At 52.8% G+C, this 57,671-nt stretch carries 54 protein-coding genes, 3 tRNA genes and 1 other RNA gene (1 of these 58 running past the window's edge); 32 read left to right on the top strand and 26 right to left on the bottom strand.

Features of this window, described 5'->3' with window-relative positions; all coding sequences use genetic code 11:
- Positions 1 to 228 precede the first annotated feature (228 nt).
- Together LG198_RS14025 and infA are read left to right on the top strand one after the other, a co-directional pair.
- Entirely contained in the window at positions 229 to 465 is a 237-nt protein-coding gene (locus LG198_RS14025; RefSeq protein ID WP_230343795.1) for a hypothetical protein, read from the top strand.
- A 39-nt stretch (positions 466 to 504) separates the two neighbouring features.
- Positions 505 to 771: a translation initiation factor IF-1 gene (gene infA / locus LG198_RS14020; RefSeq protein ID WP_230343794.1), complete on the top strand. Its 267-nt coding sequence runs from the start codon at positions 505 to 507 to the stop codon at positions 769 to 771.
- A gap of 121 nt (positions 772 to 892) precedes the next feature.
- On the opposite strand, the gene LG198_RS14015 is transcribed toward infA, so the two are convergent.
- From LG198_RS14015 to LG198_RS14005, 3 genes are all read right to left on the bottom strand, one after another.
- Positions 893 to 1,279, bottom strand: coding sequence for a surface-adhesin E family protein (locus tag LG198_RS14015; RefSeq protein ID WP_230343793.1), 387 nt, complete (start codon positions 1,277 to 1,279; stop codon positions 893 to 895).
- Positions 1,280 to 1,393: 114 nt separating this feature from the next.
- Positions 1,394 to 1,470 (bottom strand) — tRNA-Asp (locus LG198_RS14010).
- 50 nt (positions 1,471 to 1,520) lie between these two features.
- A tRNA-Val gene (locus LG198_RS14005) sits at positions 1,521 to 1,596 on the bottom strand.
- Positions 1,597 to 1,791: 195 nt separating this feature from the next.
- Between LG198_RS14005 and LG198_RS14000 the strand changes: the two genes are divergently transcribed.
- The gene (locus LG198_RS14000; protein ID WP_230343792.1) at positions 1,792 to 2,334 is read left to right on the top strand and encodes a peroxiredoxin; all 543 of its coding nucleotides are present in this window, start codon (positions 1,792 to 1,794) and stop codon (positions 2,332 to 2,334) included.
- Positions 2,335 to 2,492: 158 nt separating this feature from the next.
- On the opposite strand, the gene LG198_RS13995 is transcribed toward LG198_RS14000, so the two are convergent.
- The gene (locus LG198_RS13995; protein WP_230343791.1) at positions 2,493 to 2,858 is read right to left on the bottom strand and encodes a thioredoxin family protein; all 366 of its coding nucleotides are present in this window, start codon (positions 2,856 to 2,858) and stop codon (positions 2,493 to 2,495) included.
- A gap of 478 nt (positions 2,859 to 3,336) precedes the next feature.
- Between LG198_RS13995 and LG198_RS13990 the strand changes: the two genes are divergently transcribed.
- The 3 genes from LG198_RS13990 (at position 3,337) to ssrA (ending at position 8,291) form a co-directional block, all read left to right on the top strand.
- The gene (locus LG198_RS13990) at positions 3,337 to 5,526 is read left to right on the top strand and encodes an HDOD domain-containing protein (RefSeq protein ID WP_230343790.1); all 2,190 of its coding nucleotides are present in this window, start codon (positions 3,337 to 3,339) and stop codon (positions 5,524 to 5,526) included.
- Between the two features lie 13 nt (positions 5,527 to 5,539).
- Entirely contained in the window at positions 5,540 to 7,750 is a 2,211-nt protein-coding gene (locus LG198_RS13985) for an EAL domain-containing protein (RefSeq protein WP_230343789.1), read from the top strand.
- Between the two features lie 180 nt (positions 7,751 to 7,930).
- Positions 7,931 to 8,291: a transfer-messenger RNA gene (ssrA, locus tag LG198_RS13980) on the top strand.
- A 280-nt stretch (positions 8,292 to 8,571) separates the two neighbouring features.
- On the opposite strand, the gene LG198_RS13975 is transcribed toward ssrA, so the two are convergent.
- Positions 8,572 to 9,078 (bottom strand): FxDxF family PEP-CTERM protein, encoded by a 507-nt coding sequence (locus LG198_RS13975; RefSeq protein ID WP_230343788.1) that lies wholly within the window; start codon positions 9,076 to 9,078, stop codon positions 8,572 to 8,574.
- Between the two features lie 677 nt (positions 9,079 to 9,755).
- The gene (locus LG198_RS13970; protein ID WP_230343787.1) at positions 9,756 to 9,962 is read right to left on the bottom strand and encodes a cold-shock protein; all 207 of its coding nucleotides are present in this window, start codon (positions 9,960 to 9,962) and stop codon (positions 9,756 to 9,758) included.
- 311 nt (positions 9,963 to 10,273) lie between these two features.
- On the opposite strand from LG198_RS13970, the gene LG198_RS13965 reads away from it, so the two are divergent.
- A complete protein-coding gene (locus LG198_RS13965) occupies positions 10,274 to 10,795 on the top strand; it encodes a thermonuclease family protein (RefSeq protein ID WP_230343786.1) in 522 nt (173 codons plus the stop codon).
- 8 nt (positions 10,796 to 10,803) lie between these two features.
- Here LG198_RS13965 and LG198_RS13960 read toward each other — a convergent pair whose 3' ends face one another.
- Both LG198_RS13960 and smpB read right to left on the bottom strand, forming a co-directional pair.
- Positions 10,804 to 11,244, bottom strand: coding sequence for a hemerythrin domain-containing protein (locus LG198_RS13960; RefSeq protein WP_230343785.1), 441 nt, complete (start codon positions 11,242 to 11,244; stop codon positions 10,804 to 10,806).
- A 121-nt stretch (positions 11,245 to 11,365) separates the two neighbouring features.
- Complete coding sequence (smpB, locus tag LG198_RS13955) at positions 11,366 to 11,830, bottom strand: SsrA-binding protein SmpB (RefSeq protein WP_230343829.1); 465 nt, start codon at positions 11,828 to 11,830, stop codon at positions 11,366 to 11,368.
- A gap of 145 nt (positions 11,831 to 11,975) precedes the next feature.
- Between smpB and LG198_RS13950 the strand changes: the two genes are divergently transcribed.
- Positions 11,976 to 12,413: a type II toxin-antitoxin system RatA family toxin gene (locus LG198_RS13950; protein ID WP_230343784.1), complete on the top strand. Its 438-nt coding sequence runs from the start codon at positions 11,976 to 11,978 to the stop codon at positions 12,411 to 12,413.
- A complete protein-coding gene (locus LG198_RS13945; protein WP_230343783.1) occupies positions 12,410 to 12,748 on the top strand; it encodes an RnfH family protein in 339 nt (112 codons plus the stop codon). Before LG198_RS13950 ends, LG198_RS13945 begins: the two co-directional genes overlap by 4 nt.
- Here the strand turns inward: LG198_RS13945 and LG198_RS13940 are convergent.
- Positions 12,745 to 13,215, bottom strand: a complete 471-nt coding sequence (locus LG198_RS13940; protein ID WP_230343782.1) for a DUF4124 domain-containing protein — start codon at positions 13,213 to 13,215, stop codon at positions 12,745 to 12,747. The two genes, LG198_RS13945 and LG198_RS13940, sit on opposite strands and share 4 nt — an antisense overlap.
- Positions 13,216 to 13,374: 159 nt before the next feature.
- Between LG198_RS13940 and guaB the strand changes: the two genes are divergently transcribed.
- The 12 genes from guaB (at position 13,375) to LG198_RS13880 (ending at position 26,057) form a co-directional block, all read left to right on the top strand.
- Positions 13,375 to 14,835, top strand: a complete 1,461-nt coding sequence (gene guaB / locus LG198_RS13935; RefSeq protein ID WP_230343781.1) for an IMP dehydrogenase — start codon at positions 13,375 to 13,377, stop codon at positions 14,833 to 14,835.
- Between the two features lie 10 nt (positions 14,836 to 14,845).
- Positions 14,846 to 15,571 carry an SIMPL domain-containing protein gene (locus LG198_RS13930; RefSeq protein ID WP_230343780.1) on the top strand — a complete coding sequence of 242 codons (726 nt, stop codon included), beginning with the start codon at positions 14,846 to 14,848 and terminating at the stop codon, positions 15,569 to 15,571.
- A gap of 54 nt (positions 15,572 to 15,625) precedes the next feature.
- On the top strand, positions 15,626 to 17,206 hold the full coding sequence (guaA, locus tag LG198_RS13925; protein ID WP_230343779.1) for a glutamine-hydrolyzing GMP synthase: 1,581 nt from the start codon (positions 15,626 to 15,628) through the stop codon (positions 17,204 to 17,206).
- A 43-nt stretch (positions 17,207 to 17,249) separates the two neighbouring features.
- Positions 17,250 to 18,269: a tryptophan--tRNA ligase gene (gene trpS, locus LG198_RS13920; protein ID WP_230343778.1), complete on the top strand. Its 1,020-nt coding sequence runs from the start codon at positions 17,250 to 17,252 to the stop codon at positions 18,267 to 18,269.
- A 268-nt stretch (positions 18,270 to 18,537) separates the two neighbouring features.
- Positions 18,538 to 19,053: a hypothetical protein gene (locus LG198_RS13915; RefSeq protein WP_230343777.1), complete on the top strand. Its 516-nt coding sequence runs from the start codon at positions 18,538 to 18,540 to the stop codon at positions 19,051 to 19,053.
- An 840-nt stretch (positions 19,054 to 19,893) separates the two neighbouring features.
- Positions 19,894 to 20,982: an acyl-CoA dehydrogenase family protein gene (locus LG198_RS13910; protein ID WP_230343776.1), complete on the top strand. Its 1,089-nt coding sequence runs from the start codon at positions 19,894 to 19,896 to the stop codon at positions 20,980 to 20,982.
- A gap of 8 nt (positions 20,983 to 20,990) precedes the next feature.
- Entirely contained in the window at positions 20,991 to 21,743 is a 753-nt protein-coding gene (locus LG198_RS13905; protein WP_230343775.1) for a PIG-L deacetylase family protein, read from the top strand.
- 38 nt (positions 21,744 to 21,781) lie between these two features.
- Positions 21,782 to 22,360: an SAM-dependent methyltransferase gene (locus LG198_RS13900; RefSeq protein ID WP_230343774.1), complete on the top strand. Its 579-nt coding sequence runs from the start codon at positions 21,782 to 21,784 to the stop codon at positions 22,358 to 22,360.
- On the top strand, positions 22,357 to 23,073 hold the full coding sequence (locus tag LG198_RS13895) for a glycosyltransferase (protein WP_230343773.1): 717 nt from the start codon (positions 22,357 to 22,359) through the stop codon (positions 23,071 to 23,073). Before LG198_RS13900 ends, LG198_RS13895 begins: the two co-directional genes overlap by 4 nt.
- Positions 23,074 to 23,296: 223 nt before the next feature.
- Entirely contained in the window at positions 23,297 to 23,794 is a 498-nt protein-coding gene (locus LG198_RS13890) for a GreA/GreB family elongation factor (protein WP_230343772.1), read from the top strand.
- Between the two features lie 13 nt (positions 23,795 to 23,807).
- On the top strand, positions 23,808 to 24,413 hold the full coding sequence (locus LG198_RS13885; protein ID WP_230343771.1) for a nitroreductase family protein: 606 nt from the start codon (positions 23,808 to 23,810) through the stop codon (positions 24,411 to 24,413).
- A 48-nt stretch (positions 24,414 to 24,461) separates the two neighbouring features.
- The gene (locus LG198_RS13880) at positions 24,462 to 26,057 is read left to right on the top strand and encodes an ABC-F family ATPase (protein ID WP_230343770.1); all 1,596 of its coding nucleotides are present in this window, start codon (positions 24,462 to 24,464) and stop codon (positions 26,055 to 26,057) included.
- Between the two features lie 68 nt (positions 26,058 to 26,125).
- Here the strand turns inward: LG198_RS13880 and LG198_RS14450 are convergent, their stop codons facing one another.
- Entirely contained in the window at positions 26,126 to 26,320 is a 195-nt protein-coding gene (locus LG198_RS14450) for a hypothetical protein (RefSeq protein WP_456085635.1), read from the bottom strand.
- On the opposite strand from LG198_RS14450, the gene LG198_RS13870 reads away from it, so the two are divergent.
- The 3 genes from LG198_RS13870 (at position 26,227) to LG198_RS13860 (ending at position 28,009) form a co-directional block, all read left to right on the top strand.
- Entirely contained in the window at positions 26,227 to 26,550 is a 324-nt protein-coding gene (locus LG198_RS13870; RefSeq protein WP_456085634.1) for a DUF3363 domain-containing protein, read from the top strand. The two genes, LG198_RS14450 and LG198_RS13870, sit on opposite strands and share 94 nt — an antisense overlap.
- 106 nt (positions 26,551 to 26,656) lie before the next feature.
- The gene (locus tag LG198_RS13865) at positions 26,657 to 26,959 is read left to right on the top strand and encodes an ArsR/SmtB family transcription factor (RefSeq protein ID WP_230343769.1); all 303 of its coding nucleotides are present in this window, start codon (positions 26,657 to 26,659) and stop codon (positions 26,957 to 26,959) included.
- A gap of 60 nt (positions 26,960 to 27,019) precedes the next feature.
- On the top strand, positions 27,020 to 28,009 hold the full coding sequence (locus LG198_RS13860; RefSeq protein WP_230343768.1) for a zinc-dependent alcohol dehydrogenase family protein: 990 nt from the start codon (positions 27,020 to 27,022) through the stop codon (positions 28,007 to 28,009).
- A gap of 39 nt (positions 28,010 to 28,048) precedes the next feature.
- Here LG198_RS13860 and LG198_RS13855 read toward each other — a convergent pair whose 3' ends face one another.
- From LG198_RS13855 to yegD, 3 genes are all read right to left on the bottom strand, one after another.
- Positions 28,049 to 29,155 (bottom strand): response regulator, encoded by a 1,107-nt coding sequence (locus LG198_RS13855; RefSeq protein WP_230343767.1) that lies wholly within the window; start codon positions 29,153 to 29,155, stop codon positions 28,049 to 28,051.
- 28 nt (positions 29,156 to 29,183) lie between these two features.
- Positions 29,184 to 33,545, bottom strand: coding sequence for a response regulator (locus LG198_RS13850; protein WP_230343766.1), 4,362 nt, complete (start codon positions 33,543 to 33,545; stop codon positions 29,184 to 29,186).
- 210 nt (positions 33,546 to 33,755) lie between these two features.
- Positions 33,756 to 35,051 (bottom strand): molecular chaperone, encoded by a 1,296-nt coding sequence (gene yegD / locus LG198_RS13845; protein WP_230343765.1) that lies wholly within the window; start codon positions 35,049 to 35,051, stop codon positions 33,756 to 33,758.
- A 529-nt stretch (positions 35,052 to 35,580) separates the two neighbouring features.
- On the opposite strand from yegD, the gene LG198_RS13840 reads away from it, so the two are divergent.
- Positions 35,581 to 36,456, top strand: a complete 876-nt coding sequence (locus LG198_RS13840; RefSeq protein WP_268866874.1) for a DMT family transporter — start codon at positions 35,581 to 35,583, stop codon at positions 36,454 to 36,456.
- A gap of 57 nt (positions 36,457 to 36,513) precedes the next feature.
- Here LG198_RS13840 and LG198_RS13835 read toward each other — a convergent pair whose 3' ends face one another.
- Both LG198_RS13835 and LG198_RS13830 read right to left on the bottom strand, forming a co-directional pair.
- A complete protein-coding gene (locus tag LG198_RS13835) occupies positions 36,514 to 38,040 on the bottom strand; it encodes a hybrid sensor histidine kinase/response regulator (RefSeq protein ID WP_230343763.1) in 1,527 nt (508 codons plus the stop codon).
- Between the two features lie 318 nt (positions 38,041 to 38,358).
- Positions 38,359 to 38,449, bottom strand: a tRNA-Ser gene (locus tag LG198_RS13830).
- A 214-nt stretch (positions 38,450 to 38,663) separates the two neighbouring features.
- On the opposite strand from LG198_RS13830, the gene LG198_RS13825 reads away from it, so the two are divergent.
- The 3 genes from LG198_RS13825 (at position 38,664) to LG198_RS13815 (ending at position 42,714) form a co-directional block, all read left to right on the top strand.
- Positions 38,664 to 39,230: an FxDxF family PEP-CTERM protein gene (locus LG198_RS13825; protein WP_230343762.1), complete on the top strand. Its 567-nt coding sequence runs from the start codon at positions 38,664 to 38,666 to the stop codon at positions 39,228 to 39,230.
- Between the two features lie 202 nt (positions 39,231 to 39,432).
- Positions 39,433 to 40,851 (top strand): membrane-bound lytic murein transglycosylase MltF, encoded by a 1,419-nt coding sequence (gene mltF / locus LG198_RS13820; RefSeq protein WP_230343761.1) that lies wholly within the window; start codon positions 39,433 to 39,435, stop codon positions 40,849 to 40,851.
- 102 nt (positions 40,852 to 40,953) lie between these two features.
- Positions 40,954 to 42,714, top strand: coding sequence for a cation:proton antiporter (locus tag LG198_RS13815; RefSeq protein WP_230343760.1), 1,761 nt, complete (start codon positions 40,954 to 40,956; stop codon positions 42,712 to 42,714).
- Between the two features lie 40 nt (positions 42,715 to 42,754).
- Here the strand turns inward: LG198_RS13815 and serS are convergent, their stop codons facing one another.
- The 8 genes from serS to LG198_RS13775 all read right to left on the bottom strand — a co-directional run bounded on the left by serS (position 42,755) and on the right by LG198_RS13775 (position 52,364).
- Positions 42,755 to 44,050, bottom strand: coding sequence for a serine--tRNA ligase (serS, locus tag LG198_RS13810; protein WP_230343759.1), 1,296 nt, complete (start codon positions 44,048 to 44,050; stop codon positions 42,755 to 42,757).
- Between the two features lie 57 nt (positions 44,051 to 44,107).
- The gene (locus tag LG198_RS13805; RefSeq protein WP_230343758.1) at positions 44,108 to 45,430 is read right to left on the bottom strand and encodes a replication-associated recombination protein A; all 1,323 of its coding nucleotides are present in this window, start codon (positions 45,428 to 45,430) and stop codon (positions 44,108 to 44,110) included.
- A 101-nt stretch (positions 45,431 to 45,531) separates the two neighbouring features.
- Complete coding sequence (locus LG198_RS13800; protein WP_230343757.1) at positions 45,532 to 46,770, bottom strand: FecR family protein; 1,239 nt, start codon at positions 46,768 to 46,770, stop codon at positions 45,532 to 45,534.
- 12 nt (positions 46,771 to 46,782) lie between these two features.
- Positions 46,783 to 48,120, bottom strand: coding sequence for a surface lipoprotein assembly modifier (locus LG198_RS13795; protein WP_230343756.1), 1,338 nt, complete (start codon positions 48,118 to 48,120; stop codon positions 46,783 to 46,785).
- Between the two features lie 73 nt (positions 48,121 to 48,193).
- Entirely contained in the window at positions 48,194 to 48,802 is a 609-nt protein-coding gene (gene lolA, locus LG198_RS13790) for an outer membrane lipoprotein chaperone LolA (protein ID WP_230343755.1), read from the bottom strand.
- Positions 48,803 to 48,820: 18 nt separating this feature from the next.
- A complete protein-coding gene (locus LG198_RS13785; RefSeq protein ID WP_230343754.1) occupies positions 48,821 to 51,118 on the bottom strand; it encodes a DNA translocase FtsK in 2,298 nt (765 codons plus the stop codon).
- A 239-nt stretch (positions 51,119 to 51,357) separates the two neighbouring features.
- Positions 51,358 to 52,083, bottom strand: coding sequence for a YCF48-related protein (locus tag LG198_RS13780; protein ID WP_230343753.1), 726 nt, complete (start codon positions 52,081 to 52,083; stop codon positions 51,358 to 51,360).
- Between the two features lie 38 nt (positions 52,084 to 52,121).
- Positions 52,122 to 52,364, bottom strand: a complete 243-nt coding sequence (locus LG198_RS13775; protein ID WP_230343752.1) for a hypothetical protein — start codon at positions 52,362 to 52,364, stop codon at positions 52,122 to 52,124.
- A 300-nt stretch (positions 52,365 to 52,664) separates the two neighbouring features.
- Between LG198_RS13775 and LG198_RS13770 the strand changes: the two genes are divergently transcribed.
- Genes LG198_RS13770 through LG198_RS13760 form a run of 3 tightly spaced genes read left to right on the top strand, consistent with a single transcriptional unit; the run spans position 52,665 to position 54,723 of the window.
- On the top strand, positions 52,665 to 53,135 hold the full coding sequence (locus tag LG198_RS13770) for a Dps family protein (RefSeq protein ID WP_230343751.1): 471 nt from the start codon (positions 52,665 to 52,667) through the stop codon (positions 53,133 to 53,135).
- A gap of 43 nt (positions 53,136 to 53,178) precedes the next feature.
- Positions 53,179 to 54,129 (top strand): thioredoxin-disulfide reductase, encoded by a 951-nt coding sequence (gene trxB / locus LG198_RS13765; RefSeq protein ID WP_230343750.1) that lies wholly within the window; start codon positions 53,179 to 53,181, stop codon positions 54,127 to 54,129.
- Between the two features lie 54 nt (positions 54,130 to 54,183).
- Positions 54,184 to 54,723: a Smr/MutS family protein gene (locus tag LG198_RS13760; RefSeq protein WP_230343749.1), complete on the top strand. Its 540-nt coding sequence runs from the start codon at positions 54,184 to 54,186 to the stop codon at positions 54,721 to 54,723.
- 69 nt (positions 54,724 to 54,792) lie between these two features.
- Here LG198_RS13760 and ispF read toward each other — a convergent pair whose 3' ends face one another.
- The 3 genes from ispF to LG198_RS13745 are packed head-to-tail and all read right to left on the bottom strand — an operon-like array spanning position 54,793 to position 56,399.
- The gene (gene ispF / locus LG198_RS13755) at positions 54,793 to 55,275 is read right to left on the bottom strand and encodes a 2-C-methyl-D-erythritol 2,4-cyclodiphosphate synthase (RefSeq protein ID WP_230343748.1); all 483 of its coding nucleotides are present in this window, start codon (positions 55,273 to 55,275) and stop codon (positions 54,793 to 54,795) included.
- On the bottom strand, positions 55,272 to 55,976 hold the full coding sequence (gene ispD / locus LG198_RS13750; protein ID WP_230343747.1) for a 2-C-methyl-D-erythritol 4-phosphate cytidylyltransferase: 705 nt from the start codon (positions 55,974 to 55,976) through the stop codon (positions 55,272 to 55,274). Before ispD ends, ispF begins: the two co-directional genes overlap by 4 nt.
- Before the next feature lie 42 nt (positions 55,977 to 56,018).
- Entirely contained in the window at positions 56,019 to 56,399 is a 381-nt protein-coding gene (locus LG198_RS13745) for a YbaN family protein (protein WP_230343746.1), read from the bottom strand.
- 197 nt (positions 56,400 to 56,596) lie between these two features.
- On the opposite strand from LG198_RS13745, the gene LG198_RS13740 reads away from it, so the two are divergent.
- Positions 56,597 to 57,671, top strand: partial view of a type I restriction-modification system subunit M gene (locus LG198_RS13740; protein ID WP_230343745.1) — the 5' portion only. Its footprint extends 461 nt past the window's final position; the window shows 1,075 of its 1,536 coding nt (coding positions 1–1,075); the start codon lies at positions 56,597 to 56,599; the stop codon falls past the right edge of the window.

Genomic DNA, 57,671 nt, shown 5'->3' with positions numbered 1-57,671 from the left:
TCTACAGCAAGTCTGAACAGGCTGCGGTTCCCCCAATATCACCGCCACCTAAACCCACCAGTCGCCTCATGAAGGCCATATCGGTGGTCAAACTTCCCCCAACGGCAAGCCTCTCCGGACGGATTTTTACCGTACCGTGATCATCGACGCTGCGCTTTTATCTGAAACTAGCAGCATAGCCTATTACTTTTAAGGTTGTAGCCTAAGGCTACATAAGCATTGATATCTATGAAATTACCTACTACCAAACCTTTTATGGTTGGACGATACCTGATCACCCCCATCTTCCGCATTAACGAGAATGGGCGCTTTACCGCGTCAGTATCAATTCGCAGCGGCCAGGGCAGCAGCACTCACTGCCGCATCTACAGCTTCGAGCCAGAATTCGTGAGCAGTGAAAAAGCGCTCAACCATGCCGCCAGTCAAGGCCATGTCTGGCTAAGCAATCCCCAGGCGTTTGCCTGATCCAATTTATCTATCCAATAAAATCTATAAGGAGTCTACATGGCTAAAGAAGAACTGATCGAGATGCAAGGTAAAGTGGATGAGATACTGCCGGACTCACGCTTTCGCGTGACCCTGGATAATGGACATGCCCTGGTTGCCTATACTGGCGGAAAGATGCGCAAGCACCATATCCGTATATTGGCGGGTGACCGAGTCACTGTAGAACTGTCGCCCTACGACCTGGCCAAAGGCAGAGTAATCTTCAGGCATATTGAGGCAGGGGCACCCCGCACACAAAGGCCTGGCAGACGTTTTACGCGATAACCTTGGCCGGATATACCTTCATTTCCCAGCTTGCCTGATGAGCTGGTTGAATACCCTCCAGTAATATCGCCGGGTTAAAACATGCTGCTGGATTTGGTGAACAGGCTCTTAGAATCCAAACTCAAGACGATGGGTTGACCATGCGCCGAACCTGGCAGACCAGACCAGCAATGGTCTGGGCATTTTCATCCTGGTGCAAGGGCTGAAATTCGCGTGAACCAGGCGTCTGGTTCAACAACTTGCCTTTTGCATCGAATGATGCGGTTGCCAGTGTGCGATAGGTTTGCTTGTCACAATCAAACTCCAGCTTCATTTGCTTGGCAACGTGCTGCTTTGAACGCGTTTCCAGCTTGGCGAGTATGGAAGAATAAGCCCCGCTCTCATCATAAGAATCCAGATCCACCAAAAGCTCGGCTCCTGGCTTCTTGACCAGCGATTCCCACTCTGTGGCCGATATGGCAGCAGGAAACAAAAACAGCGACACGGACAAAACAATGGATGGATGCATGTAAGCGTACTCCTGATTCTGTTTGCATTATCTTGCCGCAAGATGTTCAAGCGCGCATATCAGTCAAATGACGCATATGAAAATAAAAAAGCGAACCCGAAGGTTCGCTTTTTCTGGCGGAGCGGACGGGGCTCGAACCCGCGACCCCCGGCGTGACAGGCCGGTATTCTAACCAACTGAACTACCGCTCCTTGACTCTGCATCAGGTGGTCAACCCGATGGCTTTTCTCACTCAGGCGGATGGTGGGTGCTGACGGGGTCGAACCGCCGACATTCGCCTTGTAAGGGCGACGCTCTACCAACTGAGCTAAGCACCCTGCCTGACTGAGGAGCGGGATTCTACAGGATTTTTTTGATTTGGGAAGAGGCTCCCAGGGATTTTTTGCATAAACTTTGAACCCCAGCAAAAGCGGCTCAACCATTTCGCTCTGGCAAGCTATACTGATGTCATTCAATTTCAATTACTTGCCTTGATAAGCAGCGCATCTGCCTGCATACCTCCTGGAGGAAACATGCTGAAAATTTTTTCTATCGTTATTGCGCTGGGCCTGGTAGCGCTGATGGTATTCCGTTCCGTACATGCCGCCCCTGTGCCCAAACCAGGATCGCTAGCGCCCAACTTCACCTTGCCCGACGCCAAGAAAGAACAACACCGCCTTACGGATTATGCCGGTCAATGGCTGGTACTGTACTTCTACCCCAAGGACGACACGCCTGGCTGCACCAAAGAGGCCTGCAGCTTCCGTGATGATATGTTTCAACTGGAAAAACTCGGTGCGAAGGTTGTCGGCATCAGCGTGGATGACTCCGACTCGCATGCCAAATTTGCCGAGAAATATAGCCTGCCCTTCCCTTTGCTGTCTGATATCGATGGCAAGGTGGCAGACAGCTATGGCGCCTTGACCAACCTGGGCATCATCAAGATCGCCAAACGCTATACCTTCTTGATCGACCCCAAAGGCAATATCGCCAAGACCTACCTGAGCGTTGACACTTCTCAGCACTCACAAGAAATTATTGATGACCTAAAACAACTCAAGGCACAACAGCAGTGATCACAAAAAACGCCGGGGACTCTGCCCGGCGTTTTTAGAGCGGCTAATAAAACTCAGCGAAGCGTTCCTGGCTAGGCGCTCTGCCATAGACAGTACAAGTAGTACGGCAAGGCAACAACGCTTGGAGAGTATTGTTAGCCGCTCTTGTAGGTTAATTGCTAAATCGCCGCCTTTTCATTGAAGTGGCGATTGACCTCCGTCACATCAAACTCGCCCCACGCCTTGATCGCCTTTTCCAGTTCGCTGGTGCTCATCTCCCCCACTTGCGCGTCGACCACGATCTGGTCGCGGATCGGCATGACGGCAGGAATCTGCTTTACATTGAAATAATTGCTTATTTCAGGGTCCTCATCAATATTGACCATGGCAAACACAATATCAGCATGGGCTTGGGATGCTGCCTCAAAGGTCGGGGTGAACGAGACACAAGGCTCACACCAGGGTGCCCAGAAATCCACAATCACAAACGCATTATTTTCTATCGTTTGCTTGAAGTTACTTTTGTTCAAGTACTGCACAGTCATGATCACTCCTCGGTTTTAATCTCATCATTATCAAGTTCTTGCATCTGCAATGCCCTGCCAGTCTAGAGACAGGCAATGATGCAGGCAAGGTCAAAACTTCCTGTTATTGCCAGAGCGTTTCTACCAACCAGCAGACTTGGTCCTGCGTCATGCTCGTGCCACAAAAGACCGTACAATACAAAAAATCATTTAGCATCCTAAATAAATTTCGAAAAAAGCCGTTATAAACTTACTGATAGCAATACAGGTGCAAAAAAGTATTAACTATCTTGCAGCTCAATGCTAAAGTAGTTTATTAAGAGTGCATTAGCACAAGTCTTATTCAATTAATTTTATGGTGTTCAGGTCTATACACAGGCAAATAAAAAAGCGAGGCACGCTCCTCGGACAAGTTCGGCATAAGCATAAAAACCACAATTCAAGCCGACAATGCAACTAATTGATTTACCATGAAAATCCTTATGGGGAATGTTAGATAATGTGCAGTGCAGCTGGTGCTCAAATTGTTCTGAATAATGCCACAATCAGTGCATTGCCTTCCGTTCCACAAATCCTTACCAGGCTACTGGAGACATTGCAGGACGAGAATTCCGGCCTGGAACAATTGGCCAACCTGATTGAGATGGATGTGGTCATCAGTGCTCGCGTACTTGAAGTCGCCAACTCCGCGGCTTATCGTCGCGATCGCCAGCCTGTTCTCTCTATTCGGACCGGCATCATCATCCTTGGCTGGGACATGGTAAAAATGCTGACGCTCAGCATCATCTGTCAGCGGATGTTCAATGATTACTACGAGCAGAGCAATCAAAACATTGAGCACTACTGGTACCACTCCTTACGCTGTGCGGTCATTGCCAAGTCCATTGCAGCACGTACGATGTCGGCCTCCCCCGATGAGGCTTATGTCGCCGGCCTATTGCATAACATTGGCAGGTTGGGCCTGCTGAGCGGATTCAAGAGCAAATATCCGGCATTTTTCGCGATTGATGACTCGCTACCCGGCTACATGGAAAGTGAAGTCGCCCATTTTGGCATTGATCATTGCGAGCTCGGCGCCTGGATCATCCGCAACTGGAACATCAAGTCCTTCCTTGAAGATGCCGTGGCATACCACCACCTGCCTGCAGCACAGGTAGAACACACACCAGCCCTAGTCAAAATCGTCTACCTGGCAAACCTGCTGCTGACTGAGCGCAGAACCGAGCACCATTCCGCCCTGATCCTGGCAAAAAAATGGTTTGCCCTGGATACGACAAGCATTAATGAAATCATGAGCCTAGCAATCTCCCAGGTACATATCCTGTCCGACTCGCTCGGTATCAATGTCGGCACTGCCCACACCAGCAAACATGACTGGGATGCCCAAGACCCTGATATCGAAGCGCTGGTGCAAGCCTTGAGCGCAAATTTCAGGCCAGCACAAACGCTCGCACCTTCCAGCAAAAACCTGCTGGTCCAGGGAGTCATGAACACCGCCTTGATCAACCATCTGGAATCCACTTGCGGTCAGGCAAGCCAGCAGGATGGCTTTTTTGAATTGCTGCCCAAGATTTCCAGGTTGCTATGCAACGCGCGACAGGTATTGCTATTTGTGCCTGACGAGGGCAAAAAAACCCTCTCCGGCATGCCGATTTCCGAGGATCAGGAATGGGTCAAAAGCTTCAGCCTGCCTATAAAGCCTGCCACCAGCATCATCACAGCAGCATGGATCAAGAAGGCGCCGTGCCATAGCTTCCAGGCATTTGAAGGCTTCAAACCCTCATTGCCAGACCAACAGATCATGCGCATATGTGAGACGGATGGCATATTGTGCGTCCCCATGCTGGCGCAAAGCGCCTTGGTCGGCATCATGGTTTTTGCCTTGAACCAATCAGAATTCCTGATTGCAAAACAGCAGATTAACGTACAGTCTGCCCTTGCAAGAATTGTTGCCGCACGCGTTGTGTCAAGCAACGAGCCAAGTGAATCAGAGCTTGAAGCCGTGATACATCAGGAACGCCTCAAACGCTTTGTGCATGAAACAAGCACGCCTTTATCCACGATCAAAAATTACCTGGCCATTCTGGAACAAAAGATGCTGCTTAATGGCATGCCCAACCGTGACATCACGATTGTCAATGAAGAAATCGACCGTGTCGGCTCCCTGATTGGCAACCTGTATTCCAATGAGCAAGATCACATTGCCTCCAGCACCGACATCAACCTGCTGATCAACGACCTCGTTACCCTGCACCAGCAAACCTACCTGCAACCTGCTGGCGTAGAGGTCGTGCTCAGCCTCTACCCTCAATTGCCCAAGATCACAACCATCCCGTACCAGGTACGGCAAGCGCTCGTCAATCTGATACGCAATGCAGCCGAGGCAATGAGCGATGGCGGCACACTCACCATCTCCACCTTTATCGAGAATCAGGCTGGAGGACCGCCCGCCATATTGATTCAGGTAAGCGACACCGGCCCGGGCATCCCGGAAAAGATTCTCAGCAACCTGTTCAGCCCTGTCGCCACAACAAAAGATGGCAAGCACAGTGGTATCGGACTGGCAATCAGTCATGACCTGATCAAAGGCCTGTGCGGCAGCATTGCCTGCCGCACTTCCAGCACAGGCACAAGCTTCGATATCCGCCTGCCAACACAAGCCAGCCAGCATCCCGTGCTCAACAATTAAGGCAACCCTCTCAATGTCTCAACATACCACCTCACTTAGCATTGTGGACAAACTGATGTCCAGGCCCAATGTGTTGATTGTTGATGACAACGAGCGCCTGGCCCAGAGCCTGCAGCAACTGCTGCAAATGCATGGTTACAACGCTGAAGTCTGTTCCTCGGGCAAGGATGCCCTGCAACTCGTCGCTGATATCAAATTTGACCTGATGTTGCTCGACCTCTCCATGCCCGATATGAACGGCTTTGATGTTCTCACAGAGCTTGCAACGCATCCCGCCCATCTCCCTGTCATCGTGATCAGTGGCACAAAAACGCTGAATGCCGCGATTGAAGCCATGCGCCTTGGCGCTTACGACTTCATACGCAAACCTTACCAGCCGGAAGAATTGCTGCACACCATTGAAAACGCGATTGAAAAATCACGGCTGGAATCGCAGAACCGCAACATCCACGCCAGGCTTGAAGAGTCTGAAAATCTTTATCGATACCTGGTGAACAGCTCTCCGGATATCATTTACACCCTGGATGACAACGGTTGCTTCACCTTCATCAACCACCGGGTAGAAACACTGCTGGGCTACAGGCGGGAATCCCTGATTGGCAAACACTATACGGAAATTATCTACAGCGATGACTTTGACCGCGCGTCCTATGCATTCAACGAACGCCGCACTGGCAACCGGGCCACACGCAATATTGAGCTGCGCCTCAAATGCAAGGACAAAGACAGTGAATTGCGCCACTTTGAAATCAACTTCATCACTGTCGTCCTCAACGCAACCGGCACTTATGACAACGCCCTCGAACTTGGCACCCCATTCAGCGGCACCTATGGTGTGGCACGCGACATCAGCGACCGCAAGAAAGTGGAAGAAGTCATCACGCGCCAGGCTTACCATGACACTCTGACCGGCCTGCCCAACCGCGCCTTGTTCAAGGACAGGCTCAATGTGGCACTCAATCACGCCAAACGTAATAAACAGCAGTTGGCTATCATGTTCCTGGACCTGGACCGCTTCAAATGGGTCAACGATACCCTAGGCCACTTTTATGGAGATGAACTACTAAAGCACGTCGCCCAGCGCCTTTCAGGCTGCCTGCGCGCGCAAGATACACTGGCCCGGATGGGAGGTGATGAATTCACCCTGCTCCTCCATGACTTGCAAAATTCTGATGATGCAAGCCACGTGGCAGCCAAAATCGTGGACGAGCTCAAACGCCCCTTCTTGCTGGATGAGCGTGAAATCTTCATCTCATCCAGTATCGGCATCGCGCTCTACCCGGACCATGGCGACTCGATTGAAACCCTGGTCAAGAGCGCGGATATTGCCATGTACCATGTCAAATGGCGCGGCAAAAACGGCTATCAATACTATGAAGCCAGCATGAACGCCATGTTCCACAAAAAGCTCTCCATGGAAAACGAGCTCAGACGCGCGATTGAGAAGAAACAAATCATCCTGCACTACCAACCCCAGGTTGACGTGGAAACCCGGCAAATCATCGGCCTTGAAGCACTGGCGCGCTGGCACCATCCCGAACTTGGCACCATATCGCCGACAGAATTCATCCCGCTTGCAGAAGAAACCGGACTCATCTTCCCTCTCAGCGACATGCTGTTGGGAGAAGCCTGTCAGCAGATGCAGAGCTGGGATCAAGAAGGCTTGCTAAGCTTCAGGCTTGCCATCAATATCTCACCGCAACTGGTGGAAGAAGAAAATTTTGTCACCAAAACGCTCAGTCACATTGAAGGACTGCACCTCAAACCGGAATTCTTTGAAATCGAAATTACTGAAAACCTGCTGGTAAGAGACCTCGAGAACACCATCGCAAAACTCAAGGCCTTGGGCAAACACGGCATTAAAATTGCGCTGGATGACTTTGGTACCTGCTACTCATCACTTTCCTATCTCAGGCAATTCCCCATCCACAACATCAAGATCGATAAATCCTTCGTCGGGGACATCAATACCCACAATGAAAGCGTCCCCATCATCACCGCCATCTCAGGCATTGCAAAAGGCTTCAAACTGGACCTGATTGCAGAAGGTGTAGAAACCCTCCAGCAAATGAAAACACTGCACAGAATGGGCTGCAACAAAATGCAAGGCTACCTCTTCAGCAAACCACTACCTGCCCAGAGCATCACTAAGCTCCTCAAACACCAGACCCACCTATTCCAAAAAAATGGCGAGCCAAGCAGTACATTGCTAACCCAGCATTGATAGCCTAAAACATGGCATCAAACTCCCCCCTCTTGATAATTTTAAACCACACGCCATCTAATAAACGTCGCAGTACGACAAACTCAGGCGGAAAATCTGCAGAAAGGTTATAATCCGCCTCCCGACTGTCTTGAGAACTTTCATTACAAAGGGTAGTCATACAACAGCTTCAAACCATCAGGGGCCGACCCGGTTTCGACGTGGGTTACAAAGCAGCGCAGGGCATACCGAGGCCTAGTCACCTCGTAAATAAACTAGAACAAGTATAGTCGCAAACGACGAAACTTACGCTCTAGCCGCTTAATCCCGGCTGGACGCTGCACCGGAGGGCCTCTCGGCCGGGCGGGTAACCGCAGCAGCGTCATTTAGAGAGGATCGTGCAATATTGGGTTACTTAATATTGTATTAAATCCAAGGTAACTCGCCTGCTGTTTGCTTGCTCGTTGGTGGGCATCAGGTTAAATCAAACAACACAGCTAAGTATGTAGAACTGTCTGTGGAGGGCTTGCGGACGGGGGTTCGATTCCCCCCGGCTCCACCAAATGCCTGTTCAACGCAATTCAGAGCAGTACACTAAACCCCGGTAAATCCTAGTGATTCCGGGGTTTTTTATTCAATATCGTCCACACTTGTCTATTGTCATCCAGTATTTATCAAGGGCGATAATCTGCCTTTCGAAATTGCAGGTAAGCTTTACTATTTACTCGCTCATTAATTCGGATTGAATGTCTAACCACTCATGTGCTCCCACTTCGAACCTATCATCAAAAAGCAGAATTTAAAAAAGCCACCCGAAGGTGGCTTTTATCCTATTTAAAGGGCTAGCTCAGGTTTTTTCTCCTGCGCATGGCAACTGCGCCCACAAGCGCTAAACCGACACCAAGAAGCGCGTATGAGCTCGGCTCAGGCACGGCTTGGATACTGACTGCACCGCTATAAACCCCACCGGCTACCCCATTGGTGGTGCCCTCTACATTGATGTAATAGCTTCCGGCATCCAGATTAGCAAAAGTGAATTCGCCACCTGCCACAGAACCAGCAAGCCATGTATCAGAGCTGTTATAGAGGTTGAAACTGAGATCACTAAAACCTAGAACATTCACTCCGCCATTGGTGAGCGGTAAATCACTGAGTGAGAAAGTACCTGTCGAAATATCAGCCAAGCTGAAGTTGAAGGTATTGGTGAATGTACTATCAGCAGCTACAGTGTTGGTATAAGTATTGATACCAGCATGCAACTCGCCAAGGTCCACCACGTCGGCGGCATACGCACCAGAGGAAGCAACTATTAGCGTTGCAGAACCAAGCGCTGTTTTGAGAATATTCATACGGACTCCTTAAAAGTTGTTGTCGATGAAATTCCCCCCAGAGAAATTATAAACAGACTTGCCCCATTACAAAGAACTTATAGTTATTCTCATATAACTCTCAAATAACCTCATCCTTAAAAAGTCATATAATTAATAATATGAAACCCCTTGCTATCATTGGGCTCACGGCTGTTTACCGCAGAGCCATACTTGCCAAGTGCTATCTGCTGTGTATCAGGTCCTAACGGACTAAGCCTTCATGCACTCAGCAGGTTTTATTGCCGTTTTGGGGGATCAAATACCGATTCAATCGCTAAAGAGAAGCAGCTTGCATCCGATATTTACCCTGCTATGTCCCTTTCCCTGGCAAGTGAAGGGTAGCCTGCCATATGGCCGATAATCCAGAAGCTACCAGCAAAGATCTCTGTCAGAAGAGGCATGCTGCTAAATACTGCTATTGAAGAAAACTTACAAGGCTGATAATTATTCGAGGTCAGCTTTCATAATCCCCTTCTTCTCACTACTCGGATAAATGAGCTCAGCACTAGGGATTAGCTCTTAATGTTACAAGCACTACAAAATTTTAGAATGTTGAGCTATTCTTGCCCATAAAAAAGCCCGGGCATGCCGGGCTTCTCATGAACATCATGTGAAATGCACATGCATTTCAATGGTTCATTGCATTACATCAAAACTTACTCAGGCTTGATGTTGCTAGCTTGTTTGCCTTTAGGACCATCAGTCACATCAAAGCTAACACGTTGGTTTTCAGTCAAACTCTTGTAGCCACCCTCGCTCACAATAGCCGAGAAATGAGCAAAAAGATCACTACCACCTGCATCTGGAGTAATGAAACCAAAACCCTTGCTGTCGTTAAACCACTTTACTATACCTGTTGCCATAACTATTCCATTCATTCATTTGTGGGAAGGCGCCCCAAAAGTTTGTATTCAAATTCTGTAAAAAATAAAGTTCAAACACCTTAATTAGGTTTTACGTTCTTATTCTATGAATGTCAATGAATAATTGATTATTGGCTGTAATTTTCTGCTTTTACAAAAAACCTGTCTGAAACTCGGGACTTAAACAGCACCTGCCCACAGTACCATACAGGCAGACTGGATATGGCTCTCACTATCAATTTCCAAGTGAGGGATGGAGCAGGCATAATCTTGGAAATCAAAATTTTGCTAGCCTGGAACATACAATCACGATGACGACATCCACCTCATACTTCCGATATCCTTCGTTCTATTGCCTGTTGGCCATTGCATTACTCAATCTCGGCTTAACGCTCAATGCCAACGCAGACACGATCACCGGCAAGGTCATCCATATTGCCGATGGTGACTCGCTGACCATCATGGCAAACAATACCCAGCACAAGGTCAGGCTACTGGGTATTGATGCGCCGGAAAGAAACCAGGCTTATGGCAAGCAGGCTCGCGTGGCACTCAACCGGGCGATCAATGGCAAGAATGTGACGGTAGACTGGAACAAGCGTGATGATTACGGGCGGATTGTGGGCAAGGTGGTCTACAACGGCCAGGATATCAACCTGCAGCAGATCCAGAAAGGCATGGCCTGGCACTATAAATATTATGAGCGAGAGCAGGAGCCTGAAGACCGCTCACGCTACGCCCAGGCGGAATATCAGGCCAAGCGCGACAAGCAGGGATTATGGCAGGATGCAAGCCCTGTCCCGCCCTGGCAATATCGCCGTACCAAGCGCTAACGTGAGGATTATTGCGCAAGCGCCTCTTCGTAATCTTTCAGATATTGCTTTGAAAGACGCTGCTTTTCCCGCTGGTTGAGTATTTTCCCTGCCATCTGGAAGAATTTATGTTCTTCTTCTTCCAAGTGGTGCAGTACCTTTTGCTGCAATTCTTTAGCATGAACCAGCCATGCAGGTGAAGACAATTCAGTCTCCTTGAGCTTTTCAAGGATTTCGTCAATCTCGTGATGCTCGGCAATCCCGTGCCTGGAGGGCTCTATGCCATTGTCATCAAGCATGATAGGGCGGTAGAAATGTCGCTCCTCTGCGGTCTCATGCGCCCATAGTTCAACCTGGATTTGCTTGAATAGCTGCTTGCGCTCGGGTGTGTCGCCACTGGTTTCAACCAGTTGCGCGAGAATTTCACGCTGGCGTTCATGGCTTTGGCGCAATGCCTCGAAAATATTCATTATCATGTTCCTGATAAAAGTCTGCGTTAATGCATTAACACAACCTTATCAAGAACAGGACCGGCAGGCTGTCAGCCTACCGCTATAATGATTGTCAGATAACTCTGAAAGTAGAAGGAATTCAGGAACCTGCTTGAGTTTTAACATACTTCTTCATGATTGAGCTCTGCTCGCGCTTCCAGTCTTTTTCCTTCTCACTCTGCCGCTTGTCATATTGCTTCTTGCCCTTGGCCAGGCCGATCTGCACCTTGATGCGTCCACGGGTGTAATGCATGTCCAGCGGCACCAGGGTATAGCCAGCACGCTCCACCTTGCCGATCAGCTTGGCAATTTGCTCGGAATGCAACAACAGCTTACGGGTACGGATCGCATCTGGGCGCACATGCGTGGAAGCCGAGCCCAGGGGTGTAACATGGCAGCCTATGAGGTAAATCTCGCCACGCTGGATGATGACATAGGCTTCCTTGAGCTGGATGCGGTTTTCACGGATAGCCTTCACCTCCCAGCCTTCAAGCACAATACCGGCTTCGTATTTTTCTTCGATGAAATAATCGTGAAACGCTTTTTTGTTCTGGGCGATACTCATGGTGGCGTGATACTTAAATGGTGAGATCAATCCTCCGGCGCCAGCAAACTTGAAATCGGCCTGTTGCATGCCAATTTGCGCCGCTTTTGCTTGCAGCCGGTGAATATGACTTAAAATCGATATTTTACTCTAGATCGCGAGACGAATGGCACAGGTTGAAAAAACAGTCCTGGTGGGACACTCTGCAAAACGCATGTTCAATCTGGTGGACAATGTGGAAGCCTACCCGCGATTCCTGCCCTGGTGCGGCGGAGTGGATCTGCACCGCCAGGATGAGGCGGTGACTGAAGCCACGCTCCACATCGACTACCATGGATTAAAGCAGAAATTCACCACGGAAAACCACAAGGTATTCCCTACTGATATGGAAATCCGCCTGAAAAGCGGCCCTTTCAAGCACCTCGAGGGATTCTGGCGCTTCACGCCTCTGGCGGAGGATGCCTGCAAGGTACAGTTCAGGTTGCAATACGAGTTTTCCAGCATCCTGCTGGAAAAACTCATCGCCCCGGTATTCAGCCATATCGCCAATACTTTTGTCGAAGCTTTCGTAAAACAGGCGGAAACCCCAGATCAAGCGCCATGACAGCGAAGATTTCCGTTGAAGTGGCTTATGCCCTGCCAGACAAGCAACTGATCCTGAAAGTTGAAGTGCCCACAGGCACCACGGCACTTGAGGCTGTACTGCAATCAGGGATTGCAGACCACTTCCCTGGGCTGGATGTCAAACAGAGCAAATTGGGGGTTTTTGGCGAAATTGTGCGGGCAGATTCTTTGCTGCAAGCCCATGACCGGGTAGAGATTTACCGTCCATTGCAAGCAGATCCCAAGGAAGCAAGGCGCAAGCGCGTAAGCCAAACTGCCGCGCCTAAAAAAGGCGGCCGCAAGCTGCCGCCACAGGTTTCAGTCAGAACCCGTTAATCCTCAGTGTCAGTGCAGTATTGCTGCACTTCCCTGGTAGCCTCCTCCAGCCCACGCTGGATATCCTCATCGCCTAGGTATTCGCGCTCGCCTTCAGGCGTCATCTTGTAAATACGTCCGCCGACCTTGAAGTTCTGGTAGTTTGCCCTGGCATTCTGGCAATTGGCTTTCCTGGCTTCTTCTTCTGCACGCTGCTTTTCGTCGTTGCGCCTTTCCTGCTCGGCTTCGCTCTGGCGGCGCAAGGCTGCGGCATTGCGCACGGCCTGCGAATCCACATTGCTTGGCGCAGGCGTTGTCTTGGATACAGACCTGACATTATCCACCAGCTCATAAGGGACATTGCCAGGAGGCGGTGAGTCTGAGTACAACGTCACGCCGTTATTGTCTTTCCACTTGTAAACCTGGGCATAGGCCATCCATGGCAATACCAGCATCATGCCTAATGTCAGCCACCGAGCTATATTCATGAACTCCCCCGAATCATAGAAATCGCGTTCAACACAGTAAGCGGCTTCATTACTGCCGTCAATTGAAAACCTGTACTGAATTATTATCGGCAAAATGTCACGGAGATTTACCGCCAGGGCGCTACCCGGTATAATTACCTTTTGCCGGAAAGATATTTTATGCGTCTGTTGCAACAAGCGCTTACTTTCGACGATGTTCTACTGGTTCCCGCACATTCCAACGTGCTGCCGCGCGAAGTAAGCCTCGCCACCAAACTTACCCGTTCCATCACCCTTAATATCCCCTTGATCTCTGCCGCCATGGACACCGTGACGGAAGCGCCATTGGCAATTGCCCTCGCCCAGGAAGGCGGCATGGGGATTATTCACAAGAATATGACCATCGCTGACCAGGCAGCTCATGTTTCACGCGTGAAGCGCTTCGAGTCCGGCGTGGTCAATGATCCGGTCACCATCCAGCCGCACCTCACCGTGCGCGATGTACTGGCGTTGACCCGCCAGCACAAGATTTCCGGCTTACCCGTAGTGGATGGCAAGAAGGTGGTCGGCATCGTCACCAACCGCGACCTGCGTTTTGAGACCAATCTCGACCAGGCTATTTCCAACATCATGACCCCGCGCGAGCGCCTGGTCACCGTGCGTGAAGGCGCCAGCCTGGAAGAAGCCACCGCATTGCTGCACAAGCACCGCCTGGAACGCGTGCTGGTGATTAATGATGATTTCGAGCTCAAGGGCCTGATCACCGTCAAGGATATCCAGAAATCCAGCGACCACCCCTATGCCAGCAAGGATGAAAAGGGCCGCCTGCGGGCAGGTGCGGCCGTGGGCGTGGGTGAAGGTACGGAAGAACGCGTTGCTGCACTGGCTGAAGCCGGCGTGGACGTCATTGTGGTAGACACGGCTCATGGCCATTCGCAAGGGGTGCTGGACCGTGTCAACTGGGTGAAAAAGAACTTCCCGCAAGTGCAAGTCATCGGCGGCAACATCGCTACCGCCAGCGCCGCCAAGGCATTGGTGGACGCAGGTGCTGATGGCGTCAAGGTCGGCATCGGACCCGGTTCTATCTGTACCACCCGTATCGTCGCCGGCGTCGGCGTGCCGCAAATCAGCGCGGTGAGCAATGTGGAAGAAGCCTTGCGTGGCACTGGCGTCCCCTTCATCGCCGATGGCGGCATCCGCTTCTCGGGCGATATTTCCAAGGCAATCGCCGCAGGCGCATACTCCGTGATGCTGGGCGGCATGTTTGCCGGGACGGAGGAGGCACCTGGTGAAATTGAATTGTTCCAGGGCCGTTCCTACAAGTCCTATCGTGGCATGGGTTCCATCGGTGCCATGGAAAAAGGCTCCAGTGACCGCTACTTCCAGGACAACAATGGCAATGCAGACAAACTGGTGCCTGAAGGCATTGAAGGCCGCGTACCCTACAAGGGCAGCGTACTGGCCGTGATCCACCAACTCATGGGCGGCCTGCGTGCTTCCATGGGTTATGTCGGTTGCAGCACCATTGAGGAAATGCGTACGCGTGCCGAGTTTGTGCAGATCACTGCGGCTGGCATGCGCGAATCGCACGTGCATGACGTGCAGATTACCAAAGAAGCCCCTAACTACCGCATAGACTAGGCAAACAGCCATGGCGACAGAAAAAACCTCTTCCATCCCGGCATTCACCATCCTCGGCGTGCTGTTGTTTGCCGGGTTGGGCGCATTGGGCTACCAACTTTCCCATGGCGCGCTGGAAATCAAGAAGCTGGAACGCACGGTAGAGGTCAAGGGCCTCTCCGAGCGCGAAGTCGCCGCCGATATCGCCATCTGGCCCATTACCTTCAGTATCGCGGACAACGACCTCAGCGCGCTGTACCAGAACATCCAGCAGAAGAACGCCAGTGTGCTGGAATTCCTGCAGCGCAATGGCTTCAAGGAAAACGAGGCCAGCGTTTCCGCCCCATCGGTGGTGGACAAACAGGCACGCGAATATGGGGACGCTGGCGCCAATGCAAAATACCGCTATACCGCGAGCTCCACTATCACCGTGTACTCCAGCCAGGTGGAAAAAGTGCGTGAAACCATGATCCAGGTAGCTGAACTGGGGCAACAAGGCATCCCGATTGCGGGTGACAGCTATAACACCCAGTTCATCTACAGCAAGCTGAATGAAATCAAGCCTGCGATGATTGAAGAAGCCACCAAGAACGCACGCGAAGCAGCCAACAAGTTTGCCAAGGATTCCGACAGCACGCTCGGCAAGATCAAGCGTGCCAACCAGGGCACATTCAGCATAGAAAACCGCGACTCCGGCACCGCGCATATCAAGAAAGTCCGCGTGGTATCCACGGTAGAGTATTACCTTTCAGACTAACGCCATTGAGGCTTAGCTACCCCTTCAACCTATTCCCAACGCGCTTGAGCTTACATGCAACAAAAAATTCTGATTCTTGATTTCGGCTCCCAATATACCCAGTTGATTGCACGCCGCGTGCGTGAAGCCAATGTTTACTGCGAGTTGCACTCGTGGGATGTCACGGACGACTTCATCCGCGAATTCCAGCCTGTAGGCGTGATCCTCTCCGGCGGCCCCAACTCGGTATATGAGGACGAGACCCCGCGTGCACCGCAAAGCGTATTTGAGCTCGGCGTGCCTGTTTTGGGCATCTGTTACGGCATGCAGACCATGGCAGCCCAGCTCGGCGGCTCGGTGGAAAATGCAGCGAAGCGCGAATTCGGTTACGCCGAGATCCGTGCGCAAGGACACTCTGCCCTGCTCAAGGACATCGAGGACAGGCGCAACGGGCAAGGCCACGGCCTGTTGGATGTCTGGATGAGCCATGGCGACAAGGTCACTGCCCTGCCAGAAGGCTTCAAGATCATCGCCAGCAATAGCGCGACCCCGATTGCGGGCATGGCTAACGAAAGCCGCCGCTACTATGCCGTGCAGTTCCATCCTGAAGTAACCCACACCAAGCAAGGCACCGCCCTGCTCAGCCGTTTTGTGCACGAAATCTGCGGCTGTGACCGCGGCTGGAACATGCCTGACTATGTTGAAACCGCCGTCCAGCGTATTCGCGACGAAGTCGGCAATGACGAGGTCATCCTTGGCCTCTCTGGCGGCGTCGACTCTTCCGTAGCAGCAGCCTTGATCCATCGCGCCATTGGCGACCAGCTCACCTGTGTCTTTGTCGACAACGGCCTACTGCGCCTCAACGAAGCCGAACAGGTGATGGAAACCTTTGCCAAAAACCTCGGCGTCAAGGTGATTCATGTCGATGCCAGTGCCAAATTCCTTGGCGATCTCGTCGGCGTTTCCGACCCTGAAGCCAAACGTAAGATCATCGGCCGCGAGTTTGTTGAGGTATTCCAGGCAGAATCTGCCAAGCTGGCGCAAGCCAAGTGGCTGGCGCAGGGCACCATCTACCCAGACGTGATCGAATCTGCCGGCGCCAAGACCAAGAAAGCGCACACCATCAAGAGCCACCACAATGTAGGCGGCTTGCCAGACACGCTTAAACTGCAATTGCTGGAACCATTGCGCGAACTGTTCAAGGATGAGGTTCGTGAACTCGGTGTTGCACTCGGGTTGCCGCATGACATGGTCTACCGCCATCCCTTCCCCGGTCCCGGCCTGGGCGTGCGTATCCTGGGCGAAGTGAAGCGTGAATACGCAGACCTGTTGCGCAAGGCCGACCACATCTTCATCGAAGAACTGCGCAACACCAAGGACGCAGATGGCAAGTCCTGGTACGACAAGACCTCGCAGGCATTTGCCGTATTCCTGCCAGTGAAGTCCGTAGGCGTCATGGGCGATGGCCGCACTTATGACTATGTGGTTGCCCTGCGCGCCGTGGTCACCACCGACTTCATGACCGCGCATTGGGCTGAGCTGCCATATGACCTGCTGGGCAAGGTATCCAACCGCATCATCAACGAAGTGCGCGGCATCAACCGCGTGGTCTATGATATTTCCGGCAAGCCGCCTGCCACGATTGAGTGGGAATAACTGCCCCGACTTGCCTGACCTCAGAAGAAACAGAGAACAAGAGATGAGCACAAAACCCATTATCCTCACTGGCGACCGACCGACCGGCCCCCTGCATCTCGGTCATTTTGTCGGCAGCCTGCGCAACCGCGTGCATTACCAGCATGAGTACAAGCAGTACATCATGCTGGCCGATGCCCAGGCGTTGACCGACAATATGGATGATATCGACAAGGTACACCGCAACGTCATCGAAGTAGCGCTGGATTACCTTGCTGTCGGCATCGACCCCAGACTCTCGACCATCTTCATCCAGTCGCAAGTGCCCGAGCTCACCGAACTGGCGTTCTACTACCTCAACCTGGTCACCGTGGCGCGCTTGGAGCGCAACCCGACCGTGAAGGAAGAAATCCGCCTGCGTGACTTTGAGCGTGACATTCCTGCGGGTTTCCTCACCTATCCTGTCAGCCAGGCAGCCGACATCACCGCGTTCAAAGCCACCCTGGTGCCGGTGGGCGAAGACCAGATTCCGATGATCGAACAGACCAACGAAATCGTGCGCCGCTTCAACCGCCTTTACAAAAACCCGAATACCAAAGAAGAAATCCTGGTGGAAACCAAGGCCCTGGTGCCTGAAATCGGCCGCCTGCCCGGCATCGATGGCAAAGCCAAGATGAGCAAGTCCCTGGGCAACGTTATCAACCTCGGCGCCTCTGCAGATGAAGTCAGCAAGGCGGTCAAGAAGGTCTACACCGACCCCCTGCACTTGCGCATCGAAGATCCCGGCCATGTCGAAGGCAATATTGCCTTCACCTACCTGGATGCGTTCGATAGCGACAAGGCTGCCGTGGCCGAACTCAAAGAACATTACACCCGCGGCGGCCTCGCTGACAGCATTGTGAAAAAACGCCTGGAAGCCGTGCTGCAAGAACTGCTGGAGCCTATCCGCGCCCGCCGTGCCGAACTCGCAGAAGACAAGGGCCATATTCTGCAACTGCTGCGCGAAGGCACCGAGCAGGCGCGAGAAGTCGCCGCCAGGACGACAGATGAGGTCAAAGCTGCGCTAGGCTTGAATTACTTCTAAACCTGCATTGCATGTACGGCCCGTTTAAATATTACCAACGCGGGAGAAACCAGCTTGGGCTTATCGGAACAGCGCATTCAGGAAATTATTCCAATGAATTGATTGGAAAAAGATTTTTGATGCCTGGATTTACCTTATATAGCTTAGCCTACCGATGACCTGCAGAACTCCTACATGGATTTAGTTAATACCCCTACATTGAATTTTGAAGCATTGTTTCATACTGCCTCCATCAGGCTTTCTGATAATTACCCCCTGAGGAGATATCATGACACGAACAGTAACCGGCTTATTTAAAGACCAGGAAAGTGCAGAGCGCGCTTATTTGAGTGCTACCAACGCGGGATACCGTGCTGACGAAATTGACGTTGTTATGTCAGAAGAAACACGTGAGCGTTTTTATGGCAAAAACACCACGCTGGAAACAGAAGTCGGCAACAAATCTGCTGAAGGCGCAGCTATTGGCGGCGCTATTGGCGCATCGGCAGGAGCAATCGCCGCGGCGATCGCAGCTACAGGAACGGTATTGGCTTTGCCAGGCTTGGGACTCGTGATTGCGGGGCCCCTTGCTGCTGCAGTGGCCGGTGCCGGGGCTGGTGGCGTAACGGCTGGCATCGTAGGTGCTTTGGTCGGCTGGGCAATTCCTGAAGACCGCCTGAAAGAATATGAAGAAGGCGTCAATGAAGGCGGCATCCTGGTAGGAGTGCGCTCCAGAACCGATGAAGACTCACAACGCTTTGCCAAGGACTGGGAAGATAATCGCGGCGTTAATATTTATTCCTGAGCGATATCTGTAACAGGAGTGTGATAAAAGGCTGTCGATTGTGACAGCCTTTTCTTTATATTTTTCTGACGACAGTTGTCGATATGATGAATATCTTTGAAACAAGGACGCGTACTTTGTCTTCTATGCAATTTCTACATTGCAATCATATGATAAAGGCTCTTCACTTCGTCATCTCTCGCTCAAGGATGCTTCTCGATCCAATACACACCAGCGTTCCATATCAACCAGAACAAATTCGCCAACATGATACTGATAACAATTGCGTGAAAGTGATGTCTCATTTTCTCCTCCCGATGTGCTAGATTTAGGAAATTAATCTGCGAGAAAACCAGTAAAATCAAACTAACTATCTTAACCTGTTAACCTGACGCCCTCTTCAAACATATTTTATGAGGGGAGTTGAGATGCGCTTATCCTGCATTAGCTGAATTTTTTGTAAGAATTTAATTCTGTTTTTACAATTTGAGTAGCTTCTTGCTTGAGTCGTTGGGCAGGGAAATGACAATAGCAGGTGTGAATGAGCCTACTGAACTCATACTAGAATTGGCTTAACAAATGACGGAAAGACCCTGCTCAAATGGAGTTGATTTAGGCCTTATGATGGGAAGAAGGCAAAACAAATGGAATGCGTAATTTTCTGGTAACTTTGTCAGAAGTTCATTACAAATAAAGATTCACGGCCTACGTATTTATTCCAGCGACTATGTCCTTCGACCGTTGAGATAATTTTGAATTATTTCTCACTCAGCCGATTCCCACATCAATATGCGAAATTGTCTTATAGGGCATGGACAATTTTGACTCTAGCATCCATGAGAATGCTTACTGGCCCTGAAAATGAATGCTCCTTCTACTGGTTTGAATATTTTATCAACTCGACTCGAGACTCAATTATTAGGGGAGTTGGAAGATATTTTATCCAAGTGCACTCCAGTTGCTTGCGCCTCTGAAATTTTTAACCGCCTTGTTGAAAACGATACTCTTACCCTCCCCCTGCCTGGCCATGGCAACACATTGCTACGCTGGAAAATGCTGGCAGCAGTGGCGGCAATAGATTTAAGCGCCGCAAAATTGTATGAAAGCCACCAGGATGCGGTAGCCATACTACATGAAATTACCCAACAGCCTATTCCGGCCAATACACGATGGGGCGCATGGGCTGCCGAGTGCCCTGAACTCAGCCTGCAAGCCAGATTTTCGGATAGGCATGACTCCACATTGCATGCAGCAGGATTTAAGCAAAGCGTTGAAATCACCGGTACCAAATCCTGGTGTTCGGGGGCCAATATCCTCTCCCACGCGCTTGTTACCGCAAAGAATGCCGAGAACCAACCAGTCTTGATCGCTGTGAACCTCGACCAGCCGGGCGTCAAAATAACAAGCAAGGGCTGGCACGCGCTAGGCATGCAGGAAACTAATAGCGTCGATGTTGAATTCAATGGCGCAGTTGGCCATCAAGTTGGCCCGCCTTCCGCTTATTTGAACCGTCCCGGCTTTTGGCATGGGGGCGGAGGCATAGCGGCTTGTTGGTATGGAGCGGCAAAAAAACTCGGTATGACGCTTTATTCGCAATTGCATAAAAGCCATGGCACGCATGCGCCCTTCAAATCAATGCATCTGGGAGAAGTGGATGTGGCGTTGGCGGCTGCCGCGGCCTTGCTACGGGATTCGGCCAATGCCATAGACGGCAATCCAAAGAAAAATTTCTTCGTTGAAGCCTTGCGCGTCCGTTTGGCAGTCGAATCCGCTTGTGAAAAAGTCTTAAGCCATACAGGCAAGGCGTTGGGGGCGGCGGCATTTTGCAAGAATGCGGAATTTGCACGCATGCATGCGGATTTAACGGTTTTCCTCAGGCAAAGCCACGCTGAAAAAGATCTCGCCTCCTTATCAGAAAAAATAGAAGGGAACGACCCATGGCGGCTTTGAATGGAAATGTGATCGAGATCAACCGGGGGACATCCGCAAGATCTTGGCGCGATTGGACAAATCGGCACAATATACCTTCGGTCACGCTTGCAGGTGTGGTTCCGCCGGGCAAGCGGCTAGTAATCGTTTCCCCTCATCCTGATGATGAAATCCTTTGTGCGGGAGGACTGTTAGCCTTGGCTACGGCATCGCAAAGGGAGTGCCTGCTGATTGCCGTGACAAACGGCGAAGCCAGCCATCCCGACTCCCTTGCCTGGTCACCCTCCTGCCTTGCTGCCATCAGGGCCAGGGAAACTGAAATTGCGTTATCCATCCTTCACTCCGGCCGCATCCAGATTGTGCGGGCCAATCTTCCCGACGGCTGCCTGAATGCGGCTGAACCTTGCATTCAATCGGTATTGGAGAAATGGCTGACACCCAACGATGTGGTGGTCTGCCCGTGGCAAAACGACGGCCATCCTGACCATGAAGCCGTAGCCAGGGCATGCTTTCATGTCGCGAATGATTTGGATGCATCCCTGCTTCAAGCGCCTATCTGGGGATGGCATGCATGCAGCCCAGATGAAAAACTAATAGATCAAAGCGCAGCCCTCAAATTGAATTTTCCACGCGAAATATGGCATAGAAAAAAAACCGCCATCCATGCGTTCCGCAGCCAATTGGAGCCTGATCCCAGCACGGGAGCCGGCCCGATTCTGCCCACTCATGTCCTTGAGCATTTCTACAATCCGTATGAGATTTTTCTGCGAGGTTGCCAATGACAAATTCTTCCACACAGCCTTCAGAGGATTTTGAAGGCTTGTATGCTGCAAGTGACGACCCCTATGGGCTTAAATCCCGATGGTACGAACAAAGAAAAATCGACATATTGTTGGCATCTTTGCCAAACCGGCATTACAAAAATGCCTATGAACCAGGCGCAGGCGTAGCCGAACTAAGCAAGAAGCTTGCTGCCCGGTGCGACTTTCTCACGATCAGCGACAGCAGCCAACGCGCCGTAAAAATTGCTGAACATAACCTGGTAGCGCTCACCAACATTAAAGTAGCAAAGCATATCCTGCCGCAGGATTGGCCTGATCCCGATATCAACAGTTACGACTTGATCGTGCTTAGCGAGGTCTTGTATTTTCTTCCTGAAGTCGATTTACGCGTCGTGGTTAACAAAGTGATAAAAAGCTTATCGGCCGAAGGGCAAATTGTAATCTGCCATTGGAAGCCTGCATTTTCACAGAGAACAGTCTCTACCAGCTTTATCAGTCAATTATTCCAGGACATCAGTATATTGAACGTCCTGGCAAGGCATGAGGAAGACGATTTTCTGCTGGAAATCTACGGCACCAATTCCCGGTCCGTAGCTCAACGGGAGGGCATCAGATGATCGGTATTGTCGTGCCTGTCCATAATGAAGCGCAATACCTGCATGCCTGCCTTGCCGCTATCACCAAAGCGGCAAGGCACGGCAGGCTTCAGAACGAGACGGTAAAAATCGTGGTAGTGCTGGATGCCTGTTCAGATGAGTCTGAATCCATCAGTCACTTATTTACCGTCAAAATTCTTAAAGAGGAATTCAAAAACGTAGGCCAGGCAAGAGCTGTCGGCGCGGAGTATCTCCTGGCACAGGGAGCCAGGTGGCTTGCCTTCACTGATGCCGATACGATCGTAGACCTGAGATGGATTGTCAGCCAATTAGGCCTCAACAGCGAGGCAGTATGCGGCACTATCCAGATTAGCGACTGGTCCGGCTTCGGCCGCCATGCTCATGCCATGAAATCGGATTTCAATCAGAACTACAAGGATCAGGAAGGCCACCGCCACATCCATGGCGCTAACTTGGGAATCTCTGCAGAGGCTTATCGCAAGGTAGGCGGTTTTTTACCCTTGGCAAATAATGAGGACGTAGCCCTGGTACAAGCTTTGGAAAAACATGGAATCAACATTGCCTGGAGTGCCAAGCCCAGGGTGGTGACCAGTGCCAGGATTGATCCCCGTGCACCAAAAGGCTTTGGCGATACGCTGCTATCCAGCTTTGCCAATATTCTGCAAGCCGAGTCATTCAAGCAACCAGAAAATCAAGTAAACATATTGGGTTGAGAAGATAAAACCCGAAAGTCTGGGTAAGACTTTTTATCCAAAAGGTTAAACGCCTGCCTGTAATAAAACCATACGCTCCAATTCTCGAGCAATTTCAATTCTAAAAGCACCCTGTCCAATAGGCATACCTGCCGCCATATAGCTCTTTCTGTCCGCTGGGGACTACAGCAGCATAATAGGATACAATTCAAGGTTTTATTGAAAACATTGCATTTTCAGCCCAATGAGCCGCGGATTTGTCAAAGAGGATGACCTGGAGCATGCCGGTACTGACCTGCCGGAACGCCCGATCAGTGCGCATGCCAATTATGTCACCCCATCTGGCCTCCAGCAGCTGCAACGGCAGGCGAGCCAGCTTGAACAAGAGCGGCTGCCACTCGCCCAGCGCAAGGAAGACCCCGTCGCCCAGCAGCGGCTCGCCATTATAGACCGCGACCTGCGCTATCTGCAGGCGAAGCTGGACTCCGCAATACTGGTTGACCCTGCTGCCCAGCCTGCAGATACAGTATTGTTCGGCGCCACTGTAGAAGTGGAAGACGAGAATGGCAGCCAGCATACCTTCATGATCGTAGGTGAGGACGAAGCTGACATCGCCCTCAACCAGGTAAGCTGGACTTCTCCGTTGGCGCAGGCATTGATCGGCCAGAAAATCGGCGACAGCGTCACATGGCATCGCCCAGCCGGCGACCTGGACCTGGAAATTATTGCTATCCACTATTGAGGAATTCTGTAGTATGAATGTTACTGAAGCCATTGAAGGCCGCCGCTCGGTCAAGGCATTTGATGCCAGCCATGCCATGCCGGAGGCCGACATTGAAAAACTGATGTCGCTGGCTGTGCTCTCCCCCACGGCATTCAATATCCAGCACTGGCGCTTTGTATTGGTGCAGGATTCGGAACTGCGCCAGCAGGTGCGTGCTGCAAGCTGGAACCAGGCACAGGTAACGGATGCCTCGCTGCTGGTGGTGCTGACCGCTGACCTCAATGCCTGGGAGAAAGAGCCACGCCGCTACTGGCGCAATGCAGAGCAACCCGTGCAGGATTACCTGGTCAATGCAATTGATGGCTACTACCGTGACAAAGCGCAGGTACAACGTGACGAAGGCATGCGCTCCTGCGGCATGGCTGCCACGACGCTGATGCTGGCAGCCCAGGAACTGGGCTACGACTCCTGTCCCATGGACGGTTTTGATTTTGATGCAGTTGCCAAGCTGCTCAACCTGCCTGCTGACCATACGCCAGTGATGTTCGTTGCGATCGGCAAGGGTATCCAGCCTGCTCGGCCACGTGGCGGCCAGCTGTCACTGGACGAAGTGGTTATCCGCAACAGATTCAAGTAACACCCGGCAATTACACCAAGATTATTTTAGGATTTTTAGGAAAACACCGTGTTAATCAGCAACAACATCACTATGCAGTTTGGCGCCAAGCCGTTATTTGAGAATGTATCGGTCAAGTTTGGTGAAGGCAACCGTTACGGCCTGATTGGCGCCAACGGCTGTGGCAAATCAACCTACATGAAAATCCTGGCCGGCGTGCTGGAGCCGACATCCGGCAATATCTCGCTGGACAGCAATGAACGCATGGCCTTCCTGCGCCAGGACCAGTTTGCCTACGAAGACCAGCGCGTCATTGATGTCGTCATGATGGGCCATGAGGAAATGTGGAAAGCCAATGTAGAGAAAAACGCCATCTACATGAACCCGGAAGCCACAGAGGACGACTATATGCGCGCCGCCGAGTTGGAAGGCGTGTATGCGGAATATGACGGTTATACCGCGGAAGCCCGCGCAGGCGAGTTGCTGCTGGGCGTGGGTATTCCCATTGAGCAGCACACCGGCCCCATGAGCGCCGTTGCGCCGGGCTGGAAACTGCGCGTGCTGCTGGTACAGGCGCTGTTTGCCAATCCCGACATACTGCTGCTGGATGAGCCGACCAACAACTTGGACATCAATACCATCCGCTGGCTGGAAGATGTGCTGAACAACCGCGATTGCACCATGATCATCATTTCGCATGACCGGCACTTCCTGAACCAGGTCTGTACACATACGGCCGACATGGACTACAACAAGCTGACCGTGTATCCGGGCAATTACGACGACTACATGGAAGCCTCCGCCCAGGCACGCGCGCAACAAGCTAAGGACAATGCCAAGGCCAAGCAGCAGATCGCCGACCTGCAAGAGTTCGTACGCCGCTTCTCTGCCAACGCCTCCAAGGCCAAGCAGGCCACCAGCCGCGCCAAGCAGATCGACAAGATCAAGATTGAGGAATTCAAGCCCTCCAGCCGTCAGTATCCATTCATCCGCTTTGAATATGACGAGCGCGACAAGCTGCACCGCAACGCCGTTGAACTGAAGAAAGTCAGCCACGGCTTTGACCGACCCTTGTTCAAGGATGTGGAATTGATCTTTGAGGCGGGTGAAAAAGTGGCCATTATCGGGGAAAACGGTATCGGTAAAACCACCTTCCTGCGCTGCCTGGCAGGCGACCTGACACCACAGCATGGTGAAATCAAGTGGACCGACAAAGCCAAGCTAGGTTATTTCGCGCAGGATCACGAATACGAGTTTGAGGAAGACCTCAACCTGTTCGACTGGATGTCGCAATTTACCCAGCAAGGCGACGACGACCAATCGGTACGCAGCATGCTGGGACGGTTGCTGTTTTCCGGCGAAGATACCAAGAAATCCGTGAAGGTATTATCCGGCGGCGAGAAAGGCCGCATGCTCTACGGCAAGCTGATGCTGGCGCGCACCAATGTGCTGCTGATGGATGAACCGACCAACCACATGGATATGGAATCCATTGAAGCGCTGAATACTGCGCTGGATAAATATAAGGGCACCCTGTTCTTTGTCAGCCATGACCGTGAATTCGTCAGTTCGCTGGCAACGCGCATTATTGAAATCAAGACAGACGGCATCGTGGACTTCAGCGGCAATTACGAAGACTACCTTGCCAGCCAGGGCGTCGAATAACACGGCCTGCCTCACGTCAATAAAAAAGGATCGCAAACAAAGGATTGTCCTCGCAATCCTTTTTTATTTCAGCATGACTCCAGCACCGAACTTCGCTGGACTACGCCACAGCTCGTTACCTGCGCTTCGGCCACCCGGCGCGCACCGTCCAGCTCGATCGCTGGCGGCGCTGCGCGGTGTTCCTGCCCACGGCAATCTTCTACCGCATCCGCTGAGAATCGAACGACTACGGCACCGTGCGCTGGCAACTCATGGTGCTGCAAGCCTGCACGCCGAAGGCGAACAGAAAACGCGGTCTGTGTCCGGGATCTACCGGCGAAGCATCATACTGACCAGTGGACGCTACGCCATGCTGGACGAAGGCATGGGGTTCAGCCTGGTGCCGTGGAAGCCCGTGATTGAGCAACGGTTGGGGCAACAGGTCGCTGCCACAATGCGCGGCGGTGGCGTGTCCTGGGAGATTGGGCGGCAGCATGGGCTGCCTTTCGGCTAGGCAGGCCTTCGGCATCAGATTGCCAGGGTTGGCTCCAGCACCGGGCTGACTCAACAGCGGCTGGCTTTTGTATTGACATATCGGTAAATATCGATATAATCAGGTCATGGATTTGCTCGAAATATTCAAAGCCCTGTCAAACCGTACCCGCCTTGAAATCCTGAAAGGTTTGAAGGATCCCGCGAAAAATTTCCCTCCGCAGGATGAAGGTGACGTTCTTACGGTGGGCGTCTGCGTCAGCAGTATTCAAGAAGGCGTCGGACTGTCGCAGTCAACGGTGTCTGATTATCTTGCAACGCTGCAGCGAGCGGGCTTGGTCGAAGTCAGGCGCATCGGTCAGTGGACCTACTACAAGCGGAACGAAGCAACCATCAGCGCTCTTGCCGAAATCATAGGGAAAGAGCTGTAATTTTTTAGCACTATATATCGAAAATTCCAGATATTCCTTTTTATAGAAACGAGGATTGAAATGAAAGCGATAGTACTTAAATCATTTGGCGGGCCGGAATCGTTCGAGTTGCGCGACGTGCCCAAACCAGTGCCGGGTGCGGGACAAGTCCTGGTGCGGGTACACGCAACCTCCATCAACCCCTTGGATTATCAGGTTCGACGTGGCGACTATGCCGACCTGGTGCCACTGCCGGCCATTACCGGACACGACGTATCGGGCGTTGTCGAAGAAGTTGGGCCGGGTGTGACGACCTTCGCTCCGGGAGACGAAGTCTGGTACACCCCGCAAATATTCGACGGGCCAGGAAGTTATGCCGAGTACCACGTTGCGACCGAAAGCATTATCGGGAAGAAGCCGCCATCACTGAGCCATCTTGAGGCGGCAAGTCTGACCCTGGTTGGCGGGACGGTGTGGGAAGCACTGACCGTGCGAGCGGCGCTCAGAGTGGGGGAAAGCATTCTGATCCACGGCGGCGCGGGAGGCGTAGGTCATGTCGCGATCCAGGTGGCAAAAGCCATTGGAGCGCGGGTCTTCACGACCGTGCGCGAAGCCAACTTTGAGTTCGCACGCAGCATGGGTGCCGATGTGCTCATCGACTACGAGAAGGAGGATTACGTCGACGCCATCCTGCGGGAAACCGGTGGCCACGGCGTCGATGTGGTGTTCGACACCATCGGCGGCAACACATTGTCGCGTAGCCCCGACGCGCTCGCACAACTTGGCCGCGTGGTCTCGATTGTGGACATTGCCCAGCCACAAAACCTCGTGCAGGCCTGGGGTAAGAACGCCAGTTATCACTTTGTTTTCACCAGGCAGAACCGCGGCAAGCTCGATGAGCTGAGCGCATTGGTAGAGCGCGGTCAGTTGCGCCCGCACGTTGGCGCGGTCTATTCGCTTGCCGACCTTGCGCTCGCCCATGCCCGGCTGGAGAGCCCCAACAACGGTCTCCAGGGAAAAATCGCGATTGCAGTCGAGCCATCGGCTTATTTCGTAAGTGCGAACGTTTAATTTTTAACCGTTGAACTCACTTTAAAGGAACGCCATGGTTTATTTCACCTGGGCACCAGGGATATGACGGTCACGGTACTGCTGCGCAATCTGCTGGAACTGATCTGAGATTGCAGCAAACGCATCCACCATATCCGGGTCGAAATGCGTGCCGCGCCCGGAAAGAATAATCTCCACGGCCAAATCGTGTTCAATTGCCTGTTTATAGACGCGCTCGCTGATCAGGGCATCATACACATCGGCAATCGCCATCAACCTGGCGGCCAAGGGAATCTTGTTACCACTCAAGCCATCAGGATACCCCGAGCCATCCCAATGCTCGTGATGCCACATGGCAATCTCGCGCGCGCATTGCAGAAAATTGTTTTTGCGCCCGATCAGTTTTTCCGCATCAATCAGGGCGTTGGCCCCCAGCCTGGCATGCGTTTTCATCACTTCATATTCTTCTACAGTAAGTGGACCGGGTTTAAGCAGAATATGATCGGGAATCCCCACTTTGCCCAGGTCATGCAATGGTGCCGACTTGTAAATCATATCAATCACAGGCGGCGTCAGCATGGAAGAAAACTTGGGATGGCTGCGCAGCTTTTCTGCCAGCAGGCGCACATAGTGCTGGGTGCGGCGGATATGGTTGCCGGTCTCGTTGTCCCGTGTTTCTGCAAGCGAGGCCAATGCGAAGATCGTCACATCCTGGGTCAAGGCAATCTCGCGCGTGCGCTGCTCCACCTGGTATTCCAGAAAGCGGCGCTGGTCCTTGAGAAAGAGATGGGTTTGGATGCGGGCCAGCACAATCGGCGGACTAATCGGCTTGACAATATAGTCCACGGCCCCTACATCAAAACCACGCTGCTCGTCTTCCATATGAATCTTGGCAGTGAGGAAGATTACCGGGATGTTTTCCGTCACCGGGTTAGCCTTGATCTGGCGGCAGACTTCATAACCATCAATATCCGGCATCATGATATCCAGCAATATCAAATCCGGCCTGGGCTCCATCTGCGCTACACGCAGGCCGTCCACCCCGCTGACGGCCACCTTGACCTGATAAAACTCCCGCAACAAGGCATTGATCACCGTTAAATTTTCCGGCGTGTCGTCAATCACCAGGATCGTCTGTTTATTGTTTGTATCCGGTATCTTGTCCATCAGTATTCGCCCCCATGTTGTCTGATTTCTAATGAGAAGTCGTCGCTAACAATGGCTTCAACAACAGCAAAGCTGCATCGAATTGGTAAAACCCAACAAGCTCAACCAGTTTTTCATATTGCTGGGTATTCAATAATGCGCGCAAGCCCTGCGCCTCGGCGGCCAGAAAGTCCTCTACGCTCGCATCACGGGCTTCGAGGTATTGATTCAGCTGATGCAATAACGCCTGGCCCTCTTGCTCGCTGATATTCACCGCTGACGGCTCAGCACCATTGAGGTTCAACACAGGCACCACGGCCGCAATCGCATCATTCAAGGCAGATTCAAGCCGCGCCAGTACAGCTTCATTATTAGTGTTTTCCAGCAAAACCCGTTCCAGTTCCGCCGCCACATCGGACAGAGCTTGCGCACCCAGGTTGGCTGCCACACCCTTGAGATTGTGTGCCAGCCTGATGGCATCAGGCTTACGCTGCGCTCGCAGCGCTGTACGAATCTCTTCCGGCACACCTTGCTGGCTCTGGGAGAACTGTTTCAACAACCGGCGATACAGCTCCTGGTTGCCCGCCACCCTGCGTAAGGCATCCGCTACATTGAATCCTTGAATCTCCAATTTCGTGTATCTCCCTGTTGGTTGTTCCGTATCGTCTGTGGCGCCTTCATGTCCGGCGTAGATACACGCCAAGGCCTGGTACAGCATGTCGGGATTGATCGGCTTGGTGATATGGGCCGCCATGCCAAGCTCAAGACAGCGTTGCCGTTCCTCCACGGTAGCATGTGCGGTCATGGCAATGACGGGCAAGCCATCAAACCGCACATCAGCACGTATCTTTTGCGTGGCTTCATAGCCATCCATCACCGGCATCTGCAAATCCATCAGCACGGCATCGTAATGCGCACCAGTTTTATCGAGCTTATCCAGTGCAACCTGACCATGCTCCGCGATGTCCACAATAGCCCCTACCGCTTGCAGCAGCTCGGAAGCAATCTGCTGGTTGATTTCATTATCTTCCACGACAAGCAGGCGCATTCCTGTCAGGTCATAACCTGCTCCTTGCGGCACATACTCCCAATTCGCAACCTGCGTGCTATAAATCCCCACCAGGGTATCAATCAAGGTGGACTGGCTGACCGGCTTGACCAGGAAACCTTCCAGCTTCAAGTCTTCGCATTCCTTGCGGATTTCCTCGCGGCCATAGGCCGTCACCATGATGATGGCCGGCACCTTGGCCAGGCTGATGTCATGCTTGATGAGCCGGGCAGCATCCAGGCCGCTCAAGCCCGGCATTTTCCAGTCCATCAGCACTAGGTCAACCGGCAATACATGCTGCATATCCCGCACAGTCGCCACAGCCTCCATGCCTGAACCGGCATGGCTGACCTTGCATGGCAAAAAGCCCAGTTGCCCGGCAAGGATGCTGCGCGCAGTCAAGTTGTCGTCGACAATCAATACATGCAAGTCATTCAACTCATTGGTCAGGATGTAAGGCCTTGCCGGCTGGCCATTGCCAAACCAGGCTGTGAAGGTAAAAGTCGAGCCTTGTCCGGGAGTGCTAGTCACCCAGATGTCGCCCTGCATCATCCCCACCAGGCGCTTGCAAATCGTCAGCCCAAGGCCGGTGCCACCATACTTGCGTGTTGTGGAGCCATCTGCCTGCATAAAAGGCTGGAACAGGCGCTGGCTGGTTTCCTCATCCATGCCGATACCGGAGTCAATGACAAAGAACTGCAGCTTGATCTGCTGGTCGTTGGAATCCAGCAGTTGGCAGCGAATGATGATTTCTCCCTCAGAAGTGAACTTGATGGCATTGCTCACCAGGTTGAGCAATATCTGCCCCAGCCGTAACGGGTCGCCAACCAGGTTACCCGGCACGTCATCCGCCACGTCGAACAACAGCTCCAGCCCAGCATCACTTGCTGAATGCGCGAGCGTATTGGTCACGCTGCTGAGCACCTGGTCCAGCGAGAACTCCACATGCTCGAGATCCATGCGCCCGGACTCGATCTTGCTGAAGTCCAGAATGTCATTGATGATGGACAAAAGCGACATGCCCGCACTGTGTATCTTGGTCACGTAATCGCGCTGCCTGGTATCAAGCTCGGTTTTCAATGCCAAGTGGGACAGCCCGATCACCGCGTTCATCGGCGTGCGGATTTCATGGCTCATATTGGCAAGGAACATGGACTTGGCCAGTGTCGCCTCCTCTGCCATATCCCGTGCAAGGCGCAACTGCTCTTCCGCCAGGCGCTTTTCGGTGACATCCTCGAACTGCCAGACACTATGATTTTCCGGATGGCTCACATCGACGGCATGCCCGAAAATGCGGCACCAGAACTTGCTGCCGTCCTTGCGTGTGAACTGGTGCTCACCGGTATACGTCTCGCCGCGGCGCAATATCTCATACCCCTTGCCCACCGCCTCATAATCCTCATTGCTGGAGAACCACTCGCTGGTAGCACGCCCCAGCAACTCACCTGTGCCGTATCCAAGCATATGTTCAAACTTGCGATTGCACTGAATCACACGACGGCTCTTCAATTCGATAATGCCAAGTGGCGCAGAGTCAAACAGCGCTTTTTGCTGATCAATGGCAAGGCTCAGGGCCTGCTGTGCTTCGCGCTGGGCGGTAATATCCACGATAGAACCCACAAGCCCGCCGGGAGAGCCGTCCGGAAGCTTGAATCCGCTGACCCAATACAGCACCTGGTGCAACTTGCCATCGGCAAACCTGAGGGAAAGCGCCTTATGGACAGTTGCCCCAGTCGCGATCACATGCTCATCTTCTTCCTGGTAGGCCAAGCGGTCATCGTAAGGCAGGTATTCCATTTCCAGCACGGTCTTGCCAATTATGTGATCACGTGAAACCCCGAACTCACGCTCATACGCACGGTTGCATCCAAGGAAGCGGCTATCGCTTCCCTTGAAAAACAACGGGCTGGGAATCGTATCAATCAATTGTTGCAGGAAGAGGCTCTGCGACTTGGTTTCCCTCTCTATTCGCTTGCGCTCAGTCACGTCTTCCAGGAAACCGTTATATACAAGCTCGCCCAGCATCGTATGTGCCGGTACTGCCCGTGCATGTATCCAGCGAAGCTCATCATCAACCTGCAGGCGGAATTCCCCTTCCCATACCCGTTTTTGATCCTTGGCCTGCCGCAATGCAGCAATCAAATCCTGCCGGTCTTCCTCTGCCACATGGAGAAATGCGTTCTGCCAGTCTGCCAATATCATCTCCTCTGTTACGCTGAGAAGCTGGCAGGCACTGGCGTTGACAAAGGCAAAATGGGCAGGCGTTCCATTACCGGCATGCATCTGAAAAACGCCCACGGGCAAATTATCGGTGAGACTATCCAACTGCTCCTGGGACAACTTGACGGCACGCTGCTCGCCCAACATGCGATAAAGCAATCCAGCCAATAGCAAGGAGATCAATATTCCCGCCACCACAATCGCCAATACCGAACCAGCATACTGGTAACTCAAGTCAGTACGTGGGTGTACCACCAGATTTCCAGAAAAATCGGCAAAACTAAATGGCAGGCTGACATCAAACAGCCCCAACTCATAAGCGCGTTGGGTATCGCTCAAGTGCAAATCGCTACCCTGGCCAATCACCTGCAAGATAGGAAGGCGCATCCGATCCTGGTCCAGCAGGATCACATCCAGATCCATCTTTTCCGCCTGCTGCGCTAGCCCGTGCAATAGCTGCTGAAGGGATAACCGGCCAGCAATATAGCCGGCAAGATGGTCAATATCACGCTGCCCTGCCTGGAACACCGGGACATAGATCGCTAACTGACGCTCGTCAAGAATGAAAACCATGACCCCGTGACCACTGGCAATGCCTTGCTCAAGTACCTTGAAATCAGGCATGCCAACTAGGGTATCCACACCAAGCAGGGAAGGGTTAGCGGCCTCCTCATGGGACATTTCACTGTAAAAGATGGGGAAATATTCAGCACGCGAGCGAGCCGGGACAAATGCGCCACTGCTTTCATCCTGCTCAAGCAGGCGAAAGCCAGTCAGGCCATCACGGGTGGCGGCTTCAACCAACGCTGGTATATCTGCGGACTTGACCCTGGGACGCCATTGCAACTCTCTCAGCAAGGCACTTTGATTGATTGCATGGGTGGCAAATTCGGTAAACTCGGCACGGCTAACGGTTTGACTGGCATTAAACAACCAACCCGTGGCCTGTACAAAATCTACTGCATGCTGTATCTCGGACTGGATGGAATGGTGCAGCTCCTGGCTGGCAGTTTTCACCAGCTCAAACTGACGTGACTGCAAGGCGCTATTGTAAAACTGGGCCCGGGCAATAATTGCCGTAATGACCATTCCCAAGATGAACACGCCCAGTGTCAGCGACCAGCCATGTTTTTTCTTTCCCATAAGCACTTTCGTCAAGTGTAATTGTTATGAAGTATTGAAATGCAGCACCCTGCAAACCTTCAATCACTTCTTCGACAATGCTTCTAACTGGTACTTAAACGCCAGAATGGGTTACTCCCCTGATACCCATCTTGATGACATGATAGACAGGCAACTCATCACATTACATATTGATACTCTATATTATTCGACGGAACGACAGCAAGCCAACTACCCAGAAAAATGCCGGCTGGCAAACACACTGAGCCCACAGGCAACACTGCCATGCATATTGCCGGAAACAAATGGCACTGCATCGCCCACCACATTGCGGATCACCTGCTGAATCACGGGAGAGACGGCAGAGCCGCCAGTCAGGTAGATTTTGTCGATCGTTGATGTGCTCGCCTGGCGTGCATCATCAATCACCTGCCGAATCTTCTCTGTGGACCGCTCAATAGCCTCCCGGAAATCCTCGCGTCTCACCTGCACTTGCAAATCCTGTTCGACGTAATCCAGCCCGAACTCGTGCCGCTCGGCATCCGACAATGCAATTTTTGCCAGTTCGGCACTACGGACCAAATGGCTGCTGAGCTTATCCAGCCAAACCTTGTAAAGCCGCTCGCGCACCGCATCGGCCTTGCCATGCACCGGCATCTCGAAGCGGGAATAAAATGCCTGCTGGCTGGGAATGCTGTTCACGGCAATCGCATCAAATGCCTTGTTGTGCAATGCATCCGTGCCGCGTCCAAACAGAGGCATGATGCTATGCCAGCCCAGGTTGATATCCAGGTCCACGCCACCAATGCGGTTGCCAGCATAAGCCAGCAGGTCATCGCTACGCTCACGCTTCTGGCGATAAGACGGCCCCACCTTCACCACCGAGCAATCTGTCGTGCCGCCACCCACATCCACCACCAACAGCACCTCATCGCCGCTAAGGCCCTGCTCATAATCCAGTGCCGCCGCCAATGGTTCATACATGAAGACTATTTCATCAAGCCCTGCCTCCGCCGCCGCATGCTGCATAATTGCCAAGGCCTGCTTATCACCCTGCTCACCGCGAATACCATGGTAGCGAATTGGCCTGCCGACGACAGCCTGGGTCAAGTCATGTCCATAAAATGCTCTTGCCTGCTCAAGAATATGCAGCATCATCTTGGCAATCACCACCTGGAAGAAATCCAGTTGATCCTTGTTCAAATCGCTGCCCAGGAACACCTTGGGAGACTTCATGAACAAACCTTCACCAGGATTGCGGATATACGCCTCTATGGCTTCAGTGCCATACAACATCCCTTGGGCATTGCCCAATTGCTGGCGTATGGTGCGCGACTCGATATCATCATTGAGTTCATGCTCGGGGAACGCGCGATAAATTGCAGAAGGAAGATAAACACTCTCCTGTTCAAGCTTGGCCTGCACAACTTTCCCATCCTTTACTACGCCAAGCGACGAATTGGATGTGCCGTAATCTATTCCACAATGCATGCCACTACCCATGACTGCCCGTAAGAGCCTGTTCACGATCTTTTCATAGGATACGCATGGCTGCAAAACGCGTCCGGTCAAGGCGCAGTCCGCAGGTAATGCTGATTGCCTTGCCAAGGACTACAACGCAGAGCGGGCGCGTTTTGAAGCCATGCCCTTCGGGTTGCCCCGGCAGTGCAGCCGCTGCTGCGTTGCAAATCCTCGCCGGGCAATAAGCACGTCTGCGGTTTGCGCCTTGCTTCGACTACCCTGCCGGGACAACGTTTCCTATGAAAAGATCGTGAACAGGCTCTGAGAGCTTGATCGAAAAATCCTGCATTATACGCGTTCAGCCTGCGTGCAATTACAGCCGTCATACCTGTTGAATGCCGCTTCCATTTCAAAGAACAGGCAAGCATGCCCCGCTATCCGGCACGTTTGGCCTGGCGATTAGCGGTACAAAACACTCAGAGCTTTTTCATGTGGCAAACATTGTCTCTAATTAAGCCACCTGGTGGCATGGTACACTGCCTACCAATTCACTCTCGCTATCAGTACCCCATTCTGCCAGCCCCGCTTTCTTAGCATGAGCCACCACTCCAGGAATCAACTTCTTCAAGGCATTTTTTACATGTGTGGTGCCATTTTTCTCTTTGCAGGAAGTGACGCCCTTTCCAAATACCTGGCTGGCTTCTATGCGGTCGTCATGGTCATCTGGGTACGTTATGTCATTCATAGCGGCCTCATGCTGGCAGTATTGCTACCGCGCTCAGGCCTATCCATTTTCAAGACACGCAATCCGGGTTTGCAATTGCTGCGGGGCCTATGCATGGTGGGAACCAACATGCTCTTCATTTCCGCATTGCGCTACATTCCACTGGCGGAAGGCACCGCAATTGTTTACCTGACGCCCCTGATCGTGACTGCACTTTCAGGGCCATTGCTGGGTGAGCGGATAACGTCATTACAATGGGCTGCCGTTTTACTGGGCTTTATCGGCGTACTGGTCATCCTGAGACCTGGCGGCGCACTTTTCACACCGGTCAGCCTCCTGGCAGTCGGCGCTGCATTCACCTTCAGCCTCTACCAACTCATCACCCGCAAGCTCAACGCAACAGATAGCTCGGCGACAACCAACCTACTGAGCGGATTGATCGGCAGTGCCGTACTTGGCGGCATTGCCCCCTTCTTCTGGCAAAGTCCAAGCGCATACCATTCAGTGCTGCTATTGGGGCTGGGTATTTCCGCCTTGTTGAGCCACCTGTTAATGACAGAGGCATACCATCACGCAAACCCATCGACACTGGCCCCTTTCACTTACGGGCAACTGATATTCGCGGGCCTGATCGGCTACGTGGTTTTCGGACATATGCCGGATATTTATGGATTTAGCGGGATCGCAATTATTTGTGCGAGTGGTATGTTGGTGCTATGGCACAAACCGAAGCAAACCGTTGCATGACAACGATGCTGGAATGCATAGATCAACAAAATCTTCGGAGCAGAGTTAGGCTCTAGCTCAATGGGCAAGCAGCTGTTTTCCCACCGCTGCGTTGATCGCCTCCAGTGTGAGGGGCTTGGGAACAACTGCGCTAAAGCCCGCTGCCAATATTTTCTCCAGATTGTTTTCATTTGCGATTCCTGTCACGGCGATAATCGGAATTGTCACCGTGTTGTCATGCAACCGTAACTGCGTAGCCAGTTGAAAACCATCCATGCCAGGCATATCGATATCGGAGAGGATCAAGTCATAGTCGTTCTTGGCATTGGTCGCTTTCGTCAGTCCCGCTTGTCCCTCTAATGCAAGGTCAACCGCATACCCTTCCAGTGTCAACAACTGCGCGAGCAGCTCGGCAGAGGATTGATTGTCTTCTACCAGCAATATACGGATAGGCCTGCCCTCCCCTGGTTTTGTGTCGGCAACCTCCTTGAGAACAGGATCGCTAACCGGCAAATAGACCCGGAAAGTCGCACCTGCACCCTTGCCTTGGGAGAAAACCTCGACCTGTCCCTTGTGCAGTTCCACAATTTCCTTAACCAGTGCCAGCCCAATGCCGAGCCCGCCTTTGAGCCTTGATGGGGAGGAATCCTCCTGGACGAACATGTCGAATACCTTGGGCAGAACCTCAGGCGGAATACCCTGTCCCGAGTCGGCAACTTCAATAACCGCCTTGTCGTTATGTTTCACCAGCGAAACCTGGATGTACCCGCCGGCAGGCGTGAACTTCAGCGCATTGGACAGCAGATTCCAGATGACTTGCTCAATGCGTGTAGGATCGGCATGGATGTTGATACCGGATTGCAGATCTGCGGAAATATGTATCGAATTGCTTTGCGCCTCCTGCTGTATGGATTCTATAAGCGCCTGGAGCGATTCCCCGAGGTCGTATGTCGTGCTCTGCAGCGCCAGCTTGCCTGTATTGATGCGCGACATATCGAGCAAGTCATCCACCACCTTAGTCAGGCCTTTCACAGTATGGCTGAGCGTTTCCGCGGTGCGGCGAATGATCGGCTGCGTGCCTGCTTGCGGAATCCGGGCAAGAAGTTCTGCATTCAACTGGATCAAGTTCAAGGGATTGCGTAGCTCATGGGATACGACAGCGAGAAAATCATCCTTTGCCTTATTAGCCCGGATCAATGCCTGATCCGCCTCGACGCGCGACGAGATATCCTTGAACAGGATGCCCACCGTGTGTTTATCCGGTTCGTCGATCCGGAATGCATAGACTTCGTAAAAACGATTCAGGGACGCAGCCTTGTGCTCAAAACGCTCAGGCACGCCACTACGATCTATACGGCCATAGATATCGAACCAGAACTGCTCATGATCAGGCGCTAGATCGCGCATGCGCTTGCCGACAGCGTCGATCAATCCAGTCTGGCTGGCAAAGGCGGAGTTGGTATGGAGGAAAATGTAGTCGACCGGCTGATCCTGGGCATCGTATACCATTTGAATGATGCACAAGCCCTGGTCGATAGAATCGAACATTTGTTGAAAGCGCTTCTCGCTGAGGCGCAAGGCATGCTCATCCGGCTCAGTCTGCATAATTACTCGTGAGTGGCGCTTTCACAAATTCAGTCTCCTCCTTGTGGTTAGGCTGACATGTCGAACTCTTGAAGACTCAAAAAATTAATAGAAGAGTTAGGCTAGGAAGAGTCTATAAAATATTTATATTTAAGATCAACAAGCTATTGATCCTGCATTATGACATGCTTACCGGCAAAAAAAGCCTTATTGTCTGCATGACTAGTCAGCAACCTTGGAGAATTTAAGACCAACGGGCGGAAGATAGACGTGGTTGAGACAGAAAAATACCCGATTAAATCAGATGTATTTTTGCCGAAACGCTGAAACACAGCCATATGGCGGAGAGGGAGGGATTCGAACCCTCGATACGCTTTCACGTATGCCTGATTTCGAGTCAGGTACATTCAACCAGCTCTGCCACCTCTCCGGGAGGGCGGATTATAGCCTAGCGTCATTTTTTAGTAAAACGGGGTCTCGATATCTCTATAGCTCCCAGGAGCTATAGTCCAATAGGACTATTTAGTACGTTTGCCCTATTGAGTGGTACTGATGGATGGAGGACTATGCTTCTCACAGGCTAACAATAAATTCAATAAAAGCTTGACCTTCCATATCCACGTTCTACTTTTTAGGGGTTTATCATGTTAGCTACTACATTCAAGAAAAGCGCTGTTGCACTGGCTTTTGGTTTGACATCGCTGGTTGCAACTAGCGCATTCGCTGCTCCCACATTCACCATCACTGACGGTGAAGCCTATTTTGGCAACAACTTCGCTGCAAGTGGTTCTTACACTGATGTTTTCACATTCACACTTGCTGAGCCTACCGATATTTCAGGTTCGGCTAGTTCCACTTACCTGACAATTGGCGCAATCACTTTTTCAGGTTTTGATATCACCAGTGCAATTCTTTCAGGTGGTTCCAGCGTTGAAACATCCTTGGTCTATAACTTTGCAGGCGGATCAAGCACCACCAATACATGGACATTCTCAGCGACCAACCTGACAGCAGGTGACTACACTCTGACAATTAGTGGTATTGCTGGTCTTGCAACCACTTCTGATGCGAAGGCATCTTACGGCGGCAACCTGACTTTCACCGCAGCCATTCCTGAGCCTTCTACCTATGGCATGCTGGCACTCGGTCTTGGCCTAGTTGGTTTTGCTGCACGTAGCCGTAGCCGCAAGAACGCGAGCAAATTTGCTTAATTAGTAGATTAATTCTGTTTTTTTCAAGGCTGTGGTGAAAACCACAGCCTTTTTCATTTGCAACGTTCGCTATCAAAATCCCTACTCAAGCAGAAAACACCCTGCCCGACCATTCCACTATGTGATTGTTTTTAATCAACCATGGCGAACTAAACCATACTCAGGCTGGACAAAGACAACAATCTTTAGGAAACTTGACCGGATGCGTTCACTGGTTATCTTTTTACTAGCGCTGTTGCTGATGGGCTGTAAGGAGCCGCCAAAACCCCTGGCGGACCCGCGCCATACCAAGGAAATCATTGTGGTCACCCACAATGGGCCCAGCACTTATTACTATAGTGGCAATAACCAATATGCCGGGCTTGAGCATGACCTGGTGCGTAATTTCGTCCGTGAGCTCGGCCCTGAATATAGCGTCAAATTCCTGGTGGTGCACAATATTTCCCAGGTTATCCCCACGTTACTCAAGCACAAGGCGCATTTTGCCGCTGCCGACCTCAGCATTACGCATACGCGCGAGCACCTGGTCAGGTTTACCCGGCCCTATCAAAACGTGCAGCAGCAAATTGTCTTCAATACCGAGTTGATGAAGGCGCCTGGCAATATCCAGGATTTATTAGGCAAGCAGATTACAGTATCGATGGGTACAAGCTACTCGGAGCGTTTGCAGCGCCTTAAAGAAAAGGAACCGCAGCTCCATTGGACGGAAACATCGCAGGCAAACTCAGATGAGCTGATGGCAGAAGTTGCCGAAGGTGAACTGGATTTCACTGTCGCTGACGGACATTTGATTGCACTGGTGCAGAACTACTATCCCAACCTTGGTGCAAGCATGCCGCTGGGCAAACCGGAGCAAGTGGCCTGGGCGTTTCCAAAAACAAGCGACAAATGGCTTTATGACAAAGCCAACGCCTTCTTTGCCCGCATTAGCCAGGATGGCACATTGCACAATCTGATTGACCGTTATTATGGGCATGCAGACCGTCTGAAACCGGTGGATGTCACCACCTTCATGCAGCGCTCGGAAACATTGCTACCCCAATACAGGCGCTTTTTCCACGAAGCGCAGGAGCTTACCGGGCTAGACTGGCGCCTGGTCGCCGCCATAGCCTACCAGGAGTCCCATTGGGACAGGTTCAATACTTCGCCCACCAATGTGCGCGGCATGATGATGCTGACTGAGGAGACAGCGGACCGCCTTGGGGTCACTGACCGGCTGGATGCACGCCAAAGTATTATTGCCGGGGCACGATATGTGCTTATGCTCAAGGACCTGATTCCGGAAACTGTGAATGAGCCAGATCGAACCTGGATGGCACTTGCCGCCTACAACATCGGTTATGCGCACCTGCAGGATGCGCGCATCTTGGCAAAACGGCTCAAGCTCAACCCTGACAGATGGGTGGATGTGAAAAAAGCCTTGCCCCTACTCAGCAAGGAAGAGCATTATTCAACGCTCAAATATGGCTACGCGCGCGGTGGTGCTCCAGTCGTGTTTGTCGAGTCGGTACGTACCTATCACAAGATCCTGGCGCGGCGAGAACCTCGGCATACTCCGATATTCCCGAGTTTTGAGGTAGCTGGCCTGAGCGGTTTTGGCAACACGCCTAGCCAGGAATAAACAGCAAAATCAATCTTTGTCCTGCGCTTGACACAGCCGGTATCGTTATAAAATAGAAGCCTAAGCCCAGGCTTCGTAAAATAAAGAAAGCACTCACGATTCATGCACGCCGCTGCCTTCATACAGGACTTGGCTGTCATCATGCTGGTGGCAGGCATGGTCACCATCATTTTCCACCGCATGAAGCAGCCGGTGGTGCTGGGTTATATTCTTGCCGGCCTGATCCTGGGCCCACACACGCCACCATTTTCCATGGTGCACGACAATCACACCATAGAGATCCTGGCAGAGCTGGGGATTGTCTTCCTGATGTTCTCGCTGGGGCTGGAATTCAGCCTGCGCAAGCTGCGGGCAGTGGGGGCCACTGCCGTGGTGGCCGCGCTGGTCGAAATTGTCGTCATGATCTGGCTGGGTTATGAAATCGGCAGTTACTTCGGCTGGAAACCCATGGATTCGATCTTTCTCGGGGCCATGCTGGCGATTTCATCCACCACTATCATCGTCAAGGCGCTCGATGAACTCAACATGAAGCACGAGCGCTTTGCGCAAATGATTTTTGGCGTGCTGATAGTTGAGGATATCCTTGGTATTGGCATCATCGCGCTTTTGTCCGGCATCGCCGCGACCGGTCAGGTTTCCACAATGGATGCCGCAATCACCATTTCCAACCTCACGCTATTCATGGTGGTAGCGCTGGTGCTTGGCATCATCCTCGTACCCAAGTTGCTGGAATATGTTGCCAGCTTCAAGCGCGATGAAATGCTGCTGATCACCATCCTCGGCCTCTGTTTCGGCTTCTGCCTGCTGGTGATCAAGCTGGATTACAGCATTGCTCTCGGCGCTTTCATGATAGGGGCCATCATGGCGGAATCGCGCCGTATCCGTGCGATAGAACGGCTGATCATGCCCATCCGCGATATGTTCAGCGCCATCTTCTTTGTTGCCATCGGCCTGATGCTGGACCCTGTCATTATCGTGGAATATGCAAAACCGGTGATTGTGGTGATCCTGGTCATCATCTTCGGCAAGATTTTTGCCTGCACCCTAGGCGCAATGGCCGCCGGCAATGACGGCCGCACATCATTGCGCGTGGGCATGGGCTTGTCGCAGATTGGTGAGTTTTCCTTCATCATCGCCTCACTTGGCCTGACGCTTGGCGTGACCAGCTCTTTCCTTTACCCGATTGCGGTAGCGGCTTCCGTCATTACCACGCTGACAACCCCTTATCTCATCAAGGCAGCCGACCCGCTTTCGAGCACCCTGGCGCGCAACATGCCGGCCAAGATATCGCAATTCTTCCGGCTTTATAGCGACTGGCTGGGCTCCAACAATCATGCGCCAGATAGCGATGGCGCCATCCTCGCAGGCATTTACCGCAAGCTGCTGCTACAGGTATTCGTTAACCTATGCATGGTCAGCGCCCTGTTTCTCGGTGCGGTATGGCTGGTGAATGTTTATCTGGTGAACCTGCCATCCCCCATGCGGGACATCATGTGGCAACAGGCGGCAACCTGGGGAATAGCGCTGTTGCTGGCAGCACCGTTCCTGATCGCAGCATTCAGGAAACTGCAATCACTGGGATTGTTACTCGCAGATCACAGCACACAGGGAATGACTGGCAGCGATTGTAGCCGGGTGCAGCGTTTTATCGCCAAGGCCGTCAATGTGCTGGCAGCCGTTGGCATGACCTTGCTGATCCTGGCATTGAGTCACCGCATCATGCCGCCGCTGGATGTCTGGATTGTAGTGTTATTGATTGTCGCAGGCCTGGTCACGCTGCTGTGGCGTTGGTTCGTGCTCCTGCATTACCGCATGCAGATCGCCCTGATCGAGACCCTGAATCAGGAAAAGGAAGAACATTGATCTGCCGCAAGCTGAGCATGCTCGCGGCAGCACACTAAGATTACTTGGCGCCGATCACTTCCAGGCCACCCATATAAGGCCGCAACACTTCAGGCACAATCACGCTGCCATCGGTCTGCTGGTTGTTTTCCAGCACCGCCACCAGGGTACGCCCCACAGCCAGGCCGGAACCGTTGAGAGTGTGCACGAGTTCCGGCTTGCCGTTTTCATTGCGGAAGCGGGCTTGCAAGCGACGGGCCTGGAAAGCCTCACAATTGGAAACCGAAGAAATCTCGCGATAAGTATTCTGTGCAGGCAGCCATACTTCCAGGTCATAAGTCTTGGCAGCACCAAAGCCCATATCCCCGGTACAGAGCGACACGACACGGTATGGCAGGCCCAACGCCTGCAACACATGTTCGGCATGTCCCACCATTTCCTCCAGCGCTTCGTAGCTACGCTCGGGATGCGTGATCTGCACCATTTCCACCTTGTCGAACTGATGCTGGCGTATCATGCCGCGCGTATCGCGGCCGTAAGAACCTGCTTCGGAACGGAAGCAAGGCGTATGGGCGGTCAGCTTGATTGGCAAGGCGTCCAGTGCCACGATCTCATCACGCACGGTATTAGTCAGCGTCACTTCAGAAGTCGGGATCAGGTACAGCGCCTCATTACTATCACCTTCCTGCCCTCCCTTCTGTGCGGCAAACAAGTCAGCCTCGAACTTGGGCAGCTGACCGGTGCCACGCAGGGTGTCGGCATTCACAATGTAAGGCGTATAGCATTCGGTATAACCATGCTGCTCGGTCTGTGTATCCAGCATGAACTGCGCCAGGGCGCGGTGCAGACGGGCAATCCGGCCGCGCATCAGGGTGAAACGTGCGCCTGCCAATTTGGCGCCGGTGTCAAAATCCAGGCCCAACGGCATGCCGATGTCAGTATGGTCCTTGATCTCGAAATCGAAACTACGCGGTGTGCCGACACGGCGCACCTCCACATTGTATTCCTCCGACTTGCCGGCAGGGACGCTTTCATGCGGCAGGTTGGGCACATTCAGCAAAAGCTGTTGCAGTTCGGCCTGAATCGCGGCCAGACGTTCCTCATCTGCCTTCAATTGCACACCCAGCCCAGCCACTTCCGCCATGATGGCCGCGACATCCTCGCCCTTGGACTTGGCAATGCCGATCTGCTTGGAAGTGGCATTACGCTTGGCCTGAAGGTCCTGGGTACGGGTTTGCACGCTCTTGCGCTCGCTTTCCAGTGCTGCAAATGCATTGGTATCAAAAGCAAAGCCGCGGCTGGCAAGGCGTGCAACCACAGTGTCGAGGTCGTTGCGTAACTGCTGGATGTCTAACATGGAAATTCCTGGTTTGATTACATGTGCAAATGCACGTTAATAGTGAATATATTGGATTTATTTCTTACGCTTCTTGCTGCGCGCCTCATCGTCAAGCGCGCGCAGATGCGCCATTTTTTCGCTGATTTTACCTTCAAGCCCACGCGGCGTGGGCACATAAAACTGAATTGCCTCAAGGTCATCGGGGAAATACTGCTCGCCTGCGGCATAGGCGCCCGGCTCATTGTGCGCGTAACGGTATTCCTTGCCGTAATCCAGCGCCTTCATGAGCTTGGTCGGCGCATTGCGCAAATGCAAGGGAACAGGGCGGGATTTATCACTGGCGACAAAAGCCTTGGCCTGGTTGTAAGCCATATAGGCCGCATTGCTCTTGGCGGCAACAGCCAGATAGATCACGGCATTGGACAGCGCCAGCTCGCCCTCGGGCGAGCCTAGCCGCTCATAAATCTGGCAAGCTTCAAGCGCCATGGTCTGCGCGCGCGGATCGGCAATGCCGATGTCTTCCACCGCCATGCGCACAATGCGCCGCCCCAGGTAAAGTGGGTCGGCACCGCCATCAATCATGCGCAGGAACCAGTACAATGCTGCATCCGGATTAGAGCCCCGTACGGACTTGTGCAAGGCAGAAATCTGGTCATAAAACGCCTCGCCGTCCTTGTCGAAACGGCGCAGCTTGCTTGCCATGGTCGATTGCAGGAAATCGGCATCAATCTCTGCCACGCCTGCCGCAATGGCGGCATTCAGCAAACCTTCGACAAAGTTGAGCAAGCGCCTGGCATCGCCGTCGGCATATCCCAGCACCTGCTCCACCACCTCGGCAACCAGGCTGATTTGGGGCGCCATTTCCTGCTGGGCCCTGTCCAGCAACTGTTTCAGCTCATCCTCGGACAAGGCATTGAGCACAAACACCTGCGCCCGGCTCAATAATGCGCTGTTAACCTCAAATGACGGGTTTTCCGTAGTAGCGCCGATGAAGGTGATAAGACCGCTTTCCACAAACGGCAGGAATGCATCCTGCTGGCCCTTGTTGAAGCGATGCACTTCGTCGACAAACAGGATGGTGCGGCGGCCGGATTGCTGCAAGATATGCTCGGCGCGCTCCACCGCCTCGCGGATATCCTTGATGCCTGCCAACACGGCTGAAAGCGGGATAAACTCGGCATCCGCAGTATTGGCGATCAACCTGGCAAGCGTAGTCTTGCCCACACCGGGCGGCCCCCAGAGAATCATGGAAGGCAGCTTGCCCGAGGTAAATGCCAGACGTAACGGCTTACCTTCTCCCAGCAGGTGCGATTGCCCCACCACCTGCTCAAGAGACTTGGGACGCAGGCGTTCTGCCAATGGGGCCTGGGGCGCAACGGGTTCGAATAGTCCGGTCAATGCAATGCCTGTTTATGATGAATCATGCAGAGAAATGCCCCGTGACAGTACACCAAGAAGCATCAAAAGATGCTTATTTTACCGTCTGTATGGTTTAGAAACTACTGAGACTGCGGCTCAGTAAGTCGACCCTGTAACTCCAGGGTCTGCCGATTAACAGCGATCAAATTGAGAAGGTCACTTACAGAAAAGTTGATACTGGCATTCTCAAGGGCACTACCACTCAATTGCCCCCAATTTACTGTCAAGGTACAGTTGATCGTGCATCCGCTACCACTCATGCGACCATCGCTGAAAATAAAGCTGCCGTCAGCCTGTAATGTACCGGCAGCTTCTCGTGCGGTACTGAGGCTCACCAATCCATCCAGCCCATTCAAGCCTACATTGAAACCAGCCTGATAATTGCTGAAATTTACCGTCAATGCACCTACCGCCGTCAGCGGTATTGAAATTCCAAAAAAGCGCCCATTGACCTCGCTGCTACCGCTCCAGGAGCCTGTCATATTTCCGGCATTAGCCGCAATAATCTGTGAGGCAATGGAATCATTATTACCCCCTCCTGGCAACGGGGGAGGTGATGACTCATCAGGCAATTCAGGCTCATTTAAAGCAAGGCAATCGGCCAAAGCGCAAGGCACCCCTTGATCGCTCCGGATATCGGCATTGGCAAAGCCTTTATCGCTGGTATCAGCGGCATGTTTTTCCTCAAGGGTATCCTGAAGTGTTCCCTGTTGCGGGCCTGCCGCAACCAATACCGGCATCACTTCAGAATAACCTGGGCGGCTAGTCGCATTGAGCACTTCGCCAGACTGGCCCTTGTATAGCACAAGATTTCCCAGGTTGTTCTCCATGAACACGGCCCCATCGCCCACCTTGACCAACAGTTTCTGGGTGTCGTCCAGCAAGGCGGAAAACTCCGTGCCACGTATGCCGATTGTGGCAACTGGCGTGTCCATACGGTAATTCGGCTTGTTGGCATGACCAATCACGCCGGTAATGGCACGCAAGCCTCCCTTAATCAGGCGAAAAATGCCACGCTCGCTGCCATCTTCCTGACCGCTATAGTGATACTCCTCCACCTTGAAGCTGGTATTGGGTTGCAGGGAGATATAACCACCATCGATAAACTTGACCTGCATGCGGCCATCGGCAGTCTGCAAGGTTTCTCCGGCATCGAACTCGCTGCCCTTGCTGGCATCGCGCGTATTGCCTGATTGATCCACAATGCTTGCCACGCCATAGACAAACTCCACTTTGCCTGCGGCAGCCATGACAATACTGGCATTAGCCGCCATGGCCAACGCGAAAAAAGCAATCCTGATTGTGTTCGTGATCTGCATATATAGCCTCAATTACCAGTTGAACTCACGGCGGACACTGACCGAAACCATGTAGCGGTCAAAATCATTGAGATCAATGTTCGATTCATTCCTGATATAGGTCAATTGCGGTTTAATGACCCAATTGTACCCGGGCAGGTAGCGCAAGCCCAGGCTTACGTCCAATTGCCTGTCAATACGATCTTTCAAGAACAGCGGCTCTTGCCCGTCATGGGTTCGGTACTCATACCCCATGGTAGTAAACGCTACCAGTTTTGGCTTCAGCGTCAACTGCCCGCCACTACGAATGCCGTAGAGACGATTGCTGAGAAAATCCCACTGCCTATCCCGAGTCTCTTCCTTGCCCAGGTAGCCGCTGACAAACAGCAGCGGCGTCAGATCGCCATTAAACACGTGCGCCCAGCCACCGCCCGCCACATAACGGTCGGCATCCCGGATTTCGTTATCCGGATATTCCAGGCGCGATACCTGCGCAAAGGCATTGAGCTGGTTTTTGTTGTTGATATCTCGTTGCCATTGGGCATTGATACCATGTGCCCGGCGATAAGTACGGTTGTCCAGACTAAGGTGGGTGCCTTGCGCCGCCAGGGTGAAGGTATCACGGTTTTTACGATAGCTAAGTCCAACATTGGCATCAAGCATGCCAATCTCGAATTCGTCCTCATGATTATTCAAGCGCTGTGAAGCATTGATGCCTGCAAACAAAGTAAGGCGGTTTGCCAGCGGCGTACGAAACGAAACACCTCCAGCCAGGTTCATGTAATTATCGCTGGTCTCACGGGCAGTGCGATCAAGATCAATAATGATCTGCCCGCCGAACAAGGGAACCGCCACTGAAGAAACCCCAGTGGCGCTATTCACATTGGAGTCGTGCCCCACCGTGCCTTCAAGATAAGCCGAGAATGTCGTTGCCAGTCCCTGGGCCTTATCAATCGCACTCATATAGCGATTGATAATCCTGGTCATATCCTCTGGCGGCCGCTGGTTGAGCACGTTCCTGAATTCTGTACGCGCAGCTTCCTGCTCACCGAGCAGGAAATAGGCGCGAGCGATCTGCGCCCTGGCATGGCTATTGTCCGGCTGCACTGCCAGCACGCGCTCCAGGGCAAACACGCCACGCGTGACATGGCCGCTATCAATGGCAGCCAGGCCCAGCAGCATGTCATAGTCAGGGTTGCCCGAGTTTTCAGACTCCACAGGTTCCAGCAAGGCATATGCTGCTGCATAGTCGCGTGCGGCAATCAGGCTGCCTGCCCGGCTCAACAGGGTTCCATCCTCTGCCCATACGGCATTTCCGCTTAATAACAACAAGGCACCCGCCACACCGTGCATGGCGGCTTTGTAAAGCATCGCCTTGCCATTTGTCATGCATTGATCAAACACAATGGAATTCCATCAGGTAAATCAAAGGACTGACACAGGGTTACTCTCCAACAACATCCGCTCCGGCCGGGACAACAAACTTGAAGTTGTTATTGGCCAAGGAGGGATTACGCTCGAACTTGCTGAATTGGATGCTGGTGGTATGCCCGAAGCTGTCGTGCAATTCCATTTTTTGCAGCACATCACCCTTGAAGCCCAGCAACACTTTGTCGAAACCACTTTCTTCCGCCTTGGGCACCGCCTGTACCCACTCTAGTCCGTCATTGCTATGCGCAACCGTGGTCAGTGTGAAATTGCGCTCCGCATCCTGCGCTCCTGCCAGCAATGAAGCCGGGCTGGAACCAATCGCCTTGCTCATCATGCGCACTGTCACCTGGTTGAGTTCGGGATCGTAGAGCCAGACTTTCTCGCCATCGCCCACGATCTGCTGCACATAAGGCTTGTCGTAATCCCACCTGAACTTGCCCGGACGCTGCAACTGCATATTGCCTTGCACTTCCTGCACCTTGTTGCCCTGGGCATCAGTCACCTCCTGGTGGAAATGCGCGCGCATGGCGCTGGTGGACTGGAAGAATGCCTTGAGGGACTCCACGCCGCCCGCCTGCGCAAGCAAAGGCGTCACCAATAATGCTGCTGCCAGAAACTTCATGCTGCCTGTCTTTCGTGCTTATTCATGATGATTGGGGGCGATTACTTCACGGTTACCGTTGCTCTGCATGGCGGAAACAAGCCCGGCGCGCTCCATTTCCTCGATCAGGCGGGCAGCACGGTTATAGCCGATGCGCAACTGGCGTTGTACCGATGAAATCGAGGCACGGCGCGACTTGAGCACGATAGCCACCGCCTCGTCATAGAGCGGGTCAGCCTCTCCGCCACTCTCGCCCAGTTCGCCTGCTTCCCCGCCCTCTTCGCTGCCGCCGGTGAGAATACCCTCGATATAGTTGGGCTCACCCAATTGCTTGAGGTGCTCAACCACCCGATGCACTTCCTGGTCGGAAACAAAAGCGCCATGTACACGCTGCGGGTTGCTGGTACCGGGCGGCTGGTAGAGCATGTCGCCTTGTCCGAGCAAAGCTTCTGCGCCCATCTGGTCAAGAATGGTGCGCGAATCGATCTTGCTCGATACCTGGAACGCGACACGGGTCGGGATATTGGCCTTGATCAGGCCGGTGATCACATCCACGGAAGGACGCTGGGTCGCCACTACGAGGTGAATGCCGCAGGCACGCGCCTTTTGCGCCAGACGCGCAATTGGTTCTTCCACCTTCTTCCCCACCACCATCATGAGGTCAGCCAGCTCGTCAATCACCACCACGATCAATGGCAATTCTTCCAATGGCTCGGGCTCATCCGGGGTCAGGCTGAAAGGATGAGGAATGGAGGTGCCCTCTTTTTCTGCATCGCGAATCTTCTGGTTGTAACCCGCCAGGTTGCGTACGCCCAGCATAGACATGAGCTTGTAGCGGCGCTCCATCTCCGCCACGCTCCAGTTGAGTGCATTGCCCGCTTGGCGCATATCAGTGATCACGGGAGCCAGGAGATGTGGAATCGCGTCATAAACCGACAGTTCCAGCATCTTGGGGTCAATCAGGATCAAGCGCACCTTGCTTGGCTCGGCCTTGTACACCAGGCTCAAGATCATAGCGTTGATCGCCACCGACTTACCTGAACCTGTAGTACCCGCAACCAACACGTGGGGCATTTTGGCAAGATCAGCCACTACCGGCTTGCCGGAAATATCCTTGCCCATGGCAATCGCCAATGGCGACGTCACATCGGCATAAATCTGGGAACCCAGAATTTCCGAAAGATACACAATCTGGCGCTTGGGGTTGGGAATTTCCAGGCCCATATAGACTTTGCCTGGAATAGTCTCTACCACGCGCACACTCACTACGGACAGCGCGCGCGCCAAATCCTTAGAAAGATTGGCCACCTGGCTGCCTTTTACGCCAGCAGCAGGCTCGATTTCATAACGGGTAATCACCGGCCCAGGCAAGGCTGTAACCACCTTGACCTCGATGCCGAAATCCATGAGCTTGCGCTCGATCAGGCGCGAAGTGAATTCAAGCGTCTCGGCAGATTGCACCTCCACCACGCCAGTAGGTTCATCCAACAAGTGCAAAGGCGGCAAGGGCGAATCAGGCAGGGTTTCGAACAAAGGCGTCTGCTTTTCCTTCTGCACCCGCTCGCTTTTCTCGATCTCGAAAGTGGGTGGCACTTCGATCTGCACCGGCTGCCTGTCCTCGGTGCGCTTGCGCTCGCTGTCCACAAACTCATTACGCTTCTGCTCGGCGGCCTTGCCCACCTTGCGGTCTTGGTAATCCTGCCAGCGCTCAATGATGTAGTGGTAACTGAACTCCAACCCGGCACCGAGTTTTTCGGCAATCGCAATCCAGGACCAGCCGGTAAACAGGCTGAAACCCACTGCAAGCGCCAACAAAAGCACCAGGGTCGAACCCGCGAAACCCAGCATGGCTTGCAAGCCGCTATCGATTAATGCACCCAGCATGCCGCCAGCCGCCAGCGGCAACTCTACCGATACCGCATGGAAATGCCCGGCTTCCAGTGCCGCGGAAGACAGCAGCAACATGGCAAAGCCACTCAGGTTAAGCCAGATCATAGGCTTCTGCTCGGCATCCACCGCCTCCAGCCGCAGATAAACCAGCCACATGGCATAAAACGCGAGCACCACCCACAACCAGGCAGAAAAACCGAACAAGTAGAGCAGGATATCGGAAAGCCAGGCACCCAATGCACCGCCGGCATTGTATGTAATGTCGCTATCGCTTGCGCTGTGCGACCACGATGGATCGTCACTGCGATAGGTGAAAAGGATCAGGGCAAGGTAAAGGCCAACCACCACCAGGCCAAGCCACCAGGCCTCCTTGACGATACCAGGAGTGGCTGCAGGCTCTGCTTGACGGCGGCTATTGAGCGGCGTGCTTTTTTTCTGGAAAAACAAGATGATTCGGTACCCGGCACTAAAGTTAAACTGTCCTGATTATATCAGCATCAACCCGGTTTCGGTCTGGCGCTCAACGGCGGTGCCGAGTACAGGATAAAACTTGTCATCTGCAATTTAAATCCAGACTTTACGAGGTGGGGTATTTGCCCCGCCTGGGGCTAAAACATGATCATGCGCGAAACACAAGGCTGACATCTTTAGTTTTCTTCCCTTGCGACAAAAGGGTGTTTTCTGAGTTAATTATTAATGATCGTGCCGCCAAACCCTACCGCCCAGCCATACCGGCCATTCTGCGTGATGCTGACCGAATGAAGTTCACTCGATGTACCACTCTCCTGTTTCAACCAAGTTTTCCCGCCGTTGGTAGTGCTAAGAATCGCTCCACCAAATCCCACCGCCCACCCAATCTGACCATCCGACGTGAAGCTTACAGAGCGAAGTTCATTAGATGTGCCGCTCACCTGTGGCGCCCATATTTTCCCACCATTGGTGGTGGAAAGAATAGTACCGTCAAATCCTACTATCCAGCCATAACGTCCACCGGAGGCAATGCTGACAGCGTAAAGTTCGTTAGGCGTAGCACTCTCCTGCTTTACCCACGTTTGCCCACCATTTGTAGCAGCGAGAATCGTACCGCCAAAGCCCACGGCAAAACCGTTTTGACCATCAGGTGTAAAGCTAACACTATGAAGTTCATTAGATGTGCCGCTCGCCTGTGGCACCCATGTTTGCCCACCATTGGTGGTGGCGAGAATAGTGCCACCAAAACCCACAGCCCAACCTTGCTGACCGTTTGGTGTAAAACTTACTGAGTGAAGTTCGCTTGATGTACCGCTCTCCCGTAACGCCCACGCTTGCTCGCCGTTAGCGCTTGCGGCTATAAGGCATGCTACGGTCAACGCTATGAAAGCCACTGTTGCTTTATAAGGCGATCTGAAGCATTTACTTAGCGTCAATTCCATAGAGCTCACCTATTGCGGTTCACCCTGGAAAATCAAGATCAGACACAATCACAAAACGCATCAATGTTCTGTACCAGCGCACGGGCATTGCCGGCACGGCTGACACGGTCAAATGCAGCTTCTCTTTCCGCTACATTTTCTGCGGGCACATATTGCGAATGATTGAGCCGTGGGATGAAACGAGCAGGAGGCTGAATAGCGCCAACATCTGCTGACGAGGGATGAACGTCCAGTACTAACATAGCAAAAATTCCTTTTCCTTTTGGGAGATTAATCAACATGGCTGGAATTTTGTTCCAGTCATTTAATAGATAGTGCTCTTGTCAGATAGTTCCTACTTTCCATATTCAGGAAACTGGATGATCTTGCGTCAGTTTTATTGACTCTTCCGACAACTGATTAAGCCAGCCTATCATTCATATAAACACAATCAATTTGCACTCCCCTCTAGCGGCGCCTAAACTAGCGAAACTAAGAATTGCAATGATTGTCTGCTACAAGGCTCGGCTGTGAAGCACAGCCGTAAGATATTCGGCATGGATGTGTTCAAGTTGCATTTCACCTCAATAAAGGAGAACAAAATGGTAGATATTGGCATCAGTGAAAAAGACCGCAAGAAAATTGCTGAAGGACTTTCCCGTTTCCTTGCAGATACTTATACGCTATACCTCAAAACCCATTACTTCCATTGGAACGTCACCGGCCCCCAATTCCGCACATTGCACCTGATGTTCGAGGAACAATACAACGAACTGTGGACAGCGGTTGACCAGATTGCCGAGCGCATCCGCTCCCTGGACTTTCCAGCCCCGGGCACCTACAAGGAGTTCAGCAGGTTGACCTCCATTGAGGAAACCGATGGCGTGCCGCATGCAGCGGATATGATTAAGGCACTGGTGGCAGGCCACGAAGCCGTAGTGCGCACTGCGCGCTCTGTCTTCCCAACGGCGGAAAAAGCCGCAGACGAGGCGACTGCCGACCTGTTGACCCAGCGCCTGCAAATCCATGAAAAAACCGCATGGATGTTGCGCAGCTTGCTGGAAAAACCCTAACATTCTGAACTTTTGAAACATTGCATCTAGGAGTACTCACCGTATGGCAACAAAACATGCCCGCCTGCTGATTCTGGGTTCCGGCCCGGCAGGTTATTCTGCCGCTGTCTATGCAGCGCGCGCCAACCTCAAGCCCGTGCTGATTACCGGCATTGCCCAGGGTGGACAGCTCATGACCACCACCGAGGTGGACAACTGGCCTGCGGATGCCGATGGCGTTCAAGGCCCGGAGCTGATGGCGCGCTTTCAGAAGCATGCCGAACGCTTCAACACGGAAATCATCTTCGATCACATCCATACCACCAAGCTTGCCGAAAAGCCCATCCGCTTGATCGGCGATGCCGGTGAGTACACCTGTGATGCCTTGATTATTGCCACCGGCGCTTCGGCCAAGTACCTGGGCCTACCGTCTGAAGAAGCTTTTGCCGGCAAGGGCGTTTCTGCCTGTGCCACCTGCGATGGCTTTTTCTATCGCAACCAGGAAGTTGCCGTGATCGGCGGCGGCAATACAGCCGTCGAAGAGGCGCTTTACCTGGCCAATATTGCCAGCAAGGTCACCCTGGTGCATCGCCGTGACAAGTTCAAGGCCGAAGCCATCTTGGTAGACAAGCTTATGGAGCGCGTTAAGGAAGGCCGCATCGTGCTGGAAACCTTCCATACGCTGGATGAGGTATTGGGCGATGATTCCGGTGTTACCGGCGTTCGCCTCAAGGAAATCGACAATGGCGCGACCAAGGAAATTACACTGAAGGGTGTGTTCATTGCCATCGGCCACAAGCCCAACACTGACATTTTTGAAGGCCAGTTGGACATGGAAGGCGGCTACATCATCACCAAGGCCGGACGTGAAGGCAACTTCACCGCCACCAGCGTGCCAGGCGTGTTTGCCGCCGGTGATGTGCAGGACCATATTTACCGCCAGGCAGTGACCAGCGCCGGCACCGGCTGCATGGCCGCGCTGGACGCTGAGCGTTACCTGGATAAGCTGTCGTAAGCAACATCCCGCAGGGCCTCCCTGCGGGCTCACTTCCGCTGGCAGTACAAGCATATGGCAGATCAAGACGACAAGGATGATGAAAGCAGGCTGTTCCTTGATGCAGTGAAGGATGTCCGCCCGCTCAAGTCGTCCCGCCTGCACCACAAGCCCCCTACTCCCAAACCCATTCCCCGGCAATTCCTGCGCGATGAACGCCAGGCCTTGGTCGACTCGCTGAGCGACGGTTACATCCCTGCCCATGAACTGGAAAGCGGCGAAGAGCTGCTATATCTGCGAGATGGGCACTCCCCCGACATCCTAAGCAAGCTGCGGCGCGGCCACTGGGTGGTGCAAGCCGTCATTGACCTGCATGGCATGGTCAGCGATGAAGCCAGGGTTTATGTCGCCGAATTTCTTGCCAGTTGCAAGAAACGCGGCATCCGCTGCGTGCGCATCATCCATGGAAAAGGCCTGAGCTCACGCAACCGCGAGCCTGTGCTCAAGCACAAGCTGCGCAACTGGCTCATGCAGAAAGATGAAGTCATCGCCTACGCCCAGGCACGCCCACAGGACGGTGGCAGCGGCGCAGTCATCGTGCTGCTCAAGGCATGATCCCAGCTAGTCACAGATACAAAAAAGCCCGGATTCAACCGGGCCTTTTTATGAACGACGCTTTATGCTTTAAATCTGGTACTTCTGGATTAGGCAAACTGCCTGAGCCGCAATTCCCTCACCCCGGCCGGTAAAGCCGAGCTTCTCTGTCGTTGTCGCCTTAACGTTGACAGAGTCGAAAGGAATACCGCAATCATCGGCAATGTTCCTGCACATCCCACTGATATGCGGTGCCATCTTCGGTGCTTCAGCCATGATGGTCGCGTCAATATTCACAATGCTGTAATGCCTGGCCTTGAGCAGGTCGACCACATGGCGCAATAGCACACGGGAATCCGCCCCCTTGAAGCGCTCATCGGTATCAGGAAAATGCTTGCCGATATCACCAAGCGCAGCCGCGCCCAGCAAGGCATCGCTCACCGCATGCAGCAATACGTCGGCATCCGAATGGCCCTTTAGCCCCTTGTCAAACGGAATATCCACCCCGCCAATAATACAGGGCCGGCCTTCCACCAACTGATGTACGTCAAACCCGTTTCCTACTCTGATCATGGTATTTTCTGCTCCCTGGCGTCTGCAAGCAGGATGGCTTGTGCAAGCTGCAAATCCTGCGGATAAGTAATTTTAAGGTTCCTGAGTTCGCCCGGCACCAGTTTGGGACTAAACCCGAGCGCCTCGACCGCCTGCGCTTCATCGGTCGGCGCGCCACCGGACTGCTGCAACGCTTGCTTGAGCAATTGATAACGGAACATCTGCGGCGTCTGTGCCTGCCACAGGCCATCGCGTGGCTCCGTGCTGGCTACACGTTGCGCAGCATCGGCCCGCTTGAGCGTGTCGGCAAGCGGGATAGCTAGCAAGCCGCCAACGGCGTCATCCTGCAAAGCATCCAGCAAACGCTCCAGCATGGCATGGCTCAAACCTGGACGCGCCGCATCGTGTACCAATATCCAGTCATCGGGCTCCACCTGGCCCGCAATTGCTTCCAGGCCGTTGAGCACCGTAGCCGCTCTTGTTGCGCCGCCCAGCCAATGCACAAAAACCTTTGCGCCGAAATCAACGCTATATTGCGCCCACAAGTCATCATCCGGGCTGATCACCACATGCACGGCACTGATGCGTGACGCAGCAGCAAACAGGGATAAGGCATGGTGGACCAGCGGCTTGCCGAGTAATGGCAGATATTGCTTGGGCAATTCAGACCCCATGCGGCTGCCAGTGCCCGCGGCTGGGATCAGGACATGGAATTTCGACATGGGCGGGATTCTAGCACGGGCAGGCACTGGCGCTGCACCACCTTACTGGCAGTGCACAGGTTCCGGGCGCAACAACAGCCAGATTGCCACCGTCGCCATGGTAATGGTCACTCCCCACTTGGCCCAGAGCGGCGCAGGGGAAAACCAGAGCCCGGTCGCGCTGCACGACATCATGAATACCGCAAGATATTTGGCCTTGCGCGAAACCGCGCCACGCTCGCGCCAATCACGAATATGATGGCCATATTTGGGATGGTTGAGCAGGTAATGTTCCAGCTGCGGCCAGCCATGTCCGCCCGCCCATGCTGCCAGCAGTACAAAAGGCACAGTGGGCATGATGGGCAGAAAAGCGCCTATCACGCCCAAAATAAGCGCAATCACCGCCAACAAGCGCCATAAAAGAATCTGGGTTTGCCTGAGCATAATTCACCTGACATCAATAACACCTGTGAAGATAGCACGGCTGCATCTGTGTCGCCCAGCCCATCACTGCCCAATTTCAACATGCCTAATCAAAGCTGATCATCACGTTAGCTCCTGAAACTCAGCAATATCCTTCCCAGGCATCCGTAATCTCTTATAATCCTTTGTAACTTTAAGTTACAAGTGCATGACGACCAATGGCAAAACAAAAACAAACCAAGCAAGAACCTCTTGAAAAAACCCTGTGGAAAGCCGCCGACAAGCTGCGCAAAAACATTGATGCCGCAGAATACAAACATGTCGTGCTCGGCCTGATCTTCCTCAAGTATATTTCCGATGCGTTTGAAGAACACCACGCCAAACTGCTGGCGGGCGAAGGCGAATTTGCAGGCGCCGACCCGGAAGACAAGGACGAATACGCTGCCGAAAATATCTTCTTTGTGCCGCCATCGGCCCGCTGGAGCTTCCTGAGCAGCCACGCCAAGCAACCCACCATCGGCAAAACCGTGGATGACGCCATGGATGCCATCGAGCGTGAAAATACCTCGCTCAAGGGCGTACTACCCAAAGTCTTTGCCCGCGACAATCTCGACCCCAACAGCCTGGGCCAGCTTATAGACCTCATCAGCAACATCGCCCTTGGCGAAGCCAAGGCCCGCAGCGCCGATGTATTGGGCCATGTGTTCGAATACTTTTTAGGTGAATTTGCGCTGGCTGAAGGCAAGCAAGGCGGGCAGTTCTATACGCCGCGCTCTGTGGTTGAGTTGCTGGTAGAAATGCTGGAACCCTACCAAGGCCGCGTGTTTGACCCCTGCTGCGGCTCAGGCGGCATGTTTGTGCAGTCTGAGAAGTTTGTAAAAGATCACCAGGGCAGAATTGATGACATTTCTATCTACGGGCAGGAGAGCAACCAGACCACCTGGCGGCTGGCCAAGATGAACCTGGCGATTCGCGGTATTGAAGCCAGCCAGGTCAAATGGAACAACGAAGGCTCGTTTTTGAATGACGCCCATAAAGACCTCAAAGCCGATTACATCATCGCCAACCCGCCATTCAACGTGAGTGATTGGAGTGGTGAACTGCTGCGTAATGATGGCCGCTGGCAATACGGCGTGCCGCCCGCGGGCAATGCCAACTTTGCGTGGTTGCAACACTTTGTTTATCACCTGGCGCCCAATGGCAGGGCCGGCGTGGTGCTGGCTAAAGGCGCGCTCACCAGCAAAACCAGTGGTGAAGGCGAGATCCGCAAAGCACTGATTGAACAAGGCAACG

Origin of the sequence: Methylobacillus arboreus (genome assembly GCF_020532725.1) — a bacterium.
Lineage (GTDB): Bacteria > Pseudomonadota > Gammaproteobacteria > Burkholderiales > Methylophilaceae > Methylobacillus > Methylobacillus arboreus.
The sequence above is the reverse complement of the archived record's forward strand: the minus strand, read 5'-3'. Positions and strand labels throughout refer to the sequence as shown.

What these genes read in the sequence shown, in the direction of transcription:
- LG198_RS14025 (WP_230343795.1), top strand. Translation starts at nt 229, where the DNA reads ATGAAATTACCTACTACCAAACCTTTTATGGTTGGACGATACCTGATC.
- infA (WP_230343794.1), top strand. Translation starts at nt 505, where the DNA reads ATGGCTAAAGAAGAACTGATCGAGATGCAAGGTAAAGTGGATGAGATA.
- LG198_RS14015 (WP_230343793.1), bottom strand. Translation starts at nt 1,279, where the DNA reads ATGCATCCATCCATTGTTTTGTCCGTGTCGCTGTTTTTGTTTCCTGCT.
- LG198_RS14000 (WP_230343792.1), top strand. Translation starts at nt 1,792, where the DNA reads ATGCTGAAAATTTTTTCTATCGTTATTGCGCTGGGCCTGGTAGCGCTG.
- LG198_RS13995 (WP_230343791.1), bottom strand. Translation starts at nt 2,858, where the DNA reads ATGACTGTGCAGTACTTGAACAAAAGTAACTTCAAGCAAACGATAGAA.
- LG198_RS13990 (WP_230343790.1), top strand. Translation starts at nt 3,337, where the DNA reads ATGTGCAGTGCAGCTGGTGCTCAAATTGTTCTGAATAATGCCACAATC.
- LG198_RS13985 (WP_230343789.1), top strand. Translation starts at nt 5,540, where the DNA reads ATGTCTCAACATACCACCTCACTTAGCATTGTGGACAAACTGATGTCC.
- LG198_RS13975 (WP_230343788.1), bottom strand. Translation starts at nt 9,078, where the DNA reads ATGAATATTCTCAAAACAGCGCTTGGTTCTGCAACGCTAATAGTTGCT.
- LG198_RS13970 (WP_230343787.1), bottom strand. Translation starts at nt 9,962, where the DNA reads ATGGCAACAGGTATAGTAAAGTGGTTTAACGACAGCAAGGGTTTTGGT.
- LG198_RS13965 (WP_230343786.1), top strand. Translation starts at nt 10,274, where the DNA reads ATGACGACATCCACCTCATACTTCCGATATCCTTCGTTCTATTGCCTG.
- LG198_RS13960 (WP_230343785.1), bottom strand. Translation starts at nt 11,244, where the DNA reads ATGAATATTTTCGAGGCATTGCGCCAAAGCCATGAACGCCAGCGTGAA.
- smpB (WP_230343829.1), bottom strand. Translation starts at nt 11,830, where the DNA reads ATGAGTATCGCCCAGAACAAAAAAGCGTTTCACGATTATTTCATCGAA.
- LG198_RS13950 (WP_230343784.1), top strand. Translation starts at nt 11,976, where the DNA reads ATGGCACAGGTTGAAAAAACAGTCCTGGTGGGACACTCTGCAAAACGC.
- LG198_RS13945 (WP_230343783.1), top strand. Translation starts at nt 12,410, where the DNA reads ATGACAGCGAAGATTTCCGTTGAAGTGGCTTATGCCCTGCCAGACAAG.
- LG198_RS13940 (WP_230343782.1), bottom strand. Translation starts at nt 13,215, where the DNA reads ATGAATATAGCTCGGTGGCTGACATTAGGCATGATGCTGGTATTGCCA.
- guaB (WP_230343781.1), top strand. Translation starts at nt 13,375, where the DNA reads ATGCGTCTGTTGCAACAAGCGCTTACTTTCGACGATGTTCTACTGGTT.
- LG198_RS13930 (WP_230343780.1), top strand. Translation starts at nt 14,846, where the DNA reads ATGGCGACAGAAAAAACCTCTTCCATCCCGGCATTCACCATCCTCGGC.
- guaA (WP_230343779.1), top strand. Translation starts at nt 15,626, where the DNA reads ATGCAACAAAAAATTCTGATTCTTGATTTCGGCTCCCAATATACCCAG.
- trpS (WP_230343778.1), top strand. Translation starts at nt 17,250, where the DNA reads ATGAGCACAAAACCCATTATCCTCACTGGCGACCGACCGACCGGCCCC.
- LG198_RS13915 (WP_230343777.1), top strand. Translation starts at nt 18,538, where the DNA reads ATGACACGAACAGTAACCGGCTTATTTAAAGACCAGGAAAGTGCAGAG.
- LG198_RS13910 (WP_230343776.1), top strand. Translation starts at nt 19,894, where the DNA reads ATGAATGCTCCTTCTACTGGTTTGAATATTTTATCAACTCGACTCGAG.
- LG198_RS13895 (WP_230343773.1), top strand. Translation starts at nt 22,357, where the DNA reads ATGATCGGTATTGTCGTGCCTGTCCATAATGAAGCGCAATACCTGCAT.
- LG198_RS13890 (WP_230343772.1), top strand. Translation starts at nt 23,297, where the DNA reads ATGAGCCGCGGATTTGTCAAAGAGGATGACCTGGAGCATGCCGGTACT.
- LG198_RS13885 (WP_230343771.1), top strand. Translation starts at nt 23,808, where the DNA reads ATGAATGTTACTGAAGCCATTGAAGGCCGCCGCTCGGTCAAGGCATTT.
- LG198_RS13865 (WP_230343769.1), top strand. Translation starts at nt 26,657, where the DNA reads ATGGATTTGCTCGAAATATTCAAAGCCCTGTCAAACCGTACCCGCCTT.
- LG198_RS13860 (WP_230343768.1), top strand. Translation starts at nt 27,020, where the DNA reads ATGAAAGCGATAGTACTTAAATCATTTGGCGGGCCGGAATCGTTCGAG.
- LG198_RS13855 (WP_230343767.1), bottom strand. Translation starts at nt 29,155, where the DNA reads ATGGACAAGATACCGGATACAAACAATAAACAGACGATCCTGGTGATT.
- LG198_RS13850 (WP_230343766.1), bottom strand. Translation starts at nt 33,545, where the DNA reads ATGGGAAAGAAAAAACATGGCTGGTCGCTGACACTGGGCGTGTTCATC.
- LG198_RS13840 (WP_268866874.1), top strand. Translation starts at nt 35,581, where the DNA reads ATGAGCCACCACTCCAGGAATCAACTTCTTCAAGGCATTTTTTACATG.
- LG198_RS13835 (WP_230343763.1), bottom strand. Translation starts at nt 38,040, where the DNA reads ATGCAGACTGAGCCGGATGAGCATGCCTTGCGCCTCAGCGAGAAGCGC.
- LG198_RS13825 (WP_230343762.1), top strand. Translation starts at nt 38,664, where the DNA reads ATGTTAGCTACTACATTCAAGAAAAGCGCTGTTGCACTGGCTTTTGGT.
- mltF (WP_230343761.1), top strand. Translation starts at nt 39,433, where the DNA reads ATGCGTTCACTGGTTATCTTTTTACTAGCGCTGTTGCTGATGGGCTGT.
- LG198_RS13815 (WP_230343760.1), top strand. Translation starts at nt 40,954, where the DNA reads ATGCACGCCGCTGCCTTCATACAGGACTTGGCTGTCATCATGCTGGTG.
- serS (WP_230343759.1), bottom strand. Translation starts at nt 44,050, where the DNA reads ATGTTAGACATCCAGCAGTTACGCAACGACCTCGACACTGTGGTTGCA.
- LG198_RS13800 (WP_230343757.1), bottom strand. Translation starts at nt 46,770, where the DNA reads ATGCAGATCACGAACACAATCAGGATTGCTTTTTTCGCGTTGGCCATG.
- LG198_RS13795 (WP_230343756.1), bottom strand. Translation starts at nt 48,120, where the DNA reads ATGCTTTACAAAGCCGCCATGCACGGTGTGGCGGGTGCCTTGTTGTTA.
- lolA (WP_230343755.1), bottom strand. Translation starts at nt 48,802, where the DNA reads ATGAAGTTTCTGGCAGCAGCATTATTGGTGACGCCTTTGCTTGCGCAG.
- LG198_RS13780 (WP_230343753.1), bottom strand. Translation starts at nt 52,083, where the DNA reads ATGGAATTGACGCTAAGTAAATGCTTCAGATCGCCTTATAAAGCAACA.
- LG198_RS13775 (WP_230343752.1), bottom strand. Translation starts at nt 52,364, where the DNA reads ATGTTGATTAATCTCCCAAAAGGAAAAGGAATTTTTGCTATGTTAGTA.
- LG198_RS13770 (WP_230343751.1), top strand. Translation starts at nt 52,665, where the DNA reads ATGGTAGATATTGGCATCAGTGAAAAAGACCGCAAGAAAATTGCTGAA.
- trxB (WP_230343750.1), top strand. Translation starts at nt 53,179, where the DNA reads ATGGCAACAAAACATGCCCGCCTGCTGATTCTGGGTTCCGGCCCGGCA.
- LG198_RS13760 (WP_230343749.1), top strand. Translation starts at nt 54,184, where the DNA reads ATGGCAGATCAAGACGACAAGGATGATGAAAGCAGGCTGTTCCTTGAT.
- ispF (WP_230343748.1), bottom strand. Translation starts at nt 55,275, where the DNA reads ATGATCAGAGTAGGAAACGGGTTTGACGTACATCAGTTGGTGGAAGGC.
- ispD (WP_230343747.1), bottom strand. Translation starts at nt 55,976, where the DNA reads ATGTCGAAATTCCATGTCCTGATCCCAGCCGCGGGCACTGGCAGCCGC.
- LG198_RS13745 (WP_230343746.1), bottom strand. Translation starts at nt 56,399, where the DNA reads ATGCTCAGGCAAACCCAGATTCTTTTATGGCGCTTGTTGGCGGTGATT.